We start from the raw sequence: 56,717 nt of genomic DNA on the forward strand, positions 1-56,717 counted from the left end.
GGCCCTCAACCGATTCCAGAGGGGCAGCGCCCAGCGCCGTCAGCCTCTACGACCGGCCCTCAACCGATTCCAGAGGGGCAGCGCCCAGCGCCGTCAGCCTCTACGACCGGCCCTCAACCGATTCCAGAGGGTGAGCGTCGAAGCGCTCAACCGATTCCGACGCAAACTGTCGAAGGCGTGCAACGCCGCGGTTCTCTATTGTGGGATCAGCCCACAATCGGAAGGACCCCGCATGGCAGATCGCGCGATCACGGTGGCCGCATGGGAATCGCTGTTCCGCGCCCAGGTCTCGATCATGCGGGCCCTCGCGGCCGAGTTCCCGAGCGACGTCATCTCGCTCAACGAGTACGACGTGCTCTTCAACATCACCCGGGCGCCGGGCCGACGCCTGCGTCTCAAAGACCTGAACCAGAACGTGCTCATCACCCAGCCGAGTGTGAGCCGCCTCGTCGACCGGCTCACCGCGCGCGGGCTCGTCGCGAAACTGCCCGACCCGCGCGACGGCCGCGGCACGATCGTCGCGATGACCGACGAGGGGTTCGACCTCTTCCGTCGCGTCGCGATCACGCACATGGACGCGATCAACCGCCAGTTCGGCGACAGCCTGTCCGATGACGAACTCCGCACGCTCGCCGAGCTCTGCAACCGGCTGCGCGTCGAGGCCGATCAGGCCTGACCCGGCCGATCCGCGCGAACGCGCGGAGAAACTCGCCATAGACGAGCAGTCCCCCTCAGCGCTACTCTCAGCCTACAGAGTGGGTCTGGCTGGGTTCCTGGGGGGAAGTCATGGACATCGTGCTCGTCATTCTGCAAGCCTGCGTGGTCATCGGGGCGATCGTGCTCGGAGTCCGGACCGGCGGTATCGGCCTGGGTCTCTGGGGCGTCGTCGGCACGGTGATCCTCGTGTTCGTCTTCCAGCTGCCACCGGGCGCCATCCCGATCGATGCATTCTTCATCATCATCGCGGTCATCACGGCGTCGTCGGCGATGCAGGCGGCCGGCGGCATCGACTACCTCGTGGCGATCGCGTCGAAGATCATCCAGCGCAATCCGAAGCGACTCACCTACGTCGCACCGCTCGTGGCGTTCGTCTTCACCGTGCTCTCGGGCACCTCGAACATCTTCTTCGCACTGATCCCCGTGATCTACGAGACGGCGTACCGCAACGGACAGCGCCCCGAGCGGGCCCTCGCCGCGTCGACCGTCACCTCGGGCCTCGGCATCACCGCCAGCCCGGTGTCGGCGGCCATGGCGGCCTACCTCGTGCTCATGGACGGCACCGGCTACGGACTGCCGCAGATCCTCCTCATCACGGTGCCGGCGGCGATCGTCGCCTGCATCGTCACCTCCCTCGTGCAGCAGCGCGTGGGCAAGGACCTGCTCGACGACCCCGTGTTCCTGAAGCGCGTCGCCGACGGCACCGTCGAGGTGCCCGCCGCGCTGAAGGCCCGCTACGAGGCCAAGGTCGGGGGCGCTGCCGTGACGGCCGGCGGCACGGGCACGTCGACTGCCGCTGCGACCGGCAGCTCGGCTGCCCCGGCGGCCGACGTTCCGCCAGCACGCATCGAACACCCCGTGCCCCCGGGCGGCGCCACCGCCGCGTGGATCTTCGTCACCGGCACCCTGCTGATCGTGCTGCTCGGCCTCTTCCCGGGCCTGCGTCCCGCCTTCCCCGACGAGGCCGGCGAACTCGTGCCGCTCGGCATGTCGACCATCATCGAGATGATCATGTTCTCGGTGGCCCTCGTCATCATCCTCGTGCGCAAGGTCAAGCCGTCGCTCGTTGTCGAGCAGCCGCTGCTGCGGGCCGGCTTCGTCGCCGCCGTCGCGCTGTTCGGCATCGCGTGGATGGCCGACACCTTCATCTCGGCTAACGAGGAGACGATCATCGAGCCGCTCGGCGCGATGATCGAGGCCAACCCGCTGCTGCTCGCCGTCGCGCTGTTCGTCGTCTGCGGTCTCACCACGAGCCAGTCGGCCACGACGAACACGATGATCCCGATCGCCCTCGCCGCCGGGCTCGCCCCGGGCGTCATCACGGCGATGTGGCCGTCACTCATCGGCGTGTGGCTGTTCCCGGCCAACGGATCGCAGATCGCCGCCGTCGAGACCGACCTGACGGGCTCGACGAAGCTGACGCAGGTGCCGATCTGGCATTCGTTCACGATCCCGATGCTCGTGTCGTGGGCCGCCGTGGTCGGGGCCGGCCTCCTGATCCAGCTCGTCGTGCCCGCCTGAATCGGCATCGCGCCATCAGCGCGCGATCACCAAGTGCCCGAAGCATCCGACCATCCAGCCGAGGAGGAACCCATGACCGACGCCGCAGACGTGAAGTCCGCCGCCGCGCAGTTGATGCCGGAGGTACTCGACCGTCTCGAGACGCTCGTGCGCATCCCATCCGTCGCGTTCCCCGGGTTCGACCCCGAGCCCGTGCACCGCATGGGAGCGGCCGTCGTCGAGCTCTTCGAGGCGGCGGGGGCCACCGGCGTGAAGCTGCTCGACGTGCCCGACGGCTATCCGTGCGTCTACGCCGACCTCCCCGGCCCCGAGGGCTCGCCGACCGTGCTGCTCTACGCCCACTACGACGTGCAGCCCGCCGCCGAGAGTCAGGGCTGGTCGACCGATCCGTTCGAGCCGGTGACCAAGGACGACGGTCGCATGTACGGCCGCGGCGCCGCCGACGACAAGTCGGGCCTCGTCATCCACTACGGCACCCTGAAGCTCCTCGGAGCCGACCGGCCGTGCAACCTGAAGATCCTCGTCGAGGGCGAGGAGGAGACGATCTCCCACCTCGAGGCGTTCGTCGAGGCGAACCCCGAGCTCTTCGCCGCCGACGCGTACGTCATCGCCGACATCGGTCCGCAGCGCGTCGGGCGGCCTGGTCTCACGACCGCGCTCCGAGGGGATGTCGCATGCACCGTGACCGTGCGCACGCTCGGCAATCCCGTGCACTCGGGCATGTTCGGCGGCGCGGCCCCCGACGCCATGACGGCGATGATCCGCATCCTCGACACGCTCCACGACGAGCACGGCGACACCGTCATCCCCGGCGTCGACAGCGGCCACTGGAGCGGAGCCGACATGGAGGAGGACGTCTACCGGGAGGGCTCGGCGGTGCTGCCGGGCGTCGACTACCTCGGCACCGGCTCGCTCTCCGACCGCATCTGGGCCAAGCCCTCGGTGACGGTACTCGGCATGGACCTGCCGAACACCGCCGAGGCGTCGAACGTGCTGCTGCCCTCCGTGACGGCGAAGCTGTCGATGCGCATCGTGCCCGGCGCCGACGCGGACGCGCAGCTCGACGCGCTCATGGCGCATCTCCGCGCCCAGCGGCCCTGGAACTGCGAGGTCGAGGTCGAGAAGGTGAAGACGGGGCATCCGTTCGCCGTCGACTCCTCCCATCCCGCGATCGTGGCTGCGGAGGCCGCGCTCGAGGCGGCCTACGACGCACCCGTCGAGTCGATCGGCAGCGGTGCATCGATCCCGCTCGTGGCGTCGCTCCAGAAGGTCGCCCCGGGCTCGGCGATCGTGCTCTGGGGCGCGGAGGACACCGCGCAATCCCGCATCCACGCGTCCGACGAATCGGTCGACCCCGGCGAGATCGAACGGATGATCGCCGCGCAGACCCTGTTCATCCAAGGGCTGGCGGCGGCCGAACGATCCTGATCGAACCGCCCGGTCGTCATTCGGCGGCCGGGCACGGCGAAGGCGAGGTGCTCGTGTCCGTTCCGCAGTCCGAGAAACGGATGACCGTGCTCCAGGCGACCTTCATCGGGGTCGGCTCGATGGTCGGCGCCGGCATCTTCGCCCTGCTCGGCGCGGCGGGAGCGGTCGCCGGTTCCGCCGTCTGGGTGTCGTTCCTCATCGCCGGCATCATCGCCGGACTCCAGGGCTACTCCTTCGCGAAGCTCGGGGCGAAGTACCCGTCGGGCGGAGGCATCCTGACCTATCTCTCCCGCGGCCTCGGCGAGGGCCACCTCACGGGCATCGGCTCCTGGCTCTTCTTCACCGCCGGCTCCATCGTGGTCGCGATGATCGCCACCTCGTTCGGCGGCTACGCGACCTCCGTCGTCGCCGGCGGCGATGAGACCTGGGGCAAGGTGCTCGCGGTGGCGCTGATCGTCGTGATGTCGGTGCTGAACACCGTCGGCGCCAGCGCCGTCGCTCGGGTGCAATCGGTCATCGTGATCATCGTGCTCGGCATCCTCGTCGTGTTCGCGGCCGTCACGATCGCGAACATCGACCTCTCCCTGCTCGCCCCCGCCGGCTACCCCGCGGCGAAGGAGATCGTGGCGAGCGTCGCCCTCACCTTCTTCGCCTTCCTGGGGTTCGGTGTGATCACCTTCACCGCGAAGGACCTGCCGAATCCCGCCCGTCAGCTCCCGAAAGCGATCTACCTGGCGCTCGCCATTGCGACGACGATCTACGTCGCCGTCTCGATCGGCGTCTTCGGCACGCTCACCGCCGACCAGGTGGTGGAGTACGGCACGACGGCACTCGCCGAGGCCGCGAAGCCGGCGCTCGGCCAGGCCGGGTACGTGCTCATGGTGATCACGGCGCTCTTCTCCACGACGGGTGCGGTGAACGCAGGTCTCTACCCGTCGATCGGCATGACGCAACACCTCGCGTCCGTCGGGCAGTTCCCGCCGATGTTCAGCCGCTCGGTCGGGCGCTTCCCGGTCGGGCTCGTCGTCATGGCGGTGCTCGCGAGCGTGCTCGTGATCGGGTTCGACCTGAACAAGATCGCCTCGATCGGCAGCGCCGTCGCCCTGCTGGTGTTCTCCGCCGTCACGGTCGCCCACTTCCGGCTGTACCGCGAGACCGGCGCGAGCATCATCGTGCTCGTCATCGCGCTGGTGGCGACGCTCGGCACCTTCATCATCTTCTGCACCACGACGCTCGTCGACGAGCCGGCGACGGCGTTCGCCCTCGTCGGCATCATCGTGCTCGCGATCGCCGTGGACTTCATCTGGAAGGCCGCAGCGCGACGTTCGAACAGCCCGAGCCGCAGCCCTGACCGGGAGCCCGATCGGGGATGAGCCGACGGCGGCGGGGACGGTGGGGCGGGAACCCTACCTCCCGCCCCACCGCGGTCTCCAAGGGAGACCACTCCCGCCGAGCGACCCGAACTGAGCCCGGCGAGCTTGTCCCGGCGATCGGGAAAGTCTCGATCGCTCTGCTCGCGGGGGTCAGCACGAACAGGTCGGCACAGGGGTCGACTCGGGTCTGGTCGAATCGTATCCGCCCGGCCGCCCGGTGCATACTGCCCCGATTGGGGGGTGAGAACGCTCCCATCGGCAGGAGCCGGCATGGGCTCGTGGGCGGCAAGCCGACGATCAGGGCCAGTCGACGGATGCCTCGTACTCATCGTGCTTGCGAAGGTAGGCGGCGATGAACGGGCACTCGGGCACGATGCGCTCGCCGCGCGCGACGGCATCGTCGAGCGCCGTTCGCGCGAGCTTGCTGCCGAGGCCGCGCCCCTCGAACTCGGGCAGCACCACGGTGTGCGTGAAGACGATCACCCCGTCTTCGAGACGATACTGCGCGAAACCCGCTCGCTCGCCCCCGAAGGTGAGGTCGTAGCGGTGACGGTCATCGTTGCGGACGATTTCGACGATGTCGGTGGCCATGGCGCGACTCTACTCGACCGTCTCTGCCGATGCGCCGGAAGCGCCGCAGGCCTCGCCTCCTGCGCGTGAGCGCCGGCGCCGGGATGGCTCGCAGCCGCACGGTCCTCTCGGGCACGACGTGGCGCAGCCGTCGGCCGTCGCAGCGCGTGCCCGGCGGCAGGGTGAGCCTGCGGTCGCGAACGGCGGAGGCTCGGCATCGGCGCCGAGCGACATCGAGCGGCTCGGTCGAGCGCCGGGCCGGGCTGACAGGCCGGGAGAGACAGCGACGGATGCCGCGCACGGGCGCCGCGGCATCCGCCGGGCGCTCGCCGTGCTCGTGCACGGTGGCGACGACGAGCGCGATCAGCCAGGCGAACACGAGCGTGAAGGCCACAAGCTCGAAGACGGTCAGGTTGAACACGCCGAGCCCGTCGTAGGCCACCATCGCCGCCACCTCGACGGCGAGCGAGAGATACGAGAACCGGGCGAACCAGCGCGGGATGCCCGGTGCGAAGAGCTGCACGCCGAGGCACAGGATCGCGAACGCCGCGGCGGCCCCGACGGCGAAGGTGTTGTGCAGGTCGGTGTCGGTGTCGATCGGCACGAGCCCGACGCCCATGAGGTTCAGGCCGACGAGGGCGATGAGCACCCGCATCACGGTGCCCGCGCCGGGTCGGAGCGCGAACGGCCCGGCCGCGAGCGAGCGGGTGAGCAGCGTCGAGAGGCCGGCCATGCCGAATCCCGACACGATGATCGCGACGTTGAAGCACGCGGCGGCCAGGTCGTTCGAGGTGCCGAGGGTGCTGAAGTTGTGGGTCCACCACTCGCCGGTCGGGGTGATGCTCATGCTCGCGAGGCTGCCGGCGGCGAGCAGCATCGCCACGAGATTGAACGTGCGATACGCCTCGTGCTCGATCGCGCCGCGGTGCAGGCGGAACGTGCCGAGGCCGAACACCGCGGCGAGGAGGAACCCGAAGGCCTCGTGCCCGCCGGGGAACCCGTCGAACGCGGTGGCGGTGAAGTGCACGGCGAGCAGCGCGATCGCCGCCCAGGTCAGGCCGTTGGCGATCGCCCGCGATTCGACGCGCAGCGCCGGTAGCCCGAGTCGTGCGAGCTCGGCGATCGCGTTGCTCGATGCCGAGGCCACGACGAGGCACGCACCGACAGCTGCCCCGCCGGCGAGCGCCGGCACCACCCAGACGACGTCGACCACGTGCGAGCCGCCGGCGGCAGGGAATCGCGGGTCGAGCGCGCGATAGAGCACGATCGAGACGGCCGCCGCGATGAGCAGCGCGTAGACCCGGCGCACGTGGGAGGCCAACGGCCGCGAACGCATGGCGGCGAGCCGAACGCGCCCCACACGTTCGGCGGCTCCGGCGCCCGTCGCACGTGTCGGTACGACGAGGATCCGGTTCAGCTCGGAGTCGGCCCCGGCGAACGCACCCATATCCGAACTCGATCCCCAGAATCAGATGTGGCGAGCCTAACCGGCGGCGCGCTCGTGAGTCACCTTCGTGTCGTGTCGCCCACGCCGATACCCAGCAGACTCTCAGCAAAACGATCGCGGTCATGAAGCGGGTGCACAGCGAGGAACACCCTGGGAAAACGAAAACGGCCCGCTTTCGCGAGCCGTTCTCTTCACTGTCTCAACCAGTGTGCGCCCGGAGGGATTCGAACCCCCAACCTTCTGATCCGTAGTCAGATGCTCTATCCGTTGAGCTACGGGCGCAGTCGATGTCACCTGCGCATCCTTCGCGATCAGGCAACCACGTAACTCTAACGCACGCGCTCAGATCTCGCCAATCGAGGGCCGCCTCACCGGTCGGCGTGCTCGGGCCGCAGCGCATCGAGCGCGGCGAGCTGCCGACGGTTCGCCACCTGGCGGTACGAGGTCTCGATGAGTTCGGCGAGGAGCTGCCAGTCGGTGCCGGGCCGATCGAGGTCGACACCCACCCAGTGATCGCGGTCGTAATAGGGCGGGCCGAAGAACTGGTCGTCGTGCACGAGGGCGTGATGCTCGTCGGGGTCGGTCTTCAGCACGATCGAGAGCGGCCGATCCATCGAGGCGCTCACGTGCACGAAGATCGGCTTCGCGGCACGGAACGTCGGCCGGCCCCACGCCTCGACCTCGACGGCCTCGGGCAGCGCGAGGCATACGGCGCGCACGCGCTCGACGAGCGGATGCCGCGGGTCGACGACTCGGGGATGCTCCACGAAGCCCAAGCTACGCCCCACCGACGACACCGCGCGAGCCGCGGCATCCGCTGCCCGTCAGCCCTTGACCGCTCCCCCGAGCCCCGCCGACCGGAGGAACACTCCCTGGAAGAGCAGGAACAGCACGACCGGGATGAGCGTCGAGATCGCGAGCGCCGCGAGGAACACGTCGAGCTCGATCGAGCCCTGCACGGCGGGGAGCCGCACCGAGAGCGGCTGCACCGCGGGGTTCGGCAGCACGAGCATCGGCCAGAGGAAGTCCTTCCACGCGGCGATGATCGCGAACACCGAGACGACACCGAGGATGGGCTTCGACATCGGCAGCACGATCGACCAGAAGAGACGGAACGGCCCGGCGCCGTCGGTGCGAGCCGCCTCGAACACCTCGCGCGGCAGTGCGTCGAAGAAGCGCTTCACGAGCAGGATGTTGAACGCGTTCGCCGCAGCCGGCAGCCAGACCGCGAGGTAATTGTTGAGCAGCGACACGTCGCCCGGCAGCGGCGGGTTCACGATCGTCAGGTAGAGCGGCACGAGCAGCACCACCGCCGGGATGAAGAGCGTCACGAGGATCGCCCCGTTCAGGATCGGCGCGTATCTGGGCCGAAGCACCGACAGCGCGTAGCCCGCGGTCGTCGCCACGAGCAGCTGGAAGAACCAGGAGCCCGCCGCGATCACGATCGTGTTCCAGAAGAACTGGTCGATGTGCACCTCGACCCACGCCGCCTGCAGGTTCTGCCAGTCGATGCCGTTCGGCCAGAGCGCGAGCGGCTGGCGCAGCGTGTCCTGCGTCGGCGTCACGGCCGACTTCGCGAGCCAGAGGAGCGGACCGAGTCCGGCGATCACGAGGCCGATGAAGAGCACGAAGTGCGCGGTGCCCATTCCGAGCCGGACGCCGCGCTTCCGGCCGTCGAAGTTCGAGACGATGCCGCGATCGCGCGACTCGTCGTCGAAGCGCCTGGCCTTGCGAGCCTTCGGCGAGAGCCGAGGCAGACGGATGTCTCGTGCGGAGGGCGCTGTCGTCATGACGTGCTCCAGCGGTCGGTGAGCTTGAAGTACAGCCAGCTGAGGAGCGCCAGCACGACCGCGAGCATCACGCTGAGCGCGGTCGCCTCGCCGTAGTCGCCGCCGAGGCTGTTCTGGAAGGCGTAGCGATAGATGAGGAGCAGGATCGTCACGGTCGCGTTGTTCGGGCCGCCGCCGGTGAAGAGGTAGGGCTCGAGGAAGACCTGCGCGGTCGCGATGACCTGCAGGATCAGCATGATGAAGAGGATGCCGCGGAGCTGCGGCAGCGTCACGTGCCAGATCTTGTGCCAGATCGACGCGCCGTCGACCTCGGCCGCGTCGTAGAGCTCGGGCGGCACGGCGAGGAGTGCCGCAAGGTAGATGATGATCGCGCCGCCGGCCCCGGCCCAGGTCGCCTCGAGCACGAGGGACGGCATCGCGGTCGCCGACGACTGCAGCCACGGCTGAGCCGGAACGCCGAACCAGCCGAGCACCGTATTGAAGAGGCCGGTGGGGCTCGCGTCGTAGAAGACCTTCCAGAGCAGCACCGCGACGACCGGCGGCACGACGACCGGCAGGTACGCGAGTGCGCTGTAGAACCCCTTGCCGCGCCGCACCTCGCTCATGAGCACGGCGACGAGGATCGGCAGCGGGAACCCGAAGAGCAGCGCGAGCGCCGCGAAGTACAGCGTGTTGAGCACGGCAGTGCCGAGCAGCGGGTCGCTCAGCACGGCGGCGAAGTTGTCGAGGCCGACCCAGGTCGGCGCGTCGAGCAGGTTCGTCTCCTGGAAGCTCATGACGATCGACCGCACGATCGGCGACCAGCTGAAGAGGCCGAACACGATGAGCATCGGCGCGAGGAAGGCGAGGGTCGAGAGGCCACCGCCGCGCACCCAGGTGCGGAGGTTTCGAGGGCGCTTGCGGTGAGCGGATGCCGCGGGCGCTGCGCCCTCGTTGGCGGGAGGGGCCGCAGCGGGCGGTTTCGCGGTGAGGGTCATCTGGTTCCTTTGTTGATCGACTCGCGGGTTGAGGAGTGCCCGACGAAGGAGGACACGTCTCGAAGCCTCTCGGGGCGAGGGTTTCGAGACGGTCGCTGCGCTCCCTCCTCAACCCGCTCCACGTTCGTGTCGCGGTTTCGAGACGGTCGCTGCGCTCCCTCCTCAACCCACGGTCGGTGAACGACCGCTACTCGTCGAGCAGCGCCTGCGCCTCTTCGTCGGCCTGCGCGAGCAGCGCGTCGATGTCGGCGTTCTGGTCGGTGAGCACGGCCTGCACCACGGGGTCGAGGAGCGCGTAGATCTCCTGCGTCTTGCCCTTCGGCTCGCCCACCGGCGTCTGCTCCCAGATGCCCTCGATGAACGGGGTCATCTGGTCGCGCGGCACGTTGATGTACGGCTCGATCCAGACGAGCGACTGCTCGTAGGCCTCACGGTTCAGCACCGGCAGCAGCGGGGTGCCGACGGCCTGATCGCTCTCGGCGAGTGTCTTCGCGTCGAGCACGGCGGCCTCCTCGGTGAGGAGCTTCTGCATGTAGAACCAGTCGATCCAGGTGATCGCCGCAGCTTTCGTCTCGTCGTCGACCGTGGGACTCACGACGGCGATGTCGCCGCCGCCGAGGGTGCCGCCCTCGTTCTCGACCGGGATGACCGTGAGTCCGTAGTCGTCGGGGTTCAGTGAGAAGTCGCGCACGAGCGCCGTGTAGATGTCGGAACCCGTCGTGTACATGCCGATGTTGCCGGCCGCGAACTCCTGGTTGATGCTGCCCCAGTCGAGCAGGAAGTTCGAGCCGAGCGAGTCGTCCTCCCACCGCAGCTGCTGCAGGAACTCGAGCGCCGCCTTCGTACCGTCGTTCGCGATCGTCGAGGTGTAGGTGCCGTCGCCGTTGTCGGTCTGGGTGCTGCCGCCGCGCGCGACCGTGGATGCGGTGAGCTGCCAGCCGCCCGTGTTGTTCTGCGTCATCTGCATGTAGCCGGCCTTGCCGGTCTTCTCGGAGATCGTCTTCGCGGCGGCCCGCACCTCGTCCCACGTGGTGGGCGGGCTGTCGGGGTCGAGGCCGGCCTCCTCGAACAGGGTGCGGTTGTAGTGCAGGCCCATGGCGTACGCCTGGCGCGGGAACCCGAAGATGCGGCCGTCGGCGTCGGTGACGCCGTCGAGGATCACGGGGTTGAAGCTGTCGGTGTACCCGAGCTCCTCGATCTCGTCGGTCACGTCCATGAGCTGGCCGTTCTCGAGCAACGTCTTGGAGTCGGTGAAGGGCACGGTGAAGACGTCTGGCAGGCTGCCGCCGGCGAGTTGCACGGCGAAGGTCGGCCCCTCCCACTCGTACTCGACGCCGATGATGTCGATGTCGGGGTTGAGCTTCTCGAACTGCTTCTCCTGTTCGGCGAAGGCGTCGTAGGCGGCCTGGTCGGCCCCGGGCGGGAACGTCGCGACCCGCAGTTCGGTCGTGCCGCTGTCGCTGCCTCCCGAGCTGCAGGCGGCGAGGGCGCCGACCATCGCGAACGCGGCGATGCCGGCGATCACGACCTTGCGTGGTGACTTCATTGTCCAGTCCTTTCGGTGCTGTGTTCAGGTGTGAGTGCTGGGTTCGTGCCGCGGCATGGCGCTCGCCGTGGCCTCGACGGTCAGGCGCTCCGGTGGAGCCAGGCCGTGGAGTCTGGTGGCAGCAGCCCGTCGGCGAGCGGGGTGCTCGCGAGCAGGATGCTGTCGTGTTCGGGCAGCGCGACGGGTTCGCCGCCGAGGTTCGTGACGCTCGTGAAGGTGTCGCCCCGGCGGAATGCCAAGACGCCCGGAGCACTGTCGAGCCAGGTCAGCGGGCCGTCGCCGAGGGCGGACTCGCGCTTGCGCAGCCGCAGCGCCTGCCGGTAGAGCCAGAGCATCGAAGCCGGGTCTGCCTCCTGCGCCTGCACGGTGAGCGCGGCCCAGTCGGCGGGCTGCGGCAGCCACGGGCGACCGGATGCTTCGGCGGGGCTGAATCCGAACGGCGCCTCGGTGCCGCGCCAGGGCAGGGGCACGCGGCATCCGTCACGACCCGGGTCGGCGCCGCCCGAGCGGAAGTGCATCGGGTCCTCGAGCACCTCGCGCGGCAGTTCGGCTTCGGGGAGGCCGAGTTCGTCGCCCTGGTAGAGGTAGAGCGAGCCGGGCAGCGCGGCCGTCAGCAATGCGGCGGCGCGCGCGCGACGCACCCCGAGGCCGAGGTCGGTCGGGGTGCCGAAGCGCTTTCTCGCGAACGCGAAGCCCGAGTCCTCGCGGCCGTATCGCGTGACCGGCCGCGTGACGTCGTGGTTCGAGAGCACCCACGTGCTCGGAGCGCCGACCGGGGCGTGGGCGGCGAGCATCAGGTCGATCGATCCGCGGAGCTCGGCGGCGTCCCACGGGCGCGACATGAAGTCGAAGTTGAACGCGGTGTGCATCTCATCGGGGCGGAGGTAGGCCGCGAAGCGGGCGGCATCCGGCACCCAGACCTCGCCGACGAGCACTCGGGTGCCCTCGTAGGAGTCGGCGATGCGCCGCCACGAGCGATAGACCTCGTGCACCTCGTCGCGGTCCTCGGTGGGGTGCTGACCGGGCGCGACCTCGGTGGGCACCTCGGGCAGCGCCGGGTCCTTGATGAGGAGCCCGGCGGAGTCGATGCGCACGCCGGCGACGCCGCGGTCGAACCAGAACCGCAGGATCTCCTCGTGCTCGCGGCGCACGTCGGGGTGGTTCCAGTTCAGGTCGGGCTGCTCGGGGGTGAAGAGGTGCAGGTACCACTCGCCCGGCGTGCCGTCGGGGTTCGTCGTGCGGGTCCACGTGTCGCCCTGGAAGTTCGACACCCAGTTGGTGGGCATCAGGTCGCCGTTCGCCCCCTTGCCCGGGTGGAACCAGAACCGCTCCCGCTCCGGCGAACCCGGCCCGGCGGCGAGGGCGGCCTGGAACCAGGGGTGCTCGCTCGAGACGTGGTTCGGAACGACGTCGATGATCGTGCGAATGCCGAGGGCGAGCGCATCGGCGATGAGCAGCTCGGCGTCTTCGAGGGTGCCGAAGGCCGGGTGGATGTCGCGGTAGTCGCTGACGTCGTAGCCGCCGTCTGCGAGTGGCGACGGGTACCACGGGTTGAACCAGAGAGCGTCGACGCCGAGCTCCTTCAGGTAGCCGAGGCGGCTCCGCACTCCGCGGAGGTCACCGGTGCCGTCGCCGTCGGAGTCGGCGAAGCTGCGCACGTAGACCTGGTAGATCACCGCGCTCCGCCACCAGAGCGGGTCGGACACACCGGCCGAGGGGGCGGTGGCGGCCGAAGCGGCATCCGTGAGGTGCATGGTCACGCGGTGCGTCTCCTCGTGTCGACGGGGCGGGCACGCCGTGTCGAGGGACGACGGCGTCATTGACCGTCAACGTAATGAGAGCAACAGAATGATGCAACTATTCAACAAATCGACATCTGTTTGCGATGATTTGCATGGAATTGCGGCATCCGCTTGCCCGCATTTGCGGGTTCTCAACCCACGGGGCTGCGCCTGACCGGCGCGGTCGACCCGCGCACGACGAGCTCGGGCGCGAAGAAGACCTCGTCGCCGATCGCCCGGTCGCTCGACATCTGGCGCATGAGCAGCTCGATGATCATCTTGCCCATCGCTTCGATCGGCTGGCGCACGGTGGTCAGCGGCGGCTCGGTGCAGTTCATGAGCGCGGAGTCGTCGTAGCCGATCACCGAGACGTCGTCGGGTACGCGGAGCCCCGCTCGCCGCACCGCGCGGACGGCGCCGAGCGCCATCGGGTCGCTCGCGCAGACGATGCCGGTGACGCCCGCGGCGAGCAGCTTGGTCGCGGCCGTCTGGCCCGACTCGAGCGAGTAGAGCGAGTGCACGATGCGGTCGTCGCCGAGCTCGAGGCCGTGCCGCTCCGCCATGCGCAGGGCGGCCGCGTGCTTGCGCTGCGACGGTACATGATCGTTCGGGCCGAGCAGGATGCCGATGCGCTCGTGCCCCAGCTGCACGAGATGGCCGAACGCCTGCTCCATCGAGGTCGCGTCGTCGCACGAGACCGTCGCGAAGTCGAGGCCGTCGATCGGGGCGTTCACGAGCACGGTCGGCAGCTTCAGTTCGCGAAGGCGTTCGTAGTGGTCGTGGTTCACGTCGGCCTGGGCGTAGGCGCCGCCCGCGAAGATCACGCCCGACACCTGCTGGTGCAGGAGGAGCTCGACGTAGTCGGACTCGGAGATGCCGCCGGCGGTCTGGATGCAGAGCACGGGCGTGTAGCCGTTCTGCGCGAGGCCGCCCCCGATCGCCTCGGCGAGCGCGGGGAAGATCGGGTTCTGCAGCTCGGGCATCACGAGGCCCACGAGCCTGGCCCGCTCGCCGCGGAGCTTCGTCGGCCGCTCGTAGCCGAGCACGTCGAGGGCGGTGAGCACCGCGTCGCGCGTCGACGCCGAGACGCCCGGCTTGCCGTTCAGCACGCGGCTCACGGTGGCTTCGCTGACTCCGACCTTGCGCGCGACATCCGCGAGTCTTCTCGACATGCCGTCATGTTACGGGAGGTGACGCAAGAACTCGACAGCCCGTCTGCCGGCCAGTGGGCGGTGTCAAGCCCTTGCCGCCGGCTTGCGAAGCGGGTCACGATCGAAGCACCCTTCGGAGGAGGCGAACATGACGAAGACCAGCGCGGAGACGCGCCCGGTGCCGGCTTCGACCGCAGGGCGCTGGCTGCACGAACATGCCCTGTTCCTCGTCTGCATGGCGATCTTCGTGCTCTGCCTCGCCGGCATGGCGTTGACGGGCGTACTCGTCTACAACGAGGAGCAGCTCGAGCACGGGGCGTCCGCGATCCCGTTCAGCGAGTACCTGCGTTCCGGCCACTTCATCGAGGCCACCTTCGAGAACTGGGAGTCGGAGTTCCTGCAGATGGGCGCCTACGTGGTGCTCACGATCTTCCTGTTCCAGAAGGGCTCGTCGGAGTCCAAGCCGATCGGCGAGCACACCGAGCAGGACGACGACCCGCGCCATGCGCCCGTCACGGCCGACACCCCGTGGCCGGTGCGCCGCGGCGGCGTCTGGCTCGTGCTCTACGAGAACTCGCTCGCGATCTTCTTCTTCGTGCTGTTCGCACTCTCGTTCTGGTTCCACGCGGTCGGCGGCGCCGAGGCGTACTCCGAGGAGCAGGCCCAGCACGGCCTGCCGCCTGTGGGGGTCATCGAGTACATGGGCACCTCGCAGTTCTGGTTCGAGTCGCTGCAGAACTGGCAGAGCGAGTTCCTCGCCGTCGCCGCGATCGTCGGGGCATCCGTTTACCTCCGGCAGCGGGGCTCGCCGGAGTCGAAGCCGGTGGCGACGCCGCACCACGAGACGGGCGCATGAGGCCGGCCGGCCTCGTCGGCGCGGCCGGTTGAGCACTCGACCCGACGCGGTCAACCCCCTGTCGGCCTGAAGACGCGTGCGCCTACCGTGAGGCGAGCGGATGCCTCCAACTCCGCGTTCCCACGAAAGGAGCACCTCATGGGTGAGCCGCGACCGCGGATCGCCGAAGCCCGCACCGAACCCGACCGACCAGAGCCTGCATTTCCCGAAGACGCCGCACGCCGGCGCCTGCTCCGGGACCTTCCTCCCCCGAGCGCCGAAGGCCCGTCGCTCAGCGATCCCGACGCCGAGCTTCCGAGTGATGATCCGCTCGATGCCCACAAGCCGGGGATGGAACGCAACGACCCGCTCGATCCCGACGGGCATGTGATCTGAGCGACGCGCCGCCGCAGGGCTTCAGGGCTTCAGGGCTTCAGGGCTTCAGGGCTTCAGCACGACCTTGATGCAGCCGGCCGACTTCGCCTTGAACATCTCGTACATCTCGGGTGCGCGCGCCAGCGGCACCCGATGCGTGGCGAGGTCTTCGAGGCCGAGCGGGTCGGCTTCGGCCTCGGCGAGCGGCAGCAGCTCGGGCAGCCAGTGCTGCACGTTCGCCTGGCCGAATCGCATCGTCAGCTGTTTGTCGAAGATGGTCATCATGGGCATCGGGTCGAGGTTGCCCGCGTAGACCCCCACGACCGAGACCGTGCCGCCGCGCCGCACCGCCTCGATGGCGAGGTGCAGGGCCGCGAGGCGGTCGATGCCGGCCTTCGTCATGACGGGCTTGGCGAGACCGCTGGGCAGCACGCCGACCGCGTTCTGCGCGAACGCCGCGGCAGGGTTGCCGTGCGCTTCGAGGCCGACCGCATCGACGACCGCATCCGCGCCGCGCCCGCGGGTGCTCTCGCGGATGCGCTCGAGGACATCGTCGTCGAGGTCGAGCACGGCGGCGCCGTACCGCTCCGCCATCAGTCGGCGCTCGACGACCGGATCCACGGCGATCACCCGCACCCCTTCGTGCACGGCGATCCGCACGACCATCTGGCCGATCGGCCCGAGTCCGAGCACCGCGAGCGATCCGCCGGGCGGCACGCCGGCGTACCGCACCGCCTGCCAGGCCGTCGGCAGCACGTCGGTGAGGAAGAGGTACCGCTCGTCGGGCAAGTCGCGGCCCACCACGAGGGCGTTCGCGTCGACGAGGCGCGCGCGCAGGTACTCGGCCTGGCCGCCGGGCACCCGTCCGTAGAGCTCGGTGTACCCGTACAGCATGGCGCCCGTGCCGTGATCCGTGTTCTGGGTGGTCTCGCACTGGGTGCTCAACCCGCGGGCGCACATGTGACAGGTGCCGCACGCGATCACGAACGGGACGATCACCCGGTCGCCCTCCTGCACGCGCCGCACCGCCGAACCGACCGCCTCGACGACGCCCATCGCCTCATGGCCGAGGATGTCGCCGCGGTGCATGAACGGACCGAAGACGTCGTAGAGGTGCAGGTCCGACCCGCAGATCGCGGTCGACGTCACCCGCACGATCGCATCGGTCGGTTCGATCAATGTCGGGTCGGCGACCTCGGAGACCTCGACGGACCGAGCTGAATGCCAGGTGACTGCTCTCATGCAACCGTTCCTAGTCGCCGCGCGCCCGTACGTGCAGGGGCTTGACAGGCTGCGGCTGCGGCTGCGGCTGCGGCTGCGGCTGCGGCTCAGTCGACCTGTTCGATCTGCGTGCGGATGAAGTCCGCCTCGTCGGAGGTCAGCCGACGCGGTGACGTCTGGCCCGTGATGGATTCGATCTCCTGCCCGGTCGCATCATCGATCGGGGCATCCAGGTCGGCCAGCAGCCGATGCTTGGCCGCGATCGACAGGTGCGGCCACCAGGCCTCGATGTTCGACTCGGTGCGTCCAGTGCTCATACCTCCCGTCTAGCAGGTGCTCCTCCGAGCGACAAGCCCCTCGCGCGTCGCGGAGCGGCGTGCCTAGCGTTGACGACGGACGCGAGCGCGTCCGGAACAGGAGGAGCAGATCATGACCACGACCCTGACGGCCTCGACCGAGGCCGACGTTCCCGTGCGCACCGCGTACGACCAGTGGACGCAGTTCGAGTCCTTCCCCGAGTTCCTCGGCGGCGTTGAGGAGGTGCGTCAGATCGATGACTCGCTCACGCACTGGGTCGTCTCGATCGGCGGCGTGAAGCGCGAGTTCGACGCCGAGATCGGCGACCAGGTGCCCGACGACCACGTCGCCTGGTCTTCGATCGGCGAGGTGGTGCACCGCGGACGCGTCGAGTTCACCCCCGTAGAGGCCGACCGCACCCGCATCGACCTCGAGATCGAGTGGGAGCCCGAGGGCTTCGTCGAGAAGGCGGGAGCCGCCCTGCAACTCGACGACATGCAGGTGAAGCGCGACCTCGAGCGGTTCAAGGACTTCGTCGAGGACCGGCATCGCGCCACCGGCGCCTGGCGCGGAGAGATCCACGGCGGAGATTCGGCGAGCGACCTCGCGCCCGGCGCGCCGCGGTCGGACGACACCGTGATGGGAACCGACCCGGACCTGCGCCCGTAGGCGCCCCTCTAGGCTCCGACCGACGCGCCGTCGGGCTCGACCTGCTGCACGTCGACGCCGATCTGCACCGGCTGACCGGGTGGGGTCGGAATCGCATCGGTGTCGAGTTGCTCGGCAACCAGGCGGATGCCTCCGGTGCTGTTCGCCGAACGCATCAGGTCCTCGATCCACTGGCGGCTCAGCTCGGGTGCGACCGGTTCGTCGAACACGAAGCGCAGCGGAATGCTGGGGTGAAGCCAGAGCGTGCTCCGGCCCCGCGGCTGGTCATCAGCGTGCTGCCATGACAGCGTGAAGGACTCGCCGCGGCGAAGCTTCGTCGTGATAGCGACCTTCAGATGGGCGAGTGCGCGGTCTTCGATGCCGATCGGAGTACCGGAGTCGCCGTAGTACAGGGTTCCCACCCGCCCATCATACGGCGTCGACACGCGGAACGGGCGGCCCGAGGGCCGCCCGTTCCAAGAGTCGATGTGGCGGTCAGACCGTGCGGTTCCCGCCGATGAAGCGAACGAGGAACACGATGAGCGCGATGACCGCGAGAACGACGCCGACCCAGATCAGGAAGTTGAGTGCAGGGACGGCTCCGCCGGTGATGAGCAGTACCACGGCGGCGACGGCGATGATGGCGACGAGGATGTTCATGATCTCTCCTTCAGTTGTTCCGCTCTCGTCATCGACGAGAGCGGCGAGTGGTTCCGGCCCGATGGGCAGAACCGCGAGGCGGGGATACGCCTCGTCCCTCGACGCTATTGCCCAGCCGTCACCGGCGGCCAGGGGTTGACCCCTGCTCTCGCCGACTGCTACTTGCGCGTGCGCGTGTCAATCCCCTCCCCCGGCGCACCGACCGGGCGTAGCGTGACTCGCGGAACTCGACGAGAGGAGCACCCGACATGCCCGGACGCAGGAACGCATCACTGAAGGACCCCGAACTCTACGAGGAGCTCCGGGAGGACGGCGCATCGAAGGAGAAGGCGGCTCGCATCTCGAACGCCGCCGCCAAGCAGGGTCGCAGCGCCGTCGGGCGCAAGGGCGGCAAGCACGGCGACTACGAGGACTGGACGGTCGACGCCCTCCGCAAGCGGGCGAAGGAGCTGGGGCTCAGCGGCTACAGCGGCAAGCGCAAGTCCGAACTCATCTCAGCGCTCCGCAACCACTGACGGCACCCCGGCCGTGCCGCGTCTCAAACGGGTCGAGCCCTACCTCTCCCCGGGGTTCACGAGGGTGCGGCGCGGCCGCGGATTCGGCTACGTGCACAGCACGGGCGGCAGCCCCGGCCGGGCCGAGCGAGCCCGCATCACCGAACTCGCGATCCCCCCGGCGTGGGAGGACGTCTGGATCTCGGATGCGGCGAACGCCCACATCCTCGCGGTCGGCGTGGACGCCGCCGGGAGGCACCAGTACCTCTATCACCCGGTGTGGCGCGAACGACAGGACGCCGAGAAGTTCGAGCGCATGACCGCGCTCGCCTCCGCCCTGCCCTCGGCTCGCCGGAGCGTCGCCCGCGACCTCGCGGAGCGCGAGCTCACCCGTCAGCGCGTGCTCGCGGCCGCCTTCCGCACGCTCGACCTCGGCGGCATCCGAATCGGCTCGGAGGAATCGCTCGCCGGCTTCCGCAGCCGCGGCCTGACGACCCTGCTGGTGCGCAACGCCAGGCTCGAGGACGAGGACGTCGTGCGGTTTCGGTTCCGCGCGAAAGGCGGCATCGCGCAAGACCTGCGAATCTCGGATGCCGCGTTGGCCGGGTTCATCGAGCGCGCAGGCGAGCGCTCGCCCGCCGGCCGTCTCTACGCGTGGCCCGTCGGTCGCTCGGTGCGCGCGGCCGCGCCCGTCGACGTGAACGACGACATCCGCGAGCGCACCGGGGGCGACTTCACCGCGAAGGACTTCCGCACGCTCCGCGGCACGATGACGACCGCCGAGCACCTGGCGGGCATCGGTCCGGAGGGCACCGCGCGTGCGCGGAAGGCGGCCGTCCGCGACGCGATCGAGGAGGCCGCGCGCACGCTCGGCAACACGCCCGCGATCGCCCGCGGCAGTTACGTCGACCCCCGCGTGCTCGTCGCCTACGAGCAGGGGCTGGTCGTGGCATCCGGTGCCGATCGCGAGGCGCGACTGATCGAGCTGCTCGATCGAGTGAGCGGAGCCTGACGCCGGCGCCGGATCCAGGGCCGACGCCTCAGGTGTTCGCGGCTCACGTCTCGCGCACGACGTCGGCAGGCGACTTGTCGGGTCGAAGGCCCCGCCAGCGCGGATGCCGCGCGACCCCGGTGCTCGTCCAGTCGCCGAGTTCGATCTCGCCCACGAGTTCGGGGTGCACCCAGACGGCGTCGCGCACATCGGCCGCCGGTACCTGCACGAAGGGCGACTCGGCCTGCTCGAGCGGCTGCAGCGCAGCGAGCAGCCGATCGAGCTCGCGTTCGCCGAAGCCCGAGCCGACGCGGCCCGCGTACTCGAGGCCGGCGACCTCGAGACCGCCCTCGCCGGGGATGCCGACGAGCAGTGAACGGATGCGCCCCGTGCGCGTGCCCTCGCCTCGCCGGTAGCCGCCGATCACGACCTCCTGCGTGAGGGTGAGCTTCAGCTTCAGCCAGTCACTGCTGCGAGCGCCGGGCCGGTACCGGGAGTCGGGTCGCTTCGCGACGAGCCCCTCGAGCCCGAGGCGGCGGCTCTCCTCGAGCGCGTCGTCGGGGTTGCCGGTGGCGGGCGCGGGCACCTCGACGGGCACCCCGCGCTTCATCCTGACGAGTCCGGCAAGGCGTGCACGGCGTTCGCGGTAGGGCTCGTCGACGACCGGCCGCCCGTCGACCTCGAGCACGTCGAACAGCAGCAGACGGGCCGGCACGGATGCCGCGATCCGCTCGATCTCGCGCGCCCTCGTGAGGCCCATCCGGCGCTGCAGGCGCCCGAAGTCGGGCCGCCCGTCGGCGTCGAGCGCGACGATCTCGCCGTCGAGGAGCGCATCGCCGCGCACGACGGCGGGCAACTCGGCCAGCTCGGGGTAGCGGGACGTGATGTCGATGCCGTTCCGGCTGAGCAGCCGCACTGCGTCGCCGTCGACGCGCGCGAGCACCCGGATGCCGTCCCACTTCCACTCGAGCGCCCAGTCCTCGCCCGCGAGCATGCCGATGGTGCCCGCCGTCGCGAGCATCGGGCGCTCCGTGACCGGAGCGCCCGACGCCCGCCTCGCTGGTTGAGGAGCGCCCGACGAAGGAGGACGCGTCTCGAAACCCGCTTGCCCGGCGGCCGGGTCTCGAGACACTCCTTCGTCGCTCCTCAACCCGCTCGACATTCGCACTGTCTGATCCTTCATGCGGTGCAGCAGCCACGAACTCTTCTCGCCCTGCCCGTCGGTGCGGATGAGCGCGAGTCGCACCGGCCCGCCGAGCGGCCCGCCCGGCTGCCCGTCGACATCGATGATGATCTCGTCGTCGCGCCACTTCTCGGTCGCGTAGGTGCCCGCATCCCAGATCGTCATCGAACCGGCGCCATACTCCCCCTTCGGGATGGTGCCCTCGAACGCGGCGTACTCCATCGGGTGATCCTCGGTCTGCACCGCCAGGTGGTTCGTGCCCGACGACTCGGGAACGCCCTTCGGCACCGCCCAGCTCTTCAGCACCCCGTCGCGCTCGAGTCGCAGGTCGAAGTGCAGTCGCCTCGCGCGATGCTCCTGGATCACGAAGCGGGGCTCCCCCGCGCTCGCCGCACCCCATGCCGACGCGGGCATAGGCTCGGGCGTGGCCGCGGCGCTCCGCATCGACAGGTACTGCGCGAGCGGCCCGCCGTGAGCGGCATCCGTGATCGCCCGCATCGGGTCGCCGGTCGCCGCGACCCGTTCGAGCACCTCGGATGCCTCGAGCTGACGCAGTTCGGCATCATCGAGCTCCTCCCAGGTGCGCGGGGCCGCAACCGTCGGGCGGGGCCGCCCGCGCAACGAGTACGGCGCGATCGTCGTCTTCTTGGCGTTGTTCTGGCTCCAGTCGATGAGCACCCGGCCCGTGCGCAGCGTCTTGCGCATGCTCGAGACGACGAGCTCGGGATGGTCGGCCTCGAGCGCCTGGGCGAGCTCGTGCGCGACCGCCGAGACCTGATCCGAGGTCTGCGACCCGTCGAGTGCTGCATAGAGGTGAAGACCCTTGCTGCCGCTCGTCACCGGCACGGTCTCGAGCGCCATGCCGCTCAGCAGCGAGCGTACGAGCCGTGCGACCTCGGCGCACTCGGTGAGCCCCATGCCCTCACCCGGGTCGAGGTCGAACACCATTCGATCAGGATTCGCCGGCTCTCCTGTCGCATCGAAACGCCACTGCGGCACGTGCACCTCGAGCGACGCCTGCTGGGCGAGCCAGACGAGCGTCGCCCGGTCGCCCGCGATCGGATACGCCTTGTCGCCGTCGGAGTGGTGCTGGATGCCGCGGCGCACCCATTCGGGAGCGTGCTCGGCGAGGTTCTTCTCGAAGAACGGCTGCTCAGGGGCATCCGCTGTGCCGACGCCGTGCACCCAGCGTTTGCGCGTGACCGGGCGCCCGGCGACGAGCGGCACCATGACGGGGGCGATCTCCGCGTAGTAGGAGATCACCTCGCCCTTCGTCATGCCCGTCTCGGGATACATGACCTTGTCGAGGTTCGTCAGCCGCAGGCGGCGGCCGTCGACCTCGACGAGTTGGCGCGCGCCGTCGGCCATGTCCACCATCATGCCGGTGTCGGCGCCGGATCACGAGGATGCCGCGAGGGGTATCGCACACGCCTGCCCCTGGTGTGTACTGGAGGCATGCGAGCCGTCTGGAAGGGGGCGGTCACATTCGGCCTCGTCAATGTGCCCGTCAAGCTGTACAGCGCCACCGAAGACCACGACGTGTCACTGCACCAGGTGCACGACGAAGACGGTGGGCGCATCAGGTACCAGCGAAAGTGCGAGGTCTGCGGCAAGGTCGTCGACTACAAGAACATCGACAAGGCCTACGACGACGGCGAGCAGACCGTCGTCATCACCGACGACGACCTGAAGTCGCTGCCCGCTGAGCGCAGCCGCGAGATCGAGGTCGTCGAGTTCGTGCCGAACGACCAGATCGACCCGATCATGTTCGACCGCAGCTACTACCTCGAGCCCGATTCCGCGTCGTCGAAGGCGTACGTGCTGCTGCGCGAGACGCTCGAGTCGACCGACCGCACCGCGATCGTGCAGATGGCGCTGCGTCAGAAGACCCGGCTCGCGGCGCTCCGCGTGCACGGCGACGTGCTCATGGTGCAGACGCTGCTCTGGAGCGACGAGGTGCGCGCCGCCGACTTCAAGTCGCTCGACGAGCCCGTGAAGATCTCGGCGAAGGAACTCGATCTCTCGAAGCAGCTCGTCGAGAGCCTCGTCTCCGACTTCGACCCCGAGCAGTACGTCGACGAGTACCAGCAGGAGCTGCGCACCCTCATCAAGGCGAAACTCGAGCAGGGCGAGGGCGTCGACACGGCCGCGACCTTCGGCGAGGAGGCCGAGGAGGAGGCCGGCGGCGAGGTCATCGACCTCATGGAGGCGCTGCGCCAGTCGATCGCGGCGAAGCGCGAGGCGGGCAACTCCGGCGGCAAGGGAGCCGCGAAGAAGGGCACGGGGAAGAAGTCGACTGCGAAGTCCTCGCAGGGCGAGAAGAAGACGGCGGCAACGCGAAAGCGCGCGGCCTCCGAGTGAACGGATGCCGCGCGCTCATCGCGTGCCTGCGGGTCGGCGCTGTTCGGCGCACTGCCGAACCGACCCGTTCGGCGACCGCTATTCCGCGGTGCACACCTCGGTGACCTTGACCGCAGCGGCCTGGATGCCCTCGGTCTGCGCAGCCTGAGCGTCGGCGTCGATCTCGGCGCCCGCCTCGACCTCGGCTTCGGTGGGCAGCGTCTCGGCCCAGTCGCTCGCGGCGTCGATCTTCTCGTCGAGGGCGTCGAGCGCCTCTGCGAGTGCGGAGTCGTCGGCCGCCTGCTCGTCGAGCGCGTCGACCCGCTCGGAGAGCTGGTCGAGGTAGGCCTCGAGCTCGGCCGGGTCGGACGCGGTCAGGATCGCGTTCTGCGCGCCGTTCGAGATGTCGCGCACCTCGACGCGAACGACCTCGCAGTTGTCGGCGGGTGCGCTCGCCTCGGTGCCGCCGCCGGTGGCGCAGCCCGAGAGAAGCAGGGCGCCCGCGAAGACGAGCGCAGTGGAAGTGATGATTCGTTGCATGTGCAATGCCCCCAGATCGTGTGAACCTGAAAAGTCTACTCAGGCGCGCCGACACCTGTTCTGGAGCGCGTGCTCACGCGCCGTTTCCAGCGCATGCGAGCGGCGCTCACGCTGTGTCGTTCGTTCCTGTGCCAGTGTGTTTTCGTCCGCTCGCCCGCCAGGTGCGTGGCCGCTTTCATCCCGCGAGCCGAACATCCACCGCTGAGCGAAGGAAGGCCTCTGTGACCATGCGCACCCCGCGACGTCGTCGGCATCGATCCCTGACAGCGACCGCAGCAGCGGCCGTGGCGGTCGCGGTGCTCTCGATGAGTGCGGTCTCCTCCGCCGTGGCCGCGGGTGGAGCGCCCGTGGCCGGCAGCGAGATGACGCCCGAGCTGTCGAAGCAGATCCAGCACGAGGTCGACGGCTTCCTCGCCACGCACGACCTGCCCGGGTTGTCCGTGGCGGTGGTCACTCCGCCCTCCGCCGGGTCGGATCCCGTGATCACGACGTTCGTCGCAGGTACGCCGACACTGGGCTCATCGGAACTGGTCGACGACACGACGCAGTTCGAGCTCGGGTCGGAGACGAAGGTGTTCACCGCCGACCTTCTGGCGTCTCTGGTCGCAACCGGTCGGGTGTCGCTCGACGACCCGGTGCAGCGCTACGCGCCGGCCGGGGTGACGGTGCCTGAGTGGTCCGACCCGCAGACCGGTGCCACGACCCCGATCACGCTGGGCGACCTCGCCACCCACCAGGCGGGTCTGCTCGACGCGCCCCCCAATCTCGACGCAGGCTGCGCTGATGCCGGTTGCGTGAATCCGCGCCCGGGCTACACGCAGGCCATGCTGTGGGATGCCTTCACGCATCCCTGTCTGAACGGGCAGTCGTGCCCGATGTATCAGCCGGGGACCGATTGGCTCTACTCCGACTGGGGATTCGGCCTGCTCGGCACCATCCTCGCGAATGTGCTCGACCCCGTCGTCGAGACGGAGCCGCCGGCGTACCAGGCCGCGCTCGACCAGGTGTTCCTCGACGCGCTCGGAATGTCGTCGACGGTGCTCGAACCCTCTGGCGACGGGCGCCTCGCCACTCCCTACAAGGCCGACGGATCGAAGGCGTTCCATTGGAAGAACACGAACGCGATCAGCGGTGCCGGCGGCCTCATCTCCGACGCGACCGACATGGGCACGTGGGTCGCTGCCCACTTGGGATACATCCCATCCATCGTGCCGATCGGCGTGCAGGCGATGGCCGACACGCTTCAGCCGGTCAGCGACATCACCACCAGATGCTCGGCTCCCGACCAGTGCGAGCCCGACCGCTTCCAGATGGGCCTGGGATGGGAGCTCTACTCCGCCGCGACGCACGAAGTCGGGGTGCCGTGGGCGTTCAAGAACGGCTTGACGGACGGCTCGAGCACCGACACAGCCCTCGCTCCGACCCTGCGCGTGGGCGTCACGACGATGTACAACATGCGCCTGTCGGACACCGACCAGGGCCTGCCGCTCGCCACCAAGCTCCTCAAGCTGCTCGTCGCCGACCAGCCCGCTCCCGAACCGGCGCCAAGCGCCGTGCCGCAGGAGGCCACTCTCGCGGAATCGGGTCAGCCCATGGCCGAACTCATCGGGCCGGGGATGGTGGCAACAGGGTTCCTCGCCATCGGGATCCTGCTGATCACCGGGCGTCGCAACCACAGCCGCAGAGAAGCGGCGTGACCCGAGGACCGAGAGAACTGCGGCATGCAGTACTCGGAGAGAAAGTGCGGAGACGAGGGGATTTGAACCCCTGGTCCCCTTACGGGGACTCCACCTTAGCAGGGTGGTGCACTCGGCCGGACTATGCGACGTCTCCTCGCGCGGGACTTGCATCACACGCGAAAATCATCATAACCCGATGACACCTCGGATGACGATTCGGCCGAATCGGTCGGGTTACTGGTCGTCGAGCGTGCGTCCGGCGGAACAACGCGTCTCGGCCGCGGTCTGCCCGGTGATGTCGCTCGGTAGTGCCTCGACCGTCGGAGCGGGCGCGGCGGGATCCGCCGCAGGCGCTTCACCCTCGACCGGGGCCTCGGGTGCCGGGGCCGCGCCGACGGCAGCGGGGTCCCCCGCCGAGGCGAACGATGCCTCCTGCGCCGCGGGGTCGAACGTCACCGGCAGGTCGTTCTGCAAGGCGAATCGAATCGCTTCCGCCGATTCCGCGGGCACCTGCGCGCCGTCGGCGCTGTAGGTCGGGTACTGCACGAACGCGATCTTGTTCAGATCGGTGTCCTTCAGCGCCTTCGCGATCGAGATCATGCGGGTCGGGTCCATGAGGCTGTCGGACAGCTGCATGTTCGCGAGCGCCGCCTTCGCGATGCCGTAGAGCTTGACCGGGTCGCTCAGCGTGCCGTTCGACTGCAGCGTTCGCGCGAGTGCCGACATGAAGACCTGCTGGTTGGAGATGCGGCCGAGGTCGCTCCCGTCGCCGACACCGTGCCGCGTGCGGAGGAACTGCAGCGCCTGGATGCCCGAGAGCTCGTGCATCCCGGCCGGGAGGTACAGGTCGGTGTGCTCGTCCTCGATCGGTTCAGCGACGCACACGGGAACACCGCCGACGGCCTCCGACAGTCCGGCCACACCCATGAACTGCACAGTGCCCGCGAACGGGATGGTGACGCCGACGAGCTCCTCGACGGTCTTGGCGACGCACGCCATGCCGCCGAGCGAGAGCACCGAGTTGATCTTCACACCGTACTGCTCCGACAACGGCTCGCCCGCGGGATCCGCGGGGTCGACGCATTCGGGCACGTCGACGAGCATGTCGCGCGGGAAGCTGATGACCGAGGCGTTCGAGTGGTCTTCGGAGATGTGCATGAGCATCGTGACGTCGTTGAGGACCGCCGTCTCCTCGTCGGGGTCGCCGAAGCCGTCGCCTTGGCCCTCACGACTGTCGCTGCCGATGAGCAGCAGGTTCACACCGCCCTCGATGGCCCCGACATCGGGCACACCCTCCAGCACGTCTTCGTTGCCGAGTGTGACCGTGGGCTTGGCCGTGTTGGCGAGATCCCACGCGGCATACGCCGCCACCGCAGAACCCGAGACGAGCGCGACCGCGACGACCGAGGAGGTGACCTTCGCGGTCGTCCGCCAGGCTGAGCGTCGCTTGAGGCGTCCGTGCCGGACGACGGGCTTCGACGACGATGCGCGGCGTGCGCTGGAACGCAATTCGTCTGTCACCGATGTCCTTTCACTCGTCGATCTCGCGGAGGGCGTGGGATTCGAACCCACGAGGCATTGCTGCCCACTGGTTTTCAAGACCAGCTCCATCGGCCGCTCGGACAGCCCTCCATGCCCGCACGACGCTCCCGGAGGCGCTCGATCATGCAGGCAGGCCCCGATTCTAGCCGAAGCATGTTTCAACCAGACTCGCAGGCCAGCCTGAAAAGGTGCTGAGGCGCGTCGACCGACGGCTCAGCACCTGCCCCGATCAGCCTTCGTTGGCCTTGGCGCACCGCACCGTGTCACCGGTCATGCCGGTCACGTCGTCGGGCAACGGCGCCGCAGGCGGGGCACTCGCTTCCGTCGCCGGCGCCTCGGCCGGCGCCTCGGCGGGCGGGGCCGCCGGATCGGCGACGGTACCGAACTCGGAGTTGTCGATCGCGGTCGGGTCGATGACGAGCGGCTGATCGGCCTGGAGCGCCGCGTTGACCGCGTCGGCCGAGTCGGAGGGGAGCACTCGGGTGCGGTCATCGGAGTACTCGGTCGGGTACTGCACGAACGCGATCTTGGAGAGGTCGGTGCCCTGCAGGGTCTTCGCGATGGAGACCAGCGTCGTCGGGTTCTGGAGGGCGTTGGAGAGCTCCATGTTCGAGAGCACCGCCTTGGCGATCGAGTAGAGCTTCACCGGATCGCTGAGCGTTCCGTCGCTCTGCAGCGTTCGCGCGAGCGAGGCGAGGAAGGCCTGCTGGCTGGCGATGCGGCCGAGGTCGCTGCCATCGCCGACGCCGTGCCGGGTGCGCAGGAAGGCGAGCGCCTCGTACCCCGAGATGCTGTGCGTGCCCGCATCGAGGTGCAGGCCCGAGTAGTCGTCGTCGACCCGGTCGGCGAGGCAGACCTCGACACCGCCGACGGCTTCGGACAGCGCCGCCACGCCATTGAACTCGACGACGCCCGCGACGGTGATCGGCACGCCCGTCAGCTGGCTGATCGTGCTGACGACGCATCCGAGTCCGCCGTGGCCGAGCACGCTGTTGAGGGGTACGCCCGACATCGACGACAGCGGCCCGCTCTCGGGGTCGACCGGGTCGGGGCATTCGGGTACCGGCACGATCATGTCGCGCGGGAAGCTGACGACTTCGACGTGCGAATGGTCCTGCGAGATGTGCAGCAGCATCGTCACGTCGTTCAGGACGGCGGAGTCCTCTTCGGGGTCGCCGAAGGATCCGTCGGCGGGCCGCTTGTCGCTGCCGACGAGCAGGAAGCTGAGCCCGCCCTCCATGGCACCGATGTCGGGCACCCCGGCGAGCAGGTGCTCGTCCTCGAGCTCGGTGCCGGGCTTGATCGACTGCACGAGATCGACGGCAGCGTACGCGACGACCGACGTCGCGGTCACGGCGAGCACGGCGATGACGGATGCCGCGAGCTTCAGGTACGTCTTCGTCGCGCTCCGCTTCGGCAGCCGACCATGGCGCGGCACCGTCATGTCCTCGGCCTGCCGTTCGCCCGTATCGCTCATCGCACCTCCCTCGACTGGCCGATTCTATGCTGGCGGCCTCTGAGCATCCCGAGATCGCGGGGCTGCCACTGCCGTCAGGGCAGCGAGTCGAGCACCGCGGCGAGGCCGGCCTCGTCGACCGAGGCGCCGACCTCGTTCGCGGCCTCGCGCACCTCGTCTGGCGCCTGGCCCATCGCGACCGCGCGGCCGGCGGCACCGGCCCATGCGAACATCTCGAGGTCGTTGCGTCCGTCGCCGGCGGCGAGCACACGTTCGATCGGCAGCTCGAGCCATCCACGGACCCGCTCGAGCGCGGTCGCCTTGTTGACCCCGTCGGGGGCGATGTCGAGCCACGCGGTCCACCCAATGGCGTAGCTCACGTGGTGCAGGCCCATCTGGTCGACGATGCCGAAGAACTCGTCGAGTCCGTGCTCGAGGCTCGTGACGACGACTCGCGTCGCACGCTGGTCGAGCAACTCCTCGAAGCGCACCTCGCGGGCGTTCTCGAGGTTCCACTCGGTCATGCCCTCGGTGTACAGCCGGTGCCCGTCGGGCAGTTCGACCATGAACTTGCCGGCCGGCAAGAACGAGCGGATGCGTTCGAGCACCTGCGTCGGGTCGAACGTCTCGACATGCCGACGGACGTAGCCGCCCGGCGCCGAGTCGTCGCGCTGCATCGTGATGGCGCCGTTGGCGCACACGACGTACTCGGGCGTCAGGCCGAGCTGCTCGAGCACAGGCGCGGTCGTCGCCCACGAACGACCGGTCGCGAGCGTCACGAAGTGACCACGGTCGCGGGCCGCGGCGACGGCCTCGACGACCGGCTGGTCGATCGACCCGTCTTCGTGCATGATCGTGCCGTCGACGTCGAGCGCGACGAACCACAGGTCTTCCGTTGATCGAGGAGCGCCCGACGAAGGAGGACGCGTCTCGAGATCCTCTCCACGGGGTCTCGAGACGCTCGCTGCGCTCGCTCCTCGACCAGCGGGGTTCTCGATGCTCATGCGATCGGCTCGAGCACCTCGAGGCCGCCGAGGTAGCCGCGAAGCGCCTCGGGCACCACGACCGAGCCGTCGGCCTGCTGGTGCGTCTCGAGGATCGCGACGAGCCACCGCGTGGTCGCGAGCGTGCCGTTGAGGGTCGCGACGGGGGCCGTCTTGCCCGACTCGGTGCGGTGCCGGATGTCGAGGCGGCGGGCCTGGAACGTCGTGCAGTTCGAGGTCGAGGTCAGCTCTCGGTAGGCGTTCTGCGTCGGCACCCAGGCCTCGACGTCGTACTTGCGGGCCGCGCTCGATCCGAGGTCGCCGGCCGCCGTGTCGATCACGCGGTACGAGAGCCCGAGGTCTTGCAGCATGCCCTCTTGCCACCCGAGCAGGCGCTCGTGCTCGGCCTCGGCATCGGCCGGGTCGATGTAGGTGAACATCTCGAGCTTGTTGAACTGGTGCACGCGGATGATGCCACGGGTGTCTTTGCCGTGACTGCCGGCTTCGCTGCGGTAACAGGTCGACCAGCCGGCGTAGCGGATGGGGCCGTTCGACACGTCGATGATCTCGTCGGCGTGATAGCCGGCGAGTGCGACCTCGCTCGTGCCCGTGAGGTAGAGCTCCTGCTCGGGCAGGTAGTAGACCTCGTCGGAGTGGGCGCCGAGGAACCCCGTGCCCTGCATGATCTCGGGCCGCACGAGCGTCGGCGTGATGAGCGGGGTGAAGCCCGCCGCGAGCGCCCGGTCGAGGCCCATGTTCATGAGCGCGAGCTCGAGGCGGGCCCCGATGCCCTTGAGGTAGTGGAAGCGCGCGCCCGAGACCTTGGCGCCGCGCTGCATGTCGATCGCGTCGAGCAGTTCGCCGATCTCGAGGTGGTCGCGCGGCTCGAAGTCGAATGCCGGGATCTCGCCGACCTCGCGCAGCACGATGAAGTCATCTTCACCTCCGGCCGGCACGCCGTCGATGACGACGTTGCCGAGCCGCTGTACGGCGAGCGTGAACTCGGCCTCGGCGTCGTGCGCGGCCTGGTTCGCGGCCTTCACCCGGGCGGCGAGCTCCTGCGCCTCGGCTACGAGGGCGGCCTTGGCCTCTTTCGGCGCCTGGGCGACCTGCTTGCCGAAGGCGTTCTGCTCGGCGCGGAGCGCCTCGTAGACCGTGATCGCGGTGCGCCGGGCGGCGTCGGCCTCGACGGCTGCGTCGACGAGCGCCACGGACTCGCCGCGGAGCTCTTGCGAGCGCTTGATGAGGTCGGGGTTCTCGCGAAGCAGCACGGGATCGATCACCCGAGCAAGTCTAGCCGCGGCATCCGACGGCCTGATCGGCCGTTGCGTGAACTGCTGACGCCTTGCCTCGGTGCTTTCCCGGCACGATGCAATACCGTGGGCTGCGTGACCGCACAACAGCAGGGGGCAGCGGATGCCGCGGGCCGACGCCAGCGGGCCGCCGTGATCTACAACCCCACGAAGCAGGGCGTCGAGGCGCTGCGTGCCGCCGTGGGGGCTGCGGAGGAACGCCAGCACTTCGCCCCGTCGCTGTGGATCGAGACCTCGGCCGACGACCCCGGCAAGGGCATGGCCCGCGAAGCGCTCGAAGCCGGCGTCGACCTCGTGATCGCCGCGGGCGGCGACGGCACCGTTCGATCGGTCGCCGCGGGGCTGCGCGGCACGGGCGTGCCGCTCGGGCTCGTGCCCCTCGGCACCGGCAACCTGTTCGCCCGCAACCTCGAGATCCCGGTCGGCGACCAGGCCGACGCCGTCGTGCTCGCCTTCGCCGGGCTCGATCGCGCCGTCGACGTCATCGTCGCCGAGGTGACCCGCCCCGACGGCACCGACGAGACCCACGTGTCGCTCGTGATGAGCGGCATCGGCATCGACGCCGCGATGATCTCGAACACCAACCCCGACCTCAAGAAGCGCGTCGGCTGGCTCGCCTACGTCGACGCAGGCCTGCGGGCCCTGCCCGCCTCGAAGCCGTACCGCGTCGTGCACCGCGTCGACTCGGGCCGGCACCACCGCTCGAAGGTGTCGAGCATCCTCGTGGCGAACCTCGGCTACCTGCCGGGCAACATCGAGCTCATCCCCGACGCCGAGATCGACGACGGGCGCCTCGACGTGGTCGTGCTGCAGCCCAGGAACCTGCTCGGCTGGCTGCTCATCTGGCGCAAGGTCGCATGGGAGAACCGGGTGCTGCGGAAGTCGGCGATCGGCCGGCAGTTCCTCGACCTGACGGGCGGCAAGCGGCGCAGGGAGATCGTCTACCTTCGAGGGCGGGCGGTCGACCTCGAGATCGAGGGCGCCGCCGAGGAGTTCGAGATCGACGGCGACGAGTTCGGGCTCGTCACCGCGGCACGGTTCACGGTCGATCCAGCGGCGCTGATCGTGCGCGTACCGAGCTGACGACCGCGGTTCGGCGGCGGCCGCGTGCCATCGCGGCGGATACCCCGAGCACGATGATCCCGAACACCGCCCACAGCGCCATCTCGATCGCGGGCCCGACGAGCGCGCCGGCGGTCTGCGCCACCGCGATCGCGTTCATCTGTTCGTCGCTCGGCTCCGCACTGTAGTTGTAGATGCTCCGATCGGTCGAGACGCTCGCCCACCAGACGACCACGACCGCCCCCGCGCCGATCAGCGCGAAGAGCACGGTCACCGCGAACCCCCGGGGAAGCACACGACCGTCATCGCTCGGTGTCGCCGGAACGGCGGCGGACTGCGCCTCGATCGAGTCGCGGGTGCCCTGCGCCGCGAGGACCTGGCGCACACCGATCCACACCGTCAGCCCGACGATTCCGACGAGGCCGACGCGCACGAGGTTCGGGGCAACCACCCACGACAACTGGCGCAGCAGGTCGTTCGGGTTGATGCCGGTATACGTGTTCGGGTCGGAATTGACCGCCCACGTGACCGCGAGACCGGCGACGACGCAGACCCCCAGCATCGCCCACGCCGCCGCGAACCAGCGACGCACCAGGCGCGACTCCTGCGCGGGCTCGGGCTCCGGCTCACCGACTGCATCGGTCTCGAACACCGGCCCGTCGTGGCCGGGGCCGGTGCTCGCTCGTGCGGAAGGCGATGACGATGCGGTCGACGACTCGGGCGCAGGGTTCGTGTTCGCGATGACCGGCGGGCCGACCTCGGCCGGCGGCCGCGCTTCGCCCGACTGGAGCGTCGGCGGCAGGGAGCCGGCCGCCGGTTCCGAACGGCGCTGCTCCGACGGGTGCGGGGCCACCGCGGCATCCGACCCGTCGTAGCCGCGCTGGTAGCGCGGGTCGAACCGGGGGTCGATGCCGCTCGTCGCGTCGTCAGTCACGTCAGCTCCTCAGTTCGGGAGGAACGTTACGGGGGCGACTCGCCGATGCGATCGCAAGGAGACCCAACAACGATGCGATGCTCACGAAGGTGGCGGGGCCTGGCACGAAGTTCGCGATTCGAATCACCCGCATCTGCCAGAGCTGCTCGCTCGATGGCTGCCCTTCGTAACTGAAGCCCTGATCGACGGCGCTCACCCCGATGCCCCAGAGCACGCCGAGCGCGCCGAGCACGACGAGGGCGAGGAGCACGAGCGCCGCCGGGTTCGACACGAGGCGGCGGATCACCGTACGCCTCCGTCGGCATCGCCCAGGGGAGGTCGGTTCGAGCCACCGGCACCAGAGCCGGCCCTGGCACGCCGGACGCCGCTCCAGACGAGCATTCCGACGACGCCCAGCAGGCCGGCCTGCACGAGAGCCGGGGCGACGTTCCACGCCGCGATCGCCAGCCAACGATCCGCCTCCGACACGGGGCCGCGGAAGGTCTCGTTCGAGACGCCCGCCCAGAACAAGGCCACGCCGAGCACCGCCGCCAGCGCCGAGACGGCCCACGCCGCCGCGAAGGAGTGATCAGCCTGGAGCGCAGGCGACGCGCCGACGTCGTCGAACCAGTCCACCGGCAGTTCGCCACGGGGCCTCGGGGTGTCGACCTCCGCAGGAGAGACGTTCCGGGCGGGGTCGGCCGGTGGCGCACCGACACGGATTCGTCGGTCGGGAGCGACGGCCGGTGAGCGGATCGCTTCTGGCGCAGGCCTCGACGGATCGGGCACGGACGCCACAGACCGGCGCGTCGGCGCCGCGGCATCCGCTGCGCTGCCGGCTGCACCGTGGCCGTTGTAGCCGCGCTGGTACCGCGGGTCGAACCGCGGGTCGATGCCGGTCGTGGCTCCGTCGCTCACTTGGCTCCTCGGGTCAGGGCCGCCCGATCAGTCGGGCTCGCCGCTCAGGAGGCCCCGCAACCAGTCGCGCGCCTCGATGAAGATGCCGTCATCGTACTTCGAGTGGTAGGCGACCGTCTGCTCGTCGGCCCGCGGATACGAGCCGAGGAAGATGACCTTGGGGCTCGTGCGGCGGAGGCCGAGCAGTGCGTCGGCGACCCGTTCGTCGGCGATGTGCCCGTCGACGTCGACGACGAAGCGGTAGCGGCCGAGCGCGTCGCCGATGGGCCGCGACTGGATGAGCGAGAGGTTCACGCCCCGCGTCGAGAACTGCTCGAGCATCGCGAGCAGGGCGCCGGGCTCGTCGTCGGGCAGTTCGACGATGAGGCTCGTCTTGTCGGCGCCGGTGGGCTCGGGCAGTTCGCGCGAGCGGCTGACGAGCACGAAGCGCGTGACGGCGTTGGGGTTGTCGCCGATGTCGCGTGCGAGCACGTCGACGTCGAGGTGGTCGGTGATGCCGGGCGGCGCGACGGCCGCGTCGGCCTGGCTGCCTTCGAAGAGGGATGCCGCGGCGGCGACGTTGCTCGTCGCCGGGATGTGCCCGTGATCGGGCAGTTCGCGCTCGAGCCAGCCGCGCGACTGCGCGTAGGCGACCGGATGGGCGTTCACGACCCGCACGTCGGCGAGCGCGGTGCCCGGCCGGGCGACGAGCACGAAGTTCACCGGCACGAGGTATTCGCCGAGGATGCGGAGGCCGGGCACGGTCGCGAGGGCGTCCTGCGTGGCCGAGACGCCGCCATCGATCGAGTTCTCGATCGCGATCATCGCAGCCGTCGAGCGACCGCTCGTGACGTCGGCGAGCGCTTCGCCGACGTTGTTGACCCCCCGCCAGTGCTTTCCGGATGCCGCGGCGACCTGCTTCAGCGCCGCCTCGGTGAACGTGCCCGCCGGCCCCAGGTAGGAGTAGGTCTCCTCGGGCGGTGTGGGTGCGGCATCCGTCATGCAGGCCAGCCTAGCCACCGGTCGCAGGGCGAACGGCTAGCGTCGACATCGTGCGACACCCCGCAGGCGAGGAGGGGACGATGACCATGGTCGACGAACGACGAGCGGTGCCGACCGACGTCGAGCGGCTCGCGGCGCTGCGACGCATGAAGCGCGTTGCGACGGGGCTACTGATCGTGGCGGCGGTCGTCTTCGCGGTGTCGTTCGCCCTGCAGGACGAGGTGCCGTGGCTCGCCTACGTGCGCGCGGCCGCCGAGGGCGCCATGGTCGGTGCGATCGCCGACTGGTTCGCGGTCACGGCGCTGTTCCGGCATCCGCTCGGCATCCCCATTCCGCACACCGCGATCATCCCGCGGCGCAAGGACGAGATCGGGGCGACCCTCGGCGCGTTCGTCGAGCACGAGTTCCTCTCCGACGACGTCGTGCTCGGCAAGCTCCGCTCGATCGGCATCGCCCGCCGGCTCGGCGGCTGGCTCATGGCGCCGGCCAATGCCGAGCGGCTGACCGCCGAGGCATCCGTCGCCGCACGCGGCGTGCTCACCCTGCTCGGCGACGACGACGTCGAGGACGTGATCGAGCGGCTCGCCCGCCGTCACCTCTTCGAGCCCGAGTGGGCACCGGCGATCGGCCGGGTCGGCGCCCGGCTCGTGGCCGCCGACCAGCAGCGCGCCGCGGTCGACGTCGTGCTCGAGAAGGCCGAGGCGTGGCTCGAGGCGCACCCCGAGGCGTTCGGCAGCATGGTCTCCGACCGGCTCCCCCGCTGGCTGCCCGGCTTCGTCGACCGCATCGTCGACGACCGCGCCTCGCGAGAGGTGCTCGCGTTCGTCCGCGCCGTGCGTGCCGATCCCGCGCACCCGCTGCGCCTCGCGATCGACCGCTACCTCGCCGAGCTCGCCGAAGGCCTCCAGCGCGACCCGGCGATGATCGCGCGGGTCGAGAACCTGAAGGCCGAGCTGCTCGAGAGCCCGCGCGTGCGGGAGTTCGCCGGCGAGGCGTGGGCGTCGGTCAAGGCGAGTCTCGACGCCTCGCTCGCCGACCCGTCGAGCGAATTGCGGGCCGGGCTGACCGCGGCGGTCGTCGAGGTGGGTGCCCGGCTCGTCGCCGACGACGGCCTCGCCGCGAAGGTCGACATCTGGGTGACGGATGCCGCGGCCTATGTCGTGCGCAACTACCGCCACGAGATCGCGGGGGTCATCACCGAGACCGTCGAACGCTGGGATCCCCGCGAGACGACCGAGAAGCTCGAGCTGCAGGTGGGGCGCGACCTGCAGTTCATCCGCATCAACGGCACGGTGGTCGGTGCGCTCGCGGGGCTCGCCATCTACTCGATCGCGACGGCGGTGCACGCCCTCGTCTGAGCCGCCTTGCGGTGCCAGACTGGTCGCATGCACGAGCGCGCAGGCACCCCGGCCATCGAATCCGACCTCATCGACGTGGAGGCGCTCGTCAGGGCGTACTACGAGCTGCATCCCGATGCCTCGGTGCCCGAGCAGCGCGTCGCCTTCGGCACCTCGGGCCACCGCGGCTCCGCCTTCAACACGGCGTTCAACGAAGACCACATCCTCGCGATCACGCAGGCGATCGTCGAGTACCGCGCGACGCAGGGCATCACGGGGCCGCTCTTCATCGGCGCCGACACCCACGCGCTGAGCGCCCCGGCGCAGACGACGGCGCTCGACGTGCTCGTGGCCAACCGCGTGCGAGTGCTCGCCGACGAGTTCGACGACTACGTGCCGACCCCCGCGCTCTCGCACGCGATCCTGAAGTGGAACAACGACCCGGCCAAGCGCGCAGAGGGCGAGGCCGACGGCATCGTCATCACGCCGTCGCACAATCCGCCCCAAGACGGCGGGTTCAAGTACAACCCGCCGCACGGCGGACCCGCCGACTCGGATGCCACGAAGTGGATCGCCGACCGGGCGAACGAGCTCATCGCCGGCGGCCTTCGCGACGTCAAGCAGGCCGAGCCGAGCGGCGTCGAGACCTACGACTTCCGAGGCAACTACGTCGACGACCTCGCGAACATCATCGACTTCGATGCGATCCGCGAGTCGGGCATCCGCATCGGCGCCGACCCGCTCGGCGGGGCATCCGTTTCGTACTGGGGCGCGATCCGCGACCGCTACGAGCTCGACCTCACCGTCGTGAACGAGCGCGTCGACCCCGCCTGGTCGTTCATGACCCTCGACTGGGACGGCAAGATCCGCATGGACCCGTCGTCGCCGAGCGCCATGGCCTCGGTGCTCGCGCACGAGGGCTACGACATCCTCACCGGCAACGACGCCGACGCCGACCGGCACGGCATCGTCACGCCCGACGGCGGCCTCATGAACCCCAACCACTACCTCGCGGTCGCGATCGAGTACCTGTTCGGGCACCGACCCGAATGGCGAGCGGATGCCGCGATCGGCAAGACCCTCGTCTCGAGCTCGATGATCGACCGGGTCGCCGAGGCGCTCGGCCGTCGCCTCTGGGAGGTGCCGGTCGGCTTCAAGTGGTTCGTGCCCGGGCTCGTCGACGGCTCGGTCGGCTTCGGCGGCGAAGAGAGCGCGGGCGCGTCGTTCCTGCGGTTCGACGGCACCGTCTGGACGACGGACAAAGACGGAATCCTGCTCTGCCTCCTCGCGTCCGAGATCCGCGCGGTCACGGGCAAGTCGCCCTCGGCGCTCTACGCGGAGCTCGTCGAGCGATTCGGCGATCCTGCCTACGAGCGAACGGATGCCGCGGCATCCGCTGCCCAGAAGTCGACCCTCGGCAAGCTCGACGGCGACGCGATCTCGGCGACGGAACTCGCCGGCCAGCCGATCACGGCGAAGCTCTCGCACGCGCCCGGCAACGATGCGGCGATCGGCGGTGTGAAGGTCGAGACGGCCGATGCGTGGTTCGCGGCGCGGCCGAGCGGCACCGAGGACGTCTACAAGATCTACGCCGAGTCGTTCAAGGGGCCCGAGCACCTGCGACTCGTGCAGGCCGAGGCGAAGGCGATCGTCGACGCGGCGCTCGCCGGCTGAGCGGCCTACTTCACCGAGAAGTAAGTGACGCTTCCGCCGCTCGAGGCGAGCGCCTCGTCGACGTTCCAGTAGTCGGCGTCCTTCGTGTGGCCGCCGACCCAGACGGCCGTGCCGTTCGCGGTGCGCTCGACGCGGGTGACGATCGCGGTGTGGTCGCGGTCGCCCGAGCCGTCCCAGTCGAACTGCGCGATGTCGCCGACCTTCACGAGCCCGCGCTGCGAGTCGTCGAGCGGCGTCGCGAGGTCGGGGCGCGTGTACAGCCAGTCGCGCATGGCGGTCGAGCTCGCCCAGCTCGGCGACATCGCGCCGGTCGCCCGGTCGTAGTACCAGCCAGCATCCATCGCCCAGCCGCGGGCGACGAGCGACTGGCTCGTGAAGTTCGCGCAGTCGACACCGCTCAAGACGGTGTACTGCGCGGTGTTGTAACTGCTCCAGTAGGTGAGCACGTAGCCGAGCTGCGCGTCGATGGCGGGGTTCGAGGTGTAGGTCAGGGTGAGCGAGGTCGTCGGCGCGTGCACGGCGGCCTCGTCGATCTCGGTGAGCTGAGCGGCGAGCGAGGCGGGGGCCGCAGCACCGGCGACGGTCGCGGTGCCGGGGGCGGCGACGGCGATCGGTGCGCCCGCGGCATCCGTGAACGCCACGGCCACGGCGCCGAGGGCGGTGTCGGCGACGGCGGGAACCTGGAAGGTCAGCTGCTCGGGGGTCGCGGCGACGATGGGCGCGGCGACGCCGCCGACGGCGACCTGGGCGACCTGATCGAGCTGCTCTCCGGCGACCGTGACCTGGGTGCCGCCGGTGAACGGCGCGGCGGCCGTCGAGAGTCCGCTCGTGACGGCGGGCCGCTTCGCGATCGAGACGGGAGCGCTGATGACGTCGCGGCTCGCTGCGGCCGAGGCTGCTGAAGTGTCGGCATCGGAGACCGAAGTCGCGGCGAGGCGCGACTCGTCGTCGGCGGATGCCGCGGCGACGGCGCCGAACGCACTGACGCTCAGGATCGCGCTCGCGCAGCCGAGCGCCATGAACCGGCGCGGCGCCCCGCTGGACGGGCGGCGATTGCGCACCCGCTCGGCGCGGTGGCGGGCACGGCGCTCGGCACGGCGTTCGAGCTCGGCCGCGTCGACCTGTACCGCGTCGACCCGTGTCGCGTCGTCCGTCACGTCGCCTGCCGGGTGCGCCGTGTCGACCTCGATCGGGGCGTCGCCCGACGACGGAGCCCGATAGGTCGAGCGGCGTCGTGCGGGTGGTTCGGCGGGCATGGAGGCAGACGAGAAGAAGGTGAAGGGCACAGGGGGATTCCGGGTTCGCGTGGCTGGGGGGGCGGGTCACACCCCATCACGCGAATTTGTGAGGAAGCCTCTCAAACTCTGGGAAGCCGGTGAGAGCGCGCTCTCGCCGGGATTTCGCGGGTATCGCGTCATCGTTCAGGATCCGCGAGTACCAGCCTGGCGAGAACTGTTCTAGTATTTATAGAACAGTTCTGAAAGGTGCCCGATGCTCATCCGAGTCGATCCCGCGAGCGATACGCCGATCTTCGCCCAGATCGTCGCGTCCGTGCACGCCGACGCGGCGGCCGGTCGCCTCGGCCCCGGTGACCGATTGCCGTCGGCGCGAGACGTCGCCGGTTCGCTCGGCGTCAACCTGCACACGGTGCTGCGCGCCTACCAGCAACTCCGCGACGAAGGGCTCGTCGACATGCGCCGTGGCCGCGGCGCTGTCATCACCGACGCAGTCGAGCCCATCGCGCACCTGCACCACGACATCGCCGCGCTCGTCGCGCGTGCGCGCACCCTCGGCCTCGCCGCCGACACCCTCGCCGCCCTCGTGAAGGAGACCTACCGATGACCGCGCCCGCCGACGTCCGCACCGCTCGCCGCCGCTTCCTGCTGATCGGCTGCGCGTTGCCTGCCGCCATCACCCTCGTCGCGGTCGCCCTCATGGTCGTCTGGCTCCCCGAGGTTCCGCCGACGGTCGCCACGCATTGGACCGGGAGCGGCCCCGATGGCTTCGGTCCCGCGTGGGTCGTGCCGCTCGGCACCGCCGTGCTCGGGCTCGGTCTCGTCGCGCTCTTCGCCGGCATCATGCTCGCCGGCACGCGCGACGGCCAGTGGGGGCCGATGCTGCGGTTGCTCGGCGCCCTCTCGATCGGCACCAACGTGCTGCTGGTCGTCGGCATCACGTGGTCGTTCGGCGCGCAGCGCGGGCTCGCCGACCCGCATGACGCCCCCGACATCGGGTGGCCGATGCTCGTGAGCGGGCTGCTCGCGCTCGGGGCCGGGCTCGGCGGTTGGTTCGCGCAACCGAACGTCACGACCGACGGCCGCAACCCTGCGCGCAGCGTCGAACCGCTCGACCTCGCCGCCGGTGAACGGGCGGTCTGGGTGCGAACCACGTCGATGACGCGGGGCGGCATGATCGCCATCATCGCGAGCATCCTCGCCCTCGCGATCGGCACCGTCGTCGTCGCGGCCACCGGTTCGACGGCCTGGTGGGTCATGCTCGGCGTGACTGTGCTGCTCGTGATCCTCGCCATCACGACCTTCGTGTTCCGGGTGCGCGTCGACGACCGGGGGCTCCTCGTCCGCTCTCCCATCGGCGTCCCGCATTTCAGCGTGCCGCTCGCCGAGGTCGAGGCGGTCTCCGTCAGAGACGTCCATCCGACCTCCGAGTTCGGCGGTTGGGGCATCCGCATCGCTGCCGACGGCGCGTTCGGCATCGTGCTGCGCGCGGGCGAGGCCCTGCAGGTCACCCGCCGCAACGGCCGGCGATTCGTCGTGACCGTCGATGACGCCGCCACCGCGGCCGCCCTGCTCGAGGCGCTCAGCTCACGGGAGCGCGTCGACCCGCCTCGCTGAGCCCGGCACGGCGAGCGCGCACGCCGGCGATGACGAGCGGCACGAGCACGAGCAACGCGACGACGTTCACGCCGGCGAAACCGGCGGCTCCCAGCACGACCCCCGAGAGCGCGGCGGATGACGCGGCGGCGAAGTTCATCGCGGCATCCGTCGCCCCCTGCAACGGCACCCGCAGCGACGGCTCGACCGACGTCGTGAGCAGCGTCGAACCGCCGATGAGCCCGCACGACCAGCCGAGGCCGAGGAGGCCGAGCGCGAGCGGCACGAGCAGCATGTCGTCGGCGGGAGCCAGGATGCCGATGAGCGCGGCGACCGTGAGGATTCCCGCACCGATGGCGATCACGCGCGGCGGGCCGATGACGTCGGCGAGCCATCCGACGAGGGGGCTCGCGCCGTACATGCCGATGATGTGGATGCTGAGCACGACGCCGACGAGCGAGAGCGAGAGCCCGTGGGCGGTCATGTGCACCGGGGTCATCACCATGACGCCGATCATCACGGTGTGCGAGCACACGATGGCGAGGATCGCGAAGAGGGCTCGAGGATCGCGCACGGCGATGCGGAACGCGGCCCACGACCCGACGGGTTCGGCCGCGGGCGCCGCTCCCCCGGCGTCGGCGACATGATCGGGGGCGAGGGCATCGGGCTCGGTCGTGGCGACGTCGGTGTCGCTGCTCGCGGCATCCGTCGCCATCGTGCCGGGCTTCGGCAGGCGGAGGAGCGTGGCCACGAGCAGGGTCGAGAGCGCGAACGCCACGCCCGAGAGGACGAACGGGCCGACGAGCGGCGGCAGGCCGAGGGCGACGCCGACGGCATCGCCGGTGGCCGCGAGCAGCGGGCCGGCGACCGAGCCGATGGTCGTCGCCCAGAGCACGATCGACATCGAGCGCGCCTCGAAGCCGGCGGCGGCGACCTCGGTCGCGGCGAAGCGCGCCTGCAGGCCGGCCGCGGCCCCCGCCCCGAACGCGGCGAGCCCCAGGAAGACGAGCGGCACCCACCCGCTCGCCGCCGCGGCGATCACGAGCACGGCACCTGCCGCCGCGAGGGCGTACCCCGTCGCGAGCGCGACGTGGCGGCCCGAGCGCACCGCGAGACGCGCGAGCGGAATCGCGACGATGGCGGCGCCGAGCACACTCGACGACTGGGCGAGGCCCGCGAGCGCGACGGCGCCGGTCAGCTCCTCGACGAGGAGCGCCGCGACGGCGATGCCCGAGGCGACGCCGACGCCGGCGAGGAGCTGGTTGACGACCAGCACGGTGAGCGAGAGGCCGCGGCGCGGGCGCTTCGGCGAGGTCGCGGCGCTCCGCGACATCCGCTCACTCATATTCGGGCGCTGCCGGCAGGCCGAAGAACTCCTCGAGCGTCGTGATGCCGGTCTCGTGCATCTCGGTCGCGAGCGGCACCCCGACGTAGCGGTAGTGCCACGGCTCGAACTCGTAGCCGGTGACGGGCGTCTTGTCGGCCGGGTAGCGCAGGATGAAGCCGAACCGCCAGGCGTTGTCGCGCAGCCAGACGCCCTCGGCGGTGTCGGCGAAGCACGCGTCGAGCGAGCAGTCGCCGCTCTCGGCGCCGATGTCCATGACGAGTCCGGTCTGATGCTCACTGAATCCGGGTCGCGCGGTCAGCAGGTCGTCGCCGTCGTAGATCTCTTCCTGCGCGCTGTACGAGCGGAACGCGCTGTTCGACGCGAGCGTGAGGCCGGCCTCGTCGGACGCGGCCTGGAACATCGCGACGACCGCGTCGGCGGCCTCCTGTCGCAGCATCGGCTCCCACGTGTGCGGCACGTCGACGTCGACGAGGTCGTCGGGCTCGAAGTCCTGCGGGTTCAGGGGGCGCAGCTTGTCGACGACGACCCAGATGCTGTTGGGGTCGTCGAGGGAGTGCGCGGTGCGGTCGAAGGTGTCGACGGCGGCGGGCTCCTGCGCGGCACTGGAGACCGGGCGAGGGGTCGAGGTCTCAGCTGAATCGGATGCCGCGGCGCCGGCCGACCCCCCAGCCGAGCCGCCCGCGACGGCGCCGATGACGACTACCGCAACGGCGACCAGGGCGAGGCTCAACGAGCCCGCGATCACGAGTCGACGCTTCTCGGCCGCCTCGTCCGGCTGGTTCTGGCGCTCACTCGATGACACCGTTCGAGTCTACGCCGGGGCTGCTGAGCAGCCACCGCGTGCGATCCTCGCCCGCGCGCCGGGCCTTTCGGCGACCTGCTGGAAACCCTGCGTGAGAGCGCTCTCTTGACAACGGCGACCGAACTGCATAGAGTCACCTCTCGAATCGTGAGAGCGCTCTCACGTTCTCGGAAGAGAGCGCTCTCACGCTGCGCACATTCCCGTCCACGCACACACAAAGGAGTGACCGTGAAGCTCTCACGCCACACGAAGGTCGCCGCAGCCGTTGCCGGCGCAGCGACCATCGCCCTCCTCGCCTCCGCCTGCTCGTCCGGCGGCGGCGAAGAGACCGACGGCGACATCACGCTGACCGTCACCACGTTCGGCACGTTCGGATACGACGACCTCTACACCGAGTACGAGGAAGCCAACCCCGGCGTCACGATCGAGGCGACCAACATCGACACCGGTGGCAACGCCCGCACCGATGCCTTCACCAAGCTCGCGGCAGGCTCGGGCCTCTCCGACGTCGTCGCGATCGAAGAGGGCTGGCTCGGCGCGATCATGGAGGTCTCCGACCAGTTCGTCGACCTCACCGAGTACGGCATCGAGGACCGCAAGGGCGACTGGGTCGACTGGAAGTACGAGCAGGCGACCGACCCCGAGGGCCGCGTCATCGGCTACGGCACCGACATCGGCCCGAGCGGCATCTGCTACAACGGCCCGGCACTCGAGGCCGCCGGCATCGCGAGCGACCGCGAGAGCGTCGCCGAGCTGCTGAACGGCGACTGGGCGCACTACTTCGACGTCGGACGCCAGTACCAGCAGGCGACCGGCAAGGCCTGGTTCGACCACTCCGGCTTCGTCTGGAACTCGATGGTCAACCAGATGCCCGAGGGCTACTACACGAGCGACGGCGAGCTGAACGTCGAGGACAACGCCGACATCAAGGCGAACTTCGACCTGCTCTCGGGCGCGGTCGGCGACGGCCTCTCGGCCGCGCAGGCAGCGTGGGACTGGAACGGCGGCAAGTCGTTCGTCGACGGCACCTTCGCCACCTTCGTCTGCCCGGGCTGGATGCTCGGCGTGGTCGAGGGCCAGGTCGAGACCGGCGGCGGCGACGCCTCCACCGGCTGGGACTTCGCCGACGTCTTCCCGGGTGGCGCAGCCAACTGGGGCGGCGCGTTCCTCTCGGTCCCCGAGACCTCCGAGCACAAGGAAGCGGCTGCCAAGCTCGCCGACTGGCTCACGCAGCCCGAGCAGCAGGTGAAGCAGTCGGCTGCCGCCGGCAACTTCCCGAGCACGCTCGGCGCGCAGGAGACCCTCGCCGAGGAGGCGACGCCGAACGAGTTCTTCAACGGCGCACCCACCGGCGCCATCCTGGCCGCTCGCGCTGAAGGCGTCGTCGCCCAGTTCAAGGGCCCCGACGACTCCGTGATCCAGGAGAACGTCTTCGGCCCGGCGCTGTCGGCCCTCGACCGCGGTGAGGTCGACGGCACCGCCGCCTGGGACCAGGCGATCGAGCTGCTGCACGAGCTCGTCGGCGAGTAACCCCGCCACGGAACGGATGTCCCTCGGGCACGCCGCCCGAGGGACATCCCTCCCCCGCCAACCCCCACGACTGGACATCGCATGACCACGACCATTCGGCCCCCCGCGAGCGGGTCCACCGGTACGCAGCGCCGAACCGCGGCATCCGTGCCCCTGACCTTCCGTCAGCGCCTCTCGCGCTTCGACGTCAAGGCGAGCCCGTACTTCTACGTCTCGCCCTTCTTCATCCTCTTCGCCCTCGTCGGCCTCTTCCCGCTCGGCTACACGCTCGTCGTCTCGATGCACGAGTGGGACCTCCTGAAGGGCCAGGGCCCGTTCGTCGGGTTCGAGAACTTCGTCGAGATCCTCGGCGACTCCATGTTCTGGAACTCGATCGGCAACACGATCAGCATCTTCCTGCTGTCGTCGATCCCCCAGCTGACGATCGCCCTCATCGTCGCCTACCTGCTCGACCAGGGCCTGCGCGCGCCGACCTTCTGGCGCATGAGCGTGCTGCTGCCCTACATCGTGACCCCCGTCGCCGTGGCGATCATCTTCTCGAGCGCGTTCAACGAGGCCGACGGGCTCGTGAACAACATCCTCAACATCTTCGGCATCGCCGACCAGGAGTGGAAGCACGACACCTTCCTCAGCCACATCGCCATCGCGACGATGGTCAACTTCCGCTGGACCGGCTACAACGCCCTCATCCTGCTCGCGGCGATGCAGTCGGTGCCCCGCGACCTCTACGAGTCCGCCGCGATCGACGGCGCCGGAGCCGTGCGCCGCTTCTTCTCGATCACGATCCCGTCGATCCGCCCGACGCTCATCTTCGTCATCATCACCGCCACGATCGGCGGCCTGCAGATCTTCACCGAGCCGCGCCTCTTCGACGTCTCGACCGCCGGCGGCATCGGCGGCAGCGACCGGCAGTTCCAGACGACCGTGCTCTTCATGTGGGAGCTCGCCTTCTTCCGGCGCGACTTCGGCGAGGCCGCCGCCGTCGCCTGGCTGCTGTTCCTGCTCATCGTCGGGTTCGGCCTCATCAACTTCCTGATCTCCCGGCGCATCGCCACCGGCGGCGACAAACCCGACCGCCGCACACGCCGTGCACGCGAACGCGCCACCCGAGGAGGAGCGGCATGAGCACCATGATCCCCGAACCCATCCCCGCGGTGATGATCGACGACGACGTCGAACCCGATCGACCCCGCCCCCGATACGGAGACGGCGGCCCCCGTCGCCGCCGCGCGATGGGCACCGCCGGCATCGGCAGCCGCCCCGGCTTCCTCATCTACGGGCTGCTCGCCGCGTTCATCATCGGCGGCGCCTACCCGCTCTGGTGGTCGGTCGTCGTCGGCAGCGGCACGAACGCCACCCGGGGCGAGACGCTCCCGCTCCTGCCGGGCGGCAACTTCTTCGCGAACGCGGCCAAGGTGCTCGACGCGATCCCGTTCTGGCTCGCGCTCGGCAACTCGATCATCATCTCGGCCGTCATCACGGTCTCGGTCGTGACCTTCTCGACGCTCGCCGGCTACGCGTTCGCCAAGCTCCGCTTCCGCGGACGCGACGGCCTCATGGTGTTCGTCATCGCGACCATGGCGATCCCCACGCAGCTCGGCATCATCCCGTTGTTCATGGTCATGCGCGAGCTCGGCTGGACCGGCACCATCGGCGCCGTGATCGTGCCGACGCTCGTCACCGCCTTCGGCGTCTTCTTCATGCGCCAGTACCTGGTCGACGTCATCCCCGACGAGCTCATCGAGGCCGCGCGGGTCGACGGCGCGAACCAGATCCGCACGTTCTTCAACGTCGCGCTGCCCGCCGCGCGACCGGCCATGGCGATCCTCGGCCTCTTCACCTTCATGATGGCGTGGACCGACTACCTGTGGCCGCTCATCGTGCTGAGCCCGACGAACCCGACGCTGCAGACGGCGCTCAGCCAGCTGCAGTCGGGCTACTACGTCGACTACTCGGTCGTGCTGACCGGTGCGGTGCTGGCGACCATCCCGCTGCTCGTGCTGTTCGTCATCGCGGGCAAGCAACTCATCTCGGGAATCATGCAAGGAGCTGTGAAGGGTTGAACGTGAATCACGCGTCGTTCCGACGGAACTGGCCGGCCGACTTCATCTGGGGGTCGGCGACCGCCGCTGCCCAGATCGAGGGCGCCGCGCACGAGGGCGGCAAGGAGGACTCCATCTGGGACGCCTTCGCCCGGGTGCCCGGTGCCGTCGCCGGCGGCGACACCCCCGACCGTGCGGTCGACCACTACCACCGCATGCCCGACGACGTCGCGCTCATGCGCAAGCTCGGCCTCGACTCCTACCGGTTCTCGACGAGCTGGGCGCGCGTCGTGCCGGGTGGCCGCACCGTCAACCAGGAGGGGCTCGACTTCTACTCACGGCTCGTCGACGAGCTGCTCGGCGCCGGCATCCTGCCGTGGCTGACCCTCTACCACTGGGACCTGCCGCAAGCGCTGCAGGAGCAGGGCGGCTGGGCGAACCGCGACACCGCGTACCGCTTCGCGGAGTACGCCGAGGCCGTGTACGGCGCACTCGGCGACCGCGTCACGCACTGGACGACGTTCAACGAGCCGCTCTGCTCGTCGCTCATCGGCTACGTCGGCGGCGAGCACGCCCCCGGCCTCAACGACCCCGAGGCGGGGCTCGCCGCGGTGCACCACCAGCACCTCGCGCACGGTCTCGCCGTCGAGCGACTCAGAGCCCTCGCGACAGCGTCTTCGGAATCTGGCGCGGGGCGCGACATCCGACTCGGCATCACGCTGAACCTCACGAACGCGGTGCCGAACGATCCCGCCGACCCCGTCGACCGCGAGGCCGCCCGGCGCATCGACGCCCTCTGGAACCGGATGTACCTGGAGCCGCTGCTGCTCGGTGCATACCCCACCGACCTGCTCGCCGACGTGCGCGAGTTCGGGCTCGAGTCGCGCGTGCTGCCCGGCGACCTGCAGCAGATCTCGCAGCCGATCGACTTCCTCGGCGTGAACCACTACCACGACGACAACGTGTCGGGGCACCCGCTGCCCGCCGATGCCGCCCCGTCGCTGCGTCCGACCGACCGCCCGGGCCGCTCGCCGTTCCCCGGCAGCGAGTACGTCTCGATGCCGTCGCGCGGCCTGCCGCGCACAGCGATGGACTGGGAGGTCAACCCCGCGGGACTCACCCGCCTGCTCGTGCGGCTGGGCGCCGAGTACCCGAACCTGCCGCCGCTGTACGTGACCGAGAACGGCGCGGCCTACGACGACACCGTCTCGGCCGACGGCGCCGTGCACGACGTCGAGCGCACCGAATACGTGCTCGACCACGTCGACGCGATCGGCGAGGCGATCGAGCAGGGTGCCGACGTGCGCGGGTACTTCGTCTGGTCGCTGCTCGACAACTTCGAGTGGGCCTGGGGCTACGAGAAGCGGTTCGGCATCGTGCGGGTCGACTACGACACGTTCGAGCGCACCCCGAAGGACAGTGCACACGCGTTCGCGGCACTCATCGCGCAGGCGAAGAGGCCGCTCGCGTCGACGACTATCGTGGGGTGAACCGGAGCACGGGGAAGGGGCCCACGATGACGGGGAGCATTCCGGCCGGCCACGCGCCGACCCTCGAGATGGTTGCCGCGCGCGCCGGCGTCTCGCGCGCCACGGTCTCCCGGGTGGTCAACGGGTCGCCGAAGGTGAGCCCCGAAGTCACGGAGGCCGTGCAGGTGGCGATCAGCGCGCTGAACTACGTGCCGAACCGGGCCGCGCGCTCGCTCGCGAGCCGGCGCACGCAGGCCATCGCGCTCATCGTGCCCGAGTCGGCGGCGCGCGTCTTCGACGACCCGTTCTTCGCCTCGGTCGTGCAGGGCGCCGCGCTGGCGCTCGCGGGCACGGAGTACACGCTGAACATGCTCATCGAGTCGGAGCTCGACCCCGACAAGACCCGGCGCTACCTGCTCGGCGGCAACGTCGACGGTGCGCTCGTCGTCTCGCACCACACGGGCGACCACTCCTTCGCGCACCTCTCGCGCTCGCTGCCGCTCGTGTTCGGCGGGCGCCCGCTCGACCCCGAGGAGTCGAGCGGGTACACCGTCGACGTCGACAACGAGCACGGCGCGGCCGCCGCGGCGCAGCACCTCGTCGACGCGGGGCGCACGCGAATCGCCACGATCGCCGGCCCGCAGGACATGCCGCCCGGGGTCGACCGCCTGAACGGCTTCACCTCGGTCGTGACCCGTGCCGGCCTCGCCGCGGACCTCGTCGACTTCGGCGACTTCACGGCAGCGGCCGGCGCTGCCGCGATGCACCGGCTGCTCGAGCGGGCGCCCGAGCTCGACGGCGTCTTCGCCGCCAACGACCAGATGGCGATGGGCGCCCTCTCCGCCCTCGCGGAGGTCGGGCGTTCGGTGCCCGGCGACGTCGCCGTGGTCGGCTTCGACGACGACCGCTACGCCGCCACCGCGATGCCGCCGCTCACGACCGTGCGACAGCCCTCCTCCGAGATGGGCGCCGAGATGGCGCGCAAGCTCGTGCGCCTCATCGCCGGTGAAGACGTGGAGCCCGCGACGATCCTGCCGACCGAGCTCGTGGTGCGCCAGTCGAGCTGAGGGCGCTCGCTTCTCTCGGGTTCCTCCGGCGCGGCCCCTTCGTCCGCGTCGCGCCGTTCGCCGTCGCGCCGTTCCGCGCGTTCCCGCGACCACGACCGCGTGGACTTCGGCGCTTCCCTGCGAAAGTTTCGTCGATTGACGATCAACTTCTGCACGACTTATGCTGGGCTTCAGTAACCAACTGAGCGTATTTGCTACTTTTGTCGACATAATCCCCGACGAGACGACCAAAAGCCTCGCCTGCGAGGAACGCGCCACCCGCCCTGTCAATGTCGACGGAGGAGCAGCAATGAAGCCGACCCCGGCGACCGCGACCGACGCGGCTCGCGCGAGCGCGCTGCTCGAGGCAGCGTCACCCTCACTGGCGCTGCAGGTCGACGAGTTCGCCGCCCGTGCGTCGGCGGTCACCGCCGCGCAGTGGAACCGGGTCGAGGCGCGGTGCGCAACCGCCGGCCCCGACGTCGCCCGCCTCATCGCCGAGGCCCGCGCCTCCGACGGCGGCAAGCACATGCGGCCCCGGCTCGTCGCGGCCGCGTTCTTCGGCATGGGCGGCACCGACTCGGCCCTCCTCGCCGACGTCGCCGGCGCCCAGCAACTGCTGCACCTCGGCCTCTGCCTGCACGACGACATCATCGACGGCGACCGCGTGCGGCACGGCAGGCCCAACCTCATCGCCCGCTACGCCGACGCCGGTCGCCTCGACGGGCTCTCCGAGAGCGCGTCCGAGCGACAGGCGATGACCGCCGCGCTCCTCGCCGGCGACCTGGCACTGAACGCCGCGATGCTCGCGCTCCTCGGAGCACCGGCGCCGGTCGCGGTGCAGCAGCGGCTCGCGGCCGAGGCATCCGCTGCACTCGAACTGACCATCGCGGGCGAGTTGCTCGACGTGCGTTCCGAGCTGCTGGCGCTCGACGCCTCCCAGCCGCTGCGCGTCGCCGAGCTCAAGACCGCCGCCTACAGCGTCGCGCTCCCCCTGCGGCTCGGCGCCGTCGCGAGCGGCTCGGCCTCGCCCGCCGAGCTCGCGTGCCTGCAGCAGATCGGCATCGCGTTCGGCATCGCCTACCAACTCGCCGACGACGAACTCGGCCTCTTCGGCTCGGCCGAGGCGACCGGCAAGTCCGTGCTCTCCGACGTGCAGCAGGGCAAGCGCACCGAACACGTGCGCCTCGCGTACCGGCGGGCCGACGCCGCCGGCCGTGGACGACTCGACGCAACCCTCGGCGACTCCGGCGCGAGCGAAGCGGATGCCGCCGCGATCCGCGACATCGTGACCCGCACCGGCGCACGTGCGGCGGTCGACCGCACGATCGATGAGCACGTCGCACGCGGCATCCGTCTCGCCGAGGCGGGGCTGCCCGACGGGCTCGCACGCTACCTGACCGATCTCGCCCGCTCCCTGCGGGGACGGACGAGTTGAACACCCCGAGCTGGAGGAACGAAATGACACCCCACGACACACCTTCGACGACGAGCGCCACCTGGCACGAGGGCCGAGTCGGCCTCTGGCTGATCGGCGCCCGCGGCTCGATCGGCACGGTCGTCGCCGTCGGCCTGCACGCGATGCTCGCGGAACTCGCCCCGCCCACCGGCTGCACGACGGCAGGCGAGGCGTTCGCGGGTGTGCCGTTGCCGGCATTCGCCGACCTCGTGATCGGCGGGCACGACGTCAGCACGACCCCGGTCAGGGAGCGGGCGCACGCGCTCGTCGAGTCCGGCATGCTGGCCCACCGCTTCGTGGCCACGGCGGGCGACGCGCTCGACCGGGTCGACGCCGAGATCCGCCCCGGCTACGACCGCGCGACCCACAGCGGGTCGCAGGCCGACGCCATGCGGCGCATGGCCGCCGACATCACCGACTTCCGCGAGCGGCACGAGCTCGCTCACGTCGTGGTGATCGACATCTCCTCGACCGAGCCGATCATCGAGGACCACGTCGAGTTCCACGACGCAGAGCTGTTCGCCGCCGCGCTCGAAGACGCCGACCGGGCCCTGCTGCCCGCGAGCTCGCTCGCCGCGCTCGCCGCGATCGAGTCGGGCAGTGCGTACGCGTGCTTCACCCCGTCGACCGGCATCGACCTGCCGGCGATCCGCAACCTCGCGATCGAGCGCGGCATCCCCTTCGCCGGCCAAGACGGCAAGACCGGCGAGACGCTGGTGCGCACGGCCCTCGCCCCGATGTTCGTGGCGCGCGGCATGCGGGTGCTCTCGTGGGCGGGCTCCAACATCCTGGGCGGCGGCGACGGGGCGACCCTCGCCGACCCCGAGGCCGTGCGCAGCAAGCTGGCGTCGAAGACCCGTGGCCTCGTCAGCCTCGTCGGCGATCACGTCGTGGCGCCCCTGCACATCGACAACGTGCCCGACCTCGGCGACGTGAAGACGGCCTGGGACCACATCCACGCCGAAGGGTTCCTCTCGTCTCGCATCACGATGCAGACCATCTGGAGCGCGTACGACTCGATGCTCGCCGCCCCGCTCATCCTCGACATCGCCCGGCTCCTCTCCCTCGCGGCGGCCGACGGCCAGCGCGGCGCCATCCCCGAGTTCGGGTTCTTCTTCAAGGACCCGTGGGGCAGCGACGTGCACGACTTCTCGCAACAGACGATCGCCCTCCGCGAGTGGGCGCACGCGACCGGAGTACGCGTGCACGCCGTCGCCGCCGCCGAGAGCGCGGTGGCGCCGGCATGACCTCCGCCGCCGACCTCCTCGATCTCGTCCGCGCGCCCGCCGCGCTGACGGTCATCGGCGACACGTTGGCGGGCGGGCACGCCGGGGGCACCCGCTTCACCGGTCGCCGGTGGCTGCTGCCCGCGGCATCCGTGCTGCTCTACAGCGGCGGCATGGCGCTGAACGACTACGCCGACCGGGCGCTCGACGCCGAGGAGCGGCCCGAGCGGCCGATCCCCTCGGGTCGGGTGTCGGCCGGTCAGGCGTTGGCGGTCGTGAGCGGATGCTTCGCGGCGGGCCTCGCTCTCGCGGCCGCGGGCGGCGGGCGTCGCGGCCTCGGCGTCGCGGTGCCGCTCGTCGGCGCGATCGTGCTCTACAACACCGTGGCGAAGTCGACACCGCTCGGGCCGTTGTCGATGGCCGCGTGCCGCGGGCTCGACGTCATGATGGGAGCGGGCGGCGAGCGGCGGGCTGTTCCCGCCGCCGCGACCGTCGCGCTGCACACGGCCGGGGTCACGCTGCAGTCGCGCGGCGAGGTGCACGGCGGGTCAGTGGGCGTCGCCGGCGCGACCCTCGCCATCACGGCGGCGAGCGCGGTGGCGGCCTCTTCCGGCGATCGCGGGGCGTTCGAGGCGCGCTCGGCCGGCTCGGCGGCCATCGGGCGCACCGGTTCGACTGCGACGACCTCGACCGCATGGCGCATCGGCGCCGCGCTCGCCACCATCGCGGCGACCGCCTCCTACCTCGCTGCGACCGTGCCGACGCAGCTCCGCACCCTCGACGATCCGTCGGCGGGCAACGTCCGCACCGCGACGCGCGCGGGCATCGGCGCCATGATCCCGCTGCAGACCACGCTCGTCGCCCGCACCGGCGCACTCGGCTCGGCGGCACTGCTCACGGGCGTCGATCTCGCCCGCCGCGCCCTCTCGGCGCGCCGCAAGCGCGGCGACGTGACATGACGCCCGGCTTCAGCATCGGATACGGCACGAACGGTTTCGCCGACCACACGCTCGACGACACCCTCACCGTGCTCGAGGCCGAGGGGTACGGGGCGCTCGCCCTGACCCTCGGCCACCCGCACCTCGATCCGTTCGCCGACGACGCCGTCGAACAGGCGGCACGACTTCGCGGGCGCCTCGACGAGCTCGGTTGGCCGGTCGTCGTCGAGACGGGCAGCCGGTACCTGCTCGACCCGTTCGTCAAGCACCGTCCGACGCTCGTCGACCGCGAGGCCGAGTCGCGACTGCACTTCCTCGGCCGCGCCGTCGAACTCGCCGCGGTGCTCCGCGCCGACTGCGTCTCGCTCTGGTCGGGCGTCGTGCCGGCCGACGTCGAACCCGACGAGGCCTGGACGATGCTCGTCGAGCGCATGCGCGCGGTCGTGGGGCTCGCCGACGCCGCGGGCGTGCGCCTCGGGTTCGAGCCCGAACCCGGCATGCTCGTCGAGACCGTCGCCGACGCCTTGCGCCTGCGCGACGAGCTCGGTCGCCCCGAGGCATTCGGCATCACGGTCGACCTCGGCCACTGCGTCGCGGTCGAGCCCGACGGGGTCGTCGGTGCGCTCCGCGCCGCGGGCGGACTGCTCGTCAACGTGCAGGTCGACGACATGCTGCCCGGCGTGCACGAGCACCTCGAACTCGGGCAGGGCCGGCTCGACCTCGCGGCGGCCCTCGCAACCCTGCGGGAGCTCGACTACCGGGGCGTGGCGGCCATCGAGCTGCCGAGGCACTCGCACGATGCGCCGGGTGCGGCAGCCCGCGGCATCCGTGCCATTCACGAAGCGATGCAGGAGGAACGATGACCCATCCGTGGACGATCACCGCGGTCGGCGACGTGACGGCCGACCCGAAGCGCATCTCGGCGCTCTTCCCGGCGGCCGGTCGCGGGGTGGGGCGCGACCCGGTCGACCCCGAGCGCGACCCGCTCGGGCTCGTGCTCGGCACCGCCGACGATGCCGCCCGTGCCTCCCTCGTGCAGGCCTTCATCGCCGCTGCCGACGACGAGGCGGCGGCCGCCGGCCTCGCCGAGCTCTACCGGTACGGCGACGACGCCGAACGACGCGGCGTGCTGTGCGGGCTGAACGCCGAGGCGCAGGCCACCGACGCGAACGCCGGCCTGCCGCTCGCCGAACCCATCGTCGCATCCGGCCGCGAACTCGTCGCCGATGCCCTGCGCACGAACGACCCTCGTCTCGTCGCCGCGGCCCTCGGCGCCTTCGCCGCGGCGCACCTCGACCAGCACGGCTGGCGCCACGGCATGCTGAAGGCCCTCTTCATGGGCATCCCGCTCGAGGCCGTCGCGGGCATCGACGAGCGCGTCGACGACGAGCTCGCCCGCATGGCGGCGGCCCTCATCGCCGAGCGCCGCGCCGCCGGCCGCGACATCAGCGCCGACATGACCCGACTCGCCACGATCCAGACCATCCCGGGAGCCTGACATGCGCATCTTCGACCCGCACATCCACATGAGCGCACGAACCACGAACGACTACGCGGCCATGTACGAAGCCGGCGTGCGCGCCGTCGTCGAACCCGCGTTCTGGCTCGGGCAGCCCCGCACGAACATCGGCAGCTTCGTCGACTACTTCGACGGGCTCATCGGCTGGGAGCGGTTCCGCGCGGCGCAGTACGGCATCCGCCATCACGCCACGATCGGCCTGAACCCGAAGGAGGCGAACGACCCGCGCTGCCGCGAGGTGCTCGAAGTGCTGCCGCGCTACCTCGCGAAAGACGGCGTCGTCGCCGTCGGCGAGCTCGGCTACGACTCGATGACCGCCGAGGAGGACGAGGTCTTCGTCGCCCAGCTCGCGCTCGCCCGCGAGTTCGAGCTGCCCGCGATGGTGCACACGCCGCACCGCGACAAGGCGGCCGGCACGCTGCGCACCCTCGACGTGATCCGCGACGCCGGCATCGCGCCGGGGATGGTCGTCGTCGACCACCTCAACGAGACGACGGTCGCGGCCGTCGCCGACAGCGGCTGCTGGATGGGCTTCTCGATCTACCCCGACACGAAGATGGACGAGGCGCGCATGGTCGCGATCCTGCGCGAGCACGGCACCGAGCGGGTGCTCGTGAACTCGGCGGCCGACTGGGGCAACTCCGACCCGCTGAAGACCCGCAAGACCGGGCAGGCCATGCTCGACGCCGGCTTCACCGACGACGACGTCGACGTCGTGCTGTGGCAGAACCCGGTCGCGTTCTACGGCCAGAGCGGGCGGCTGCACCTCGAGCCCGTGCCGGGGTTCGACGACACGGCAGCGGATGTCTCGGGCGCGACGTTCGAGGGCAACTCCGTGCTGCGCGGGGCGAGGGCCTGATGGAGCTCTCGTACTGCACCAACGTGCACCCGGCCGAAGACCTCGAGGGCGTGCTCGAGCAGCTCGACGCCTTCGCGGGCCCGGTGCGCGAGCGGGCCGGCCTCGACCGTCTGGGCGTCGGCCTCTGGCTGCCCGCCGAGCTGGCCCTGCGGCTCGCGTCGAGCGAGGCCGATCGCGAGCGGCTGCGCGAGCGGCTCGATGCGAACGGGCTCGAGCTCCGCACGATCAACGCGTTCCCCTACAGCGCGTTCCACGCCGACGTCGTGAAGCTCGACGTGTACCGGCCCGACTGGACCGACCCGCGCCGCGCCGCCTTTACGCTCGACTGCGCACGCGTGCTCGCCGAGCTGCTGCCCGCCGGGGCATCCGGCAGCATCTCGACGCTGCCGCTCGGCTGGCGCGACCTGTGGACCGCCGCCGATGACGCGCGGGCGACCGAGGCGCTCGCCCGGGTCTCGCGCGAGCTGCGCGCGTTGCGCGAGGAGACGGGCCGCACGATCCGGCTCGCGATCGAACCCGAGCCGGGCTGCACGCTCGACACGGTCGACGACGTGGTGCGCTGGCTCGAGCCGCGGGTGGCCGAGGGCATCGACCCGGAGTTCATCGGCATCTGCCTCGACACCTGCCACCTGGCCGTCTCGTTCGCCGACCCGGTGGCCGCCGTGCGGCAGATCGCCGACGCGGGCCTTCGCGTCGTGAAGGTGCAGGCCTCGGCCGCACTGCACGTCGAGCACCCCGGCGATCCGGCGAACCGCGAGGCCGTCGCGGCCTTCGTCGAGCAGCGCTACCTGCACCAGACCCGCGAGCTCTCCGCCGACGGCACGGTGCTCGCCGTCGACGACCTGCCCGACGCACTCGCCGAACTGCCGGCCGATGGCCCGTGGCGCGTGCACTTCCACGTGCCGCTGCACCTCGCGCCGAGCGCGCCGATCTCGGCGACGACCGAGGTGCTGCGCGCCGCGGTCGCGGCCGTCCGCGGTATCCCCCACGGCGACGAGGCGCACCTCGACGTCGAGACGTACACGTGGAGTGTGCTGCCCGGCGGTGTCGACGACCTCGTCGCGGGCATCGCCGCCGAGGTGCGCTGGGCGGCCGACGAATTGCTCGGCGCCTCGCTCGCCGCCTCGCCCTCGGCCGCGCCGGCCAGTACCGAGCTCACCGCTCGCCCGCTCTCGGAGGTGGCCTCGTGACATCCGTTCTGCTGCTCGACGTCGTCGGCCTGACGCCCCGCGCCCTCTCGCACATGCCTCGGCTCCGCGCCATGGCCGCCTCGGGCGCCCAGACCCGCCTCGGCACCGTGCTGCCCGCCGTGACGTGCAGCGTGCAGTCGACGATGCTCACCGGCCTCGCGCCGGCCCAGCACGGCATCGTCGGCAACGGCTGGTACTTCCGCGACCAGGGCGAGGTGCACCTGTGGCGCCAGCACAACAAGCTCGTGCAGGGCGAGAAGGTCTGGGAGACCGCGCGCAGGGCGAAGCCCGGATTCACGGCCGCGAACGTCGGCTGGTGGTACGCGATGGGCGCGACGACCGACATCACGGTGACCCCACGCCCGATCTACCACGCCGACGGTCGCAAGTCGCCCGACGCCTACGTGCGACCGCCGGCGCTGCACGACGACCTCGTCGGCGCGCTCGGCGAGTTCCCGCTCTTCCAGTACTGGGGTCCGACCGCCACCATCGCCTCGACGCGGTGGATCGTCGAGGCGACGCGCAAGATCATGCGCGAGCAGCGCTCCGACCTCGTCATGGCCTACCTGCCGCACCTCGACTACGACCTGCAGCGCTTCGGTCCCGACGGGCCCGAGGCCGACGCCGCCGCGGCCGAACTCGACGCGGCGCTCGCGCCCCTGCTCGACGATGCGGCCGCGGCGGGCGCCACGGTGATCGCCGTCGCCGAGTACGG

At 70.3% G+C, this 56,717-nt stretch carries 53 protein-coding genes and 3 tRNA genes (1 of these 56 cut by a window edge); 28 read left to right on the forward strand and 28 right to left on the reverse strand.

Features of this window, described 5'->3' with window-relative positions; translation table 11 throughout:
• The first annotated feature begins 232 nt into the window (after nt 1-232).
• From VPH61_RS03030 to VPH61_RS03045, 4 genes are all read left to right on the forward strand, one after another.
• Nucleotides 233-676, forward strand: coding sequence for a MarR family winged helix-turn-helix transcriptional regulator (locus tag VPH61_RS03030; protein ID WP_332062037.1), 444 nt, complete (start codon nt 233-235; stop codon nt 674-676).
• A 110-nt stretch (nt 677-786) separates the two neighbouring features.
• Entirely contained in the window at nt 787-2,238 is a 1,452-nt protein-coding gene (locus tag VPH61_RS03035) for an anaerobic C4-dicarboxylate transporter family protein (protein ID WP_332062038.1), read from the forward strand.
• 72 nt (nt 2,239-2,310) lie between these two features.
• Nucleotides 2,311-3,666, forward strand: a complete 1,356-nt coding sequence (locus VPH61_RS03040; protein WP_332062039.1) for a M20/M25/M40 family metallo-hydrolase — start codon at nt 2,311-2,313, stop codon at nt 3,664-3,666.
• 80 nt (nt 3,667-3,746) lie between these two features.
• Nucleotides 3,747-5,039 carry an APC family permease gene (locus VPH61_RS03045; protein WP_332062040.1) on the forward strand — a complete coding sequence of 431 codons (1,293 nt, stop codon included), beginning with the start codon at nt 3,747-3,749 and terminating at the stop codon, nt 5,037-5,039.
• A 297-nt stretch (nt 5,040-5,336) separates the two neighbouring features.
• Here the strand turns inward: VPH61_RS03045 and VPH61_RS03050 are convergent, their stop codons facing one another.
• The 9 genes from VPH61_RS03050 to VPH61_RS03090 all read right to left on the reverse strand — a co-directional run bounded on the left by VPH61_RS03050 (nt 5,337) and on the right by VPH61_RS03090 (nt 14,322).
• Complete coding sequence (locus VPH61_RS03050) at nt 5,337-5,630, reverse strand: GNAT family N-acetyltransferase (RefSeq protein ID WP_332062041.1); 294 nt, start codon at nt 5,628-5,630, stop codon at nt 5,337-5,339.
• Nucleotides 5,593-7,056, reverse strand: a complete 1,464-nt coding sequence (locus VPH61_RS03055) for a DUF998 domain-containing protein (RefSeq protein WP_332062042.1) — start codon at nt 7,054-7,056, stop codon at nt 5,593-5,595. The genes VPH61_RS03050 and VPH61_RS03055 overlap by 38 nt, the downstream gene beginning before the upstream one ends.
• A gap of 209 nt (nt 7,057-7,265) precedes the next feature.
• Nucleotides 7,266-7,338: transfer RNA gene (locus VPH61_RS03060), tRNA-Arg, on the reverse strand.
• 86 nt (nt 7,339-7,424) lie between these two features.
• Nucleotides 7,425-7,823, reverse strand: coding sequence for an MmcQ/YjbR family DNA-binding protein (locus VPH61_RS03065; protein ID WP_332062043.1), 399 nt, complete (start codon nt 7,821-7,823; stop codon nt 7,425-7,427).
• 57 nt (nt 7,824-7,880) lie between these two features.
• Nucleotides 7,881-8,846 (reverse strand): carbohydrate ABC transporter permease, encoded by a 966-nt coding sequence (locus VPH61_RS03070; RefSeq protein ID WP_332062044.1) that lies wholly within the window; start codon nt 8,844-8,846, stop codon nt 7,881-7,883.
• Nucleotides 8,843-9,823: a carbohydrate ABC transporter permease gene (locus tag VPH61_RS03075; protein WP_332062045.1), complete on the reverse strand. Its 981-nt coding sequence runs from the start codon at nt 9,821-9,823 to the stop codon at nt 8,843-8,845. Before VPH61_RS03075 ends, VPH61_RS03070 begins: the two co-directional genes overlap by 4 nt.
• A gap of 187 nt (nt 9,824-10,010) precedes the next feature.
• On the reverse strand, nt 10,011-11,369 hold the full coding sequence (locus VPH61_RS03080) for an ABC transporter substrate-binding protein (RefSeq protein ID WP_332062046.1): 1,359 nt from the start codon (nt 11,367-11,369) through the stop codon (nt 10,011-10,013).
• An 80-nt stretch (nt 11,370-11,449) separates the two neighbouring features.
• Entirely contained in the window at nt 11,450-13,123 is a 1,674-nt protein-coding gene (locus VPH61_RS03085; RefSeq protein ID WP_332062523.1) for a glycoside hydrolase family 13 protein, read from the reverse strand.
• A 179-nt stretch (nt 13,124-13,302) separates the two neighbouring features.
• On the reverse strand, nt 13,303-14,322 hold the full coding sequence (locus tag VPH61_RS03090) for a LacI family DNA-binding transcriptional regulator (RefSeq protein ID WP_332062047.1): 1,020 nt from the start codon (nt 14,320-14,322) through the stop codon (nt 13,303-13,305).
• Nucleotides 14,323-14,449: 127 nt separating this feature from the next.
• Here VPH61_RS03090 and VPH61_RS03095 point away from each other — a divergent pair, with 127 nt between their 5' ends.
• Nucleotides 14,450-15,157, forward strand: coding sequence for a DUF6766 family protein (locus tag VPH61_RS03095; protein ID WP_332062048.1), 708 nt, complete (start codon nt 14,450-14,452; stop codon nt 15,155-15,157).
• Between the two features lie 420 nt (nt 15,158-15,577).
• On the opposite strand, the gene VPH61_RS03100 is transcribed toward VPH61_RS03095, so the two are convergent.
• Both VPH61_RS03100 and VPH61_RS03105 read right to left on the reverse strand, forming a co-directional pair.
• The gene (locus tag VPH61_RS03100) at nt 15,578-16,753 is read right to left on the reverse strand and encodes an alcohol dehydrogenase catalytic domain-containing protein (protein WP_332062049.1); all 1,176 of its coding nucleotides are present in this window, start codon (nt 16,751-16,753) and stop codon (nt 15,578-15,580) included.
• Between the two features lie 86 nt (nt 16,754-16,839).
• Entirely contained in the window at nt 16,840-17,049 is a 210-nt protein-coding gene (locus VPH61_RS03105) for a hypothetical protein (RefSeq protein ID WP_332062050.1), read from the reverse strand.
• A gap of 112 nt (nt 17,050-17,161) precedes the next feature.
• Here VPH61_RS03105 and VPH61_RS03110 point away from each other — a divergent pair, with 112 nt between their 5' ends.
• Nucleotides 17,162-17,698, forward strand: coding sequence for an SRPBCC family protein (locus VPH61_RS03110; protein WP_332062051.1), 537 nt, complete (start codon nt 17,162-17,164; stop codon nt 17,696-17,698).
• A gap of 8 nt (nt 17,699-17,706) precedes the next feature.
• Here VPH61_RS03110 and VPH61_RS03115 read toward each other — a convergent pair whose 3' ends face one another.
• Both VPH61_RS03115 and VPH61_RS03120 read right to left on the reverse strand, forming a co-directional pair.
• The gene (locus tag VPH61_RS03115; RefSeq protein WP_332062052.1) at nt 17,707-18,099 is read right to left on the reverse strand and encodes a DUF7882 family protein; all 393 of its coding nucleotides are present in this window, start codon (nt 18,097-18,099) and stop codon (nt 17,707-17,709) included.
• A gap of 73 nt (nt 18,100-18,172) precedes the next feature.
• Nucleotides 18,173-18,337, reverse strand: a complete 165-nt coding sequence (locus VPH61_RS03120) for a hypothetical protein (RefSeq protein ID WP_179551906.1) — start codon at nt 18,335-18,337, stop codon at nt 18,173-18,175.
• A gap of 248 nt (nt 18,338-18,585) precedes the next feature.
• On the opposite strand from VPH61_RS03120, the gene VPH61_RS03125 reads away from it, so the two are divergent.
• Together VPH61_RS03125 and VPH61_RS03130 are read left to right on the forward strand one after the other, a co-directional pair.
• Nucleotides 18,586-18,852, forward strand: a complete 267-nt coding sequence (locus tag VPH61_RS03125) for a DUF7218 family protein (RefSeq protein ID WP_332062053.1) — start codon at nt 18,586-18,588, stop codon at nt 18,850-18,852.
• Between the two features lie 13 nt (nt 18,853-18,865).
• Nucleotides 18,866-19,843 (forward strand): DNA topoisomerase IB, encoded by a 978-nt coding sequence (locus VPH61_RS03130; protein ID WP_332062054.1) that lies wholly within the window; start codon nt 18,866-18,868, stop codon nt 19,841-19,843.
• 43 nt (nt 19,844-19,886) lie between these two features.
• Here VPH61_RS03130 and VPH61_RS03135 read toward each other — a convergent pair whose 3' ends face one another.
• The gene (locus tag VPH61_RS03135) at nt 19,887-22,373 is read right to left on the reverse strand and encodes an ATP-dependent DNA ligase (protein WP_332062055.1); all 2,487 of its coding nucleotides are present in this window, start codon (nt 22,371-22,373) and stop codon (nt 19,887-19,889) included.
• An 87-nt stretch (nt 22,374-22,460) separates the two neighbouring features.
• Between VPH61_RS03135 and ku the strand changes: the two genes are divergently transcribed.
• Complete coding sequence (gene ku, locus VPH61_RS03140) at nt 22,461-23,366, forward strand: non-homologous end joining protein Ku (protein WP_332062056.1); 906 nt, start codon at nt 22,461-22,463, stop codon at nt 23,364-23,366.
• A 78-nt stretch (nt 23,367-23,444) separates the two neighbouring features.
• On the opposite strand, the gene VPH61_RS03145 is transcribed toward ku, so the two are convergent.
• The gene (locus VPH61_RS03145) at nt 23,445-23,885 is read right to left on the reverse strand and encodes a hypothetical protein (RefSeq protein ID WP_332062057.1); all 441 of its coding nucleotides are present in this window, start codon (nt 23,883-23,885) and stop codon (nt 23,445-23,447) included.
• Nucleotides 23,886-24,112: 227 nt separating this feature from the next.
• On the opposite strand from VPH61_RS03145, the gene VPH61_RS03150 reads away from it, so the two are divergent.
• Nucleotides 24,113-25,582, forward strand: coding sequence for a serine hydrolase domain-containing protein (locus tag VPH61_RS03150; RefSeq protein ID WP_332062524.1), 1,470 nt, complete (start codon nt 24,113-24,115; stop codon nt 25,580-25,582).
• A gap of 47 nt (nt 25,583-25,629) precedes the next feature.
• Here the strand turns inward: VPH61_RS03150 and VPH61_RS03155 are convergent.
• From VPH61_RS03155 to serS, 6 genes are all read right to left on the reverse strand, one after another.
• Nucleotides 25,630-25,718: transfer RNA gene (locus VPH61_RS03155), tRNA-Ser, on the reverse strand.
• Nucleotides 25,719-25,798: 80 nt separating this feature from the next.
• Nucleotides 25,799-27,085, reverse strand: coding sequence for an LCP family protein (locus tag VPH61_RS03160; protein WP_332062058.1), 1,287 nt, complete (start codon nt 27,083-27,085; stop codon nt 25,799-25,801).
• A gap of 26 nt (nt 27,086-27,111) precedes the next feature.
• Nucleotides 27,112-27,196: transfer RNA gene (locus VPH61_RS03165), tRNA-Ser, on the reverse strand.
• 139 nt (nt 27,197-27,335) lie between these two features.
• Nucleotides 27,336-28,583 carry an LCP family protein gene (locus VPH61_RS03170; RefSeq protein ID WP_332062059.1) on the reverse strand — a complete coding sequence of 416 codons (1,248 nt, stop codon included), beginning with the start codon at nt 28,581-28,583 and terminating at the stop codon, nt 27,336-27,338.
• A gap of 74 nt (nt 28,584-28,657) precedes the next feature.
• Nucleotides 28,658-29,566 carry an HAD family hydrolase gene (locus tag VPH61_RS03175; protein WP_332062060.1) on the reverse strand — a complete coding sequence of 303 codons (909 nt, stop codon included), beginning with the start codon at nt 29,564-29,566 and terminating at the stop codon, nt 28,658-28,660.
• Nucleotides 29,563-30,828: a serine--tRNA ligase gene (gene serS, locus VPH61_RS03180; protein ID WP_332062061.1), complete on the reverse strand. Its 1,266-nt coding sequence runs from the start codon at nt 30,826-30,828 to the stop codon at nt 29,563-29,565. The genes VPH61_RS03175 and serS overlap by 4 nt, the downstream gene beginning before the upstream one ends.
• 105 nt (nt 30,829-30,933) lie before the next feature.
• On the opposite strand from serS, the gene VPH61_RS03185 reads away from it, so the two are divergent.
• Nucleotides 30,934-31,941, forward strand: coding sequence for a diacylglycerol/lipid kinase family protein (locus tag VPH61_RS03185; protein ID WP_332062062.1), 1,008 nt, complete (start codon nt 30,934-30,936; stop codon nt 31,939-31,941).
• Here the strand turns inward: VPH61_RS03185 and VPH61_RS03190 are convergent.
• From VPH61_RS03190 to pheA, 4 genes are read right to left on the reverse strand one after another with little or no spacing between them, the layout of a single operon-like run.
• A complete protein-coding gene (locus VPH61_RS03190) occupies nt 31,898-32,854 on the reverse strand; it encodes a hypothetical protein (protein ID WP_332062063.1) in 957 nt (318 codons plus the stop codon). The genes VPH61_RS03185 and VPH61_RS03190 overlap by 44 nt on opposite strands.
• 1 nt (nt 32,855) lies before the next feature.
• Nucleotides 32,856-33,140 carry a hypothetical protein gene (locus VPH61_RS03195; protein ID WP_332062064.1) on the reverse strand — a complete coding sequence of 95 codons (285 nt, stop codon included), beginning with the start codon at nt 33,138-33,140 and terminating at the stop codon, nt 32,856-32,858.
• A complete protein-coding gene (locus VPH61_RS03200) occupies nt 33,137-33,751 on the reverse strand; it encodes a hypothetical protein (RefSeq protein WP_332062065.1) in 615 nt (204 codons plus the stop codon). Before VPH61_RS03200 ends, VPH61_RS03195 begins: the two co-directional genes overlap by 4 nt.
• A gap of 27 nt (nt 33,752-33,778) precedes the next feature.
• Complete coding sequence (gene pheA, locus VPH61_RS03205) at nt 33,779-34,732, reverse strand: prephenate dehydratase (RefSeq protein WP_332062066.1); 954 nt, start codon at nt 34,730-34,732, stop codon at nt 33,779-33,781.
• Between the two features lie 80 nt (nt 34,733-34,812).
• Here pheA and VPH61_RS03210 point away from each other — a divergent pair, with 80 nt between their 5' ends.
• Both VPH61_RS03210 and pgm read left to right on the forward strand, forming a co-directional pair.
• Nucleotides 34,813-36,090, forward strand: coding sequence for a DUF445 domain-containing protein (locus VPH61_RS03210; RefSeq protein ID WP_332062067.1), 1,278 nt, complete (start codon nt 34,813-34,815; stop codon nt 36,088-36,090).
• A 27-nt stretch (nt 36,091-36,117) separates the two neighbouring features.
• Entirely contained in the window at nt 36,118-37,743 is a 1,626-nt protein-coding gene (gene pgm / locus VPH61_RS03215; protein WP_332062068.1) for a phosphoglucomutase (alpha-D-glucose-1,6-bisphosphate-dependent), read from the forward strand.
• A 5-nt stretch (nt 37,744-37,748) separates the two neighbouring features.
• Here the strand turns inward: pgm and VPH61_RS03220 are convergent, their stop codons facing one another.
• Nucleotides 37,749-38,999, reverse strand: coding sequence for an amidase domain-containing protein (locus tag VPH61_RS03220; protein ID WP_332062069.1), 1,251 nt, complete (start codon nt 38,997-38,999; stop codon nt 37,749-37,751).
• Between the two features lie 235 nt (nt 39,000-39,234).
• On the opposite strand from VPH61_RS03220, the gene VPH61_RS03225 reads away from it, so the two are divergent.
• Both VPH61_RS03225 and VPH61_RS03230 read left to right on the forward strand, forming a co-directional pair.
• The gene (locus VPH61_RS03225; RefSeq protein WP_332062070.1) at nt 39,235-39,585 is read left to right on the forward strand and encodes a GntR family transcriptional regulator; all 351 of its coding nucleotides are present in this window, start codon (nt 39,235-39,237) and stop codon (nt 39,583-39,585) included.
• Nucleotides 39,582-40,595 carry a DUF1648 domain-containing protein gene (locus VPH61_RS03230; protein WP_332062071.1) on the forward strand — a complete coding sequence of 338 codons (1,014 nt, stop codon included), beginning with the start codon at nt 39,582-39,584 and terminating at the stop codon, nt 40,593-40,595. The genes VPH61_RS03225 and VPH61_RS03230 overlap by 4 nt, the downstream gene beginning before the upstream one ends.
• On the opposite strand, the gene VPH61_RS03235 is transcribed toward VPH61_RS03230, so the two are convergent.
• A complete protein-coding gene (locus VPH61_RS03235) occupies nt 40,561-41,907 on the reverse strand; it encodes an MFS transporter (protein WP_332062072.1) in 1,347 nt (448 codons plus the stop codon). The two genes, VPH61_RS03230 and VPH61_RS03235, sit on opposite strands and share 35 nt — an antisense overlap.
• A 4-nt stretch (nt 41,908-41,911) precedes the next feature.
• Nucleotides 41,912-42,724 (reverse strand): M15 family metallopeptidase, encoded by an 813-nt coding sequence (locus VPH61_RS03240; RefSeq protein WP_332062073.1) that lies wholly within the window; start codon nt 42,722-42,724, stop codon nt 41,912-41,914.
• 228 nt (nt 42,725-42,952) lie between these two features.
• Between VPH61_RS03240 and VPH61_RS03245 the strand changes: the two genes are divergently transcribed.
• The 13 genes from VPH61_RS03245 to VPH61_RS03305 all read left to right on the forward strand — a co-directional run.
• A complete protein-coding gene (locus tag VPH61_RS03245) occupies nt 42,953-44,254 on the forward strand; it encodes an ABC transporter substrate-binding protein (RefSeq protein WP_332062074.1) in 1,302 nt (433 codons plus the stop codon).
• 81 nt (nt 44,255-44,335) lie between these two features.
• Nucleotides 44,336-45,379, forward strand: a complete 1,044-nt coding sequence (locus VPH61_RS03250) for a carbohydrate ABC transporter permease (RefSeq protein ID WP_332062075.1) — start codon at nt 44,336-44,338, stop codon at nt 45,377-45,379.
• Nucleotides 45,380-45,486: 107 nt separating this feature from the next.
• A complete protein-coding gene (locus tag VPH61_RS03255) occupies nt 45,487-46,317 on the forward strand; it encodes a carbohydrate ABC transporter permease (RefSeq protein ID WP_332062525.1) in 831 nt (276 codons plus the stop codon).
• A 2-nt stretch (nt 46,318-46,319) separates the two neighbouring features.
• The gene (locus tag VPH61_RS03260; RefSeq protein WP_332062076.1) at nt 46,320-47,786 is read left to right on the forward strand and encodes a glycoside hydrolase family 1 protein; all 1,467 of its coding nucleotides are present in this window, start codon (nt 46,320-46,322) and stop codon (nt 47,784-47,786) included.
• Between the two features lie 26 nt (nt 47,787-47,812).
• Complete coding sequence (locus VPH61_RS03265; protein ID WP_332062077.1) at nt 47,813-48,832, forward strand: LacI family DNA-binding transcriptional regulator; 1,020 nt, start codon at nt 47,813-47,815, stop codon at nt 48,830-48,832.
• 289 nt (nt 48,833-49,121) lie between these two features.
• Nucleotides 49,122-50,249 carry a polyprenyl synthetase family protein gene (locus VPH61_RS03270; protein ID WP_332062078.1) on the forward strand — a complete coding sequence of 376 codons (1,128 nt, stop codon included), beginning with the start codon at nt 49,122-49,124 and terminating at the stop codon, nt 50,247-50,249.
• 23 nt (nt 50,250-50,272) lie between these two features.
• Entirely contained in the window at nt 50,273-51,517 is a 1,245-nt protein-coding gene (locus tag VPH61_RS03275) for an inositol-3-phosphate synthase (protein ID WP_332062079.1), read from the forward strand.
• Nucleotides 51,514-52,455, forward strand: a complete 942-nt coding sequence (locus tag VPH61_RS03280; protein WP_332062080.1) for an SCO3242 family prenyltransferase — start codon at nt 51,514-51,516, stop codon at nt 52,453-52,455. Before VPH61_RS03275 ends, VPH61_RS03280 begins: the two co-directional genes overlap by 4 nt.
• The gene (locus tag VPH61_RS03285; RefSeq protein WP_332062081.1) at nt 52,452-53,297 is read left to right on the forward strand and encodes a sugar phosphate isomerase/epimerase family protein; all 846 of its coding nucleotides are present in this window, start codon (nt 52,452-52,454) and stop codon (nt 53,295-53,297) included. Before VPH61_RS03280 ends, VPH61_RS03285 begins: the two co-directional genes overlap by 4 nt.
• On the forward strand, nt 53,294-53,932 hold the full coding sequence (locus VPH61_RS03290; protein ID WP_332062082.1) for an EboA domain-containing protein: 639 nt from the start codon (nt 53,294-53,296) through the stop codon (nt 53,930-53,932). Before VPH61_RS03285 ends, VPH61_RS03290 begins: the two co-directional genes overlap by 4 nt.
• Nucleotide 53,933: 1 nt before the next feature.
• On the forward strand, nt 53,934-54,812 hold the full coding sequence (locus VPH61_RS03295; protein ID WP_332062083.1) for a TatD family hydrolase: 879 nt from the start codon (nt 53,934-53,936) through the stop codon (nt 54,810-54,812).
• Complete coding sequence (gene eboE, locus VPH61_RS03300) at nt 54,812-56,002, forward strand: metabolite traffic protein EboE (RefSeq protein ID WP_332062084.1); 1,191 nt, start codon at nt 54,812-54,814, stop codon at nt 56,000-56,002. The genes VPH61_RS03295 and eboE overlap by 1 nt, the downstream gene beginning before the upstream one ends.
• On the forward strand, nt 55,999-56,717 hold the 5' portion of the coding sequence (locus VPH61_RS03305; protein ID WP_332062085.1) for an alkaline phosphatase family protein. It continues 706 nt past the right edge of the window; 719 of the gene's 1,425 nt are visible here — the first part of the coding sequence; it begins with the start codon at nt 55,999-56,001; its stop codon lies beyond the right edge, outside the window. Before eboE ends, VPH61_RS03305 begins: the two co-directional genes overlap by 4 nt.

It is taken from the genome of Agromyces sp. CCNWLW203, assembly GCF_036576125.1.
In the GTDB taxonomy this organism is placed as follows: Bacteria; Actinomycetota; Actinomycetes; order Actinomycetales; family Microbacteriaceae; genus Agromyces.

Coding starts and splice junctions, on each gene's coding strand:
- VPH61_RS03030 (WP_332062037.1), top strand. CDS start 233: ATGGCAGATCGCGCGATCACGGTGGCCGCATGGGAATCGCTGTTCCGC.
- VPH61_RS03035 (WP_332062038.1), top strand. CDS start 787: ATGGACATCGTGCTCGTCATTCTGCAAGCCTGCGTGGTCATCGGGGCG.
- VPH61_RS03040 (WP_332062039.1), top strand. CDS start 2,311: ATGACCGACGCCGCAGACGTGAAGTCCGCCGCCGCGCAGTTGATGCCG.
- VPH61_RS03045 (WP_332062040.1), top strand. CDS start 3,747: ATGACCGTGCTCCAGGCGACCTTCATCGGGGTCGGCTCGATGGTCGGC.
- VPH61_RS03050 (WP_332062041.1), bottom strand. CDS start 5,630: ATGGCCACCGACATCGTCGAAATCGTCCGCAACGATGACCGTCACCGC.
- VPH61_RS03055 (WP_332062042.1), bottom strand. CDS start 7,056: ATGGGTGCGTTCGCCGGGGCCGACTCCGAGCTGAACCGGATCCTCGTC.
- VPH61_RS03070 (WP_332062044.1), bottom strand. CDS start 8,846: ATGACGACAGCGCCCTCCGCACGAGACATCCGTCTGCCTCGGCTCTCG.
- VPH61_RS03075 (WP_332062045.1), bottom strand. CDS start 9,823: ATGACCCTCACCGCGAAACCGCCCGCTGCGGCCCCTCCCGCCAACGAG.
- VPH61_RS03080 (WP_332062046.1), bottom strand. CDS start 11,369: ATGAAGTCACCACGCAAGGTCGTGATCGCCGGCATCGCCGCGTTCGCG.
- VPH61_RS03085 (WP_332062523.1), bottom strand. CDS start 13,123: ATGCACCTCACGGATGCCGCTTCGGCCGCCACCGCCCCCTCGGCCGGT.
- VPH61_RS03090 (WP_332062047.1), bottom strand. CDS start 14,322: ATGTCGAGAAGACTCGCGGATGTCGCGCGCAAGGTCGGAGTCAGCGAA.
- VPH61_RS03095 (WP_332062048.1), top strand. CDS start 14,450: ATGACGAAGACCAGCGCGGAGACGCGCCCGGTGCCGGCTTCGACCGCA.
- VPH61_RS03100 (WP_332062049.1), bottom strand. CDS start 16,753: ATGAGAGCAGTCACCTGGCATTCAGCTCGGTCCGTCGAGGTCTCCGAG.
- VPH61_RS03105 (WP_332062050.1), bottom strand. CDS start 17,049: ATGAGCACTGGACGCACCGAGTCGAACATCGAGGCCTGGTGGCCGCAC.
- VPH61_RS03110 (WP_332062051.1), top strand. CDS start 17,162: ATGACCACGACCCTGACGGCCTCGACCGAGGCCGACGTTCCCGTGCGC.
- VPH61_RS03120 (WP_179551906.1), bottom strand. CDS start 18,337: ATGAACATCCTCGTCGCCATCATCGCCGTCGCCGCCGTGGTACTGCTC.
- VPH61_RS03125 (WP_332062053.1), top strand. CDS start 18,586: ATGCCCGGACGCAGGAACGCATCACTGAAGGACCCCGAACTCTACGAG.
- VPH61_RS03135 (WP_332062055.1), bottom strand. CDS start 22,373: ATGGCCGACGGCGCGCGCCAACTCGTCGAGGTCGACGGCCGCCGCCTG.
- ku (WP_332062056.1), top strand. CDS start 22,461: ATGCGAGCCGTCTGGAAGGGGGCGGTCACATTCGGCCTCGTCAATGTG.
- VPH61_RS03145 (WP_332062057.1), bottom strand. CDS start 23,885: ATGCAACGAATCATCACTTCCACTGCGCTCGTCTTCGCGGGCGCCCTG.
- VPH61_RS03150 (WP_332062524.1), top strand. CDS start 24,113: ATGCGCACCCCGCGACGTCGTCGGCATCGATCCCTGACAGCGACCGCA.
- VPH61_RS03170 (WP_332062059.1), bottom strand. CDS start 28,583: ATGAGCGATACGGGCGAACGGCAGGCCGAGGACATGACGGTGCCGCGC.
- VPH61_RS03175 (WP_332062060.1), bottom strand. CDS start 29,566: ATGAGCATCGAGAACCCCGCTGGTCGAGGAGCGAGCGCAGCGAGCGTC.
- pheA (WP_332062066.1), bottom strand. CDS start 34,732: ATGACGGATGCCGCACCCACACCGCCCGAGGAGACCTACTCCTACCTG.
- VPH61_RS03210 (WP_332062067.1), top strand. CDS start 34,813: ATGACCATGGTCGACGAACGACGAGCGGTGCCGACCGACGTCGAGCGG.
- pgm (WP_332062068.1), top strand. CDS start 36,118: ATGCACGAGCGCGCAGGCACCCCGGCCATCGAATCCGACCTCATCGAC.
- VPH61_RS03220 (WP_332062069.1), bottom strand. CDS start 38,999: ATGCCCGCCGAACCACCCGCACGACGCCGCTCGACCTATCGGGCTCCG.
- VPH61_RS03225 (WP_332062070.1), top strand. CDS start 39,235: ATGCTCATCCGAGTCGATCCCGCGAGCGATACGCCGATCTTCGCCCAG.
- VPH61_RS03230 (WP_332062071.1), top strand. CDS start 39,582: ATGACCGCGCCCGCCGACGTCCGCACCGCTCGCCGCCGCTTCCTGCTG.
- VPH61_RS03235 (WP_332062072.1), bottom strand. CDS start 41,907: ATGTCGCGGAGCGCCGCGACCTCGCCGAAGCGCCCGCGCCGCGGCCTC.
- VPH61_RS03250 (WP_332062075.1), top strand. CDS start 44,336: ATGACCACGACCATTCGGCCCCCCGCGAGCGGGTCCACCGGTACGCAG.
- VPH61_RS03255 (WP_332062525.1), top strand. CDS start 45,487: ATGGGCACCGCCGGCATCGGCAGCCGCCCCGGCTTCCTCATCTACGGG.
- VPH61_RS03265 (WP_332062077.1), top strand. CDS start 47,813: ATGACGGGGAGCATTCCGGCCGGCCACGCGCCGACCCTCGAGATGGTT.
- VPH61_RS03270 (WP_332062078.1), top strand. CDS start 49,122: ATGAAGCCGACCCCGGCGACCGCGACCGACGCGGCTCGCGCGAGCGCG.
- VPH61_RS03275 (WP_332062079.1), top strand. CDS start 50,273: ATGACACCCCACGACACACCTTCGACGACGAGCGCCACCTGGCACGAG.
- VPH61_RS03280 (WP_332062080.1), top strand. CDS start 51,514: ATGACCTCCGCCGCCGACCTCCTCGATCTCGTCCGCGCGCCCGCCGCG.
- VPH61_RS03285 (WP_332062081.1), top strand. CDS start 52,452: ATGACGCCCGGCTTCAGCATCGGATACGGCACGAACGGTTTCGCCGAC.
- VPH61_RS03290 (WP_332062082.1), top strand. CDS start 53,294: ATGACCCATCCGTGGACGATCACCGCGGTCGGCGACGTGACGGCCGAC.
- VPH61_RS03295 (WP_332062083.1), top strand. CDS start 53,934: ATGCGCATCTTCGACCCGCACATCCACATGAGCGCACGAACCACGAAC.
- eboE (WP_332062084.1), top strand. CDS start 54,812: ATGGAGCTCTCGTACTGCACCAACGTGCACCCGGCCGAAGACCTCGAG.